General features: G+C 39.2%; 59 protein-coding genes, 1 pseudogene and 1 riboswitch (1 of these 61 running past the window's edge). Of the genes and pseudogenes, 10 read left to right on the forward strand and 50 right to left on the reverse strand.

The features are described from left to right. Positions 1 to 333: 333 nt before the first annotated feature. Both ATZ99_RS07900 and phnD read right to left on the reverse strand, forming a co-directional pair. Positions 334 to 903: a glycerol-3-phosphate responsive antiterminator gene (locus ATZ99_RS07900; RefSeq protein WP_068748703.1), complete on the reverse strand. Its 570-nt coding sequence runs from the start codon at positions 901 to 903 to the stop codon at positions 334 to 336. 322 nt (positions 904 to 1,225) lie between these two features. Beyond that, entirely contained in the window at positions 1,226 to 3,139 is a 1,914-nt protein-coding gene (phnD, locus tag ATZ99_RS07905) for a phosphate/phosphite/phosphonate ABC transporter substrate-binding protein (protein ID WP_068748704.1), read from the reverse strand. Between the two features lie 535 nt (positions 3,140 to 3,674). Between phnD and ATZ99_RS07915 the strand changes: the two genes are divergently transcribed. From ATZ99_RS07915 to ATZ99_RS07935, 4 genes are all read left to right on the forward strand, one after another. Further along, positions 3,675 to 4,010, forward strand: a complete 336-nt coding sequence (locus tag ATZ99_RS07915; RefSeq protein WP_068748706.1) for an ArsR/SmtB family transcription factor — start codon at positions 3,675 to 3,677, stop codon at positions 4,008 to 4,010. Between the two features lie 59 nt (positions 4,011 to 4,069). Continuing rightward, a complete protein-coding gene (locus tag ATZ99_RS07920; protein WP_068748707.1) occupies positions 4,070 to 5,239 on the forward strand; it encodes a permease in 1,170 nt (389 codons plus the stop codon). A gap of 192 nt (positions 5,240 to 5,431) precedes the next feature. Then, positions 5,432 to 5,671, forward strand: a complete 240-nt coding sequence (locus ATZ99_RS07930) for a thioredoxin family protein (protein WP_068748709.1) — start codon at positions 5,432 to 5,434, stop codon at positions 5,669 to 5,671. A gap of 322 nt (positions 5,672 to 5,993) precedes the next feature. Continuing rightward, positions 5,994 to 7,427, forward strand: coding sequence for a peptidoglycan-binding domain-containing protein (locus ATZ99_RS07935; RefSeq protein ID WP_245641341.1), 1,434 nt, complete (start codon positions 5,994 to 5,996; stop codon positions 7,425 to 7,427). A 52-nt stretch (positions 7,428 to 7,479) separates the two neighbouring features. Here the strand turns inward: ATZ99_RS07935 and ATZ99_RS07940 are convergent, their stop codons facing one another. From ATZ99_RS07940 to ATZ99_RS07980, 9 genes are all read right to left on the reverse strand, one after another. Further along, on the reverse strand, positions 7,480 to 8,001 hold the full coding sequence (locus tag ATZ99_RS07940) for a type 1 glutamine amidotransferase domain-containing protein (RefSeq protein ID WP_068748711.1): 522 nt from the start codon (positions 7,999 to 8,001) through the stop codon (positions 7,480 to 7,482). 49 nt (positions 8,002 to 8,050) lie between these two features. Then, positions 8,051 to 8,641, reverse strand: coding sequence for a glycerol-3-phosphate 1-O-acyltransferase PlsY (gene plsY / locus ATZ99_RS07945; protein WP_068748712.1), 591 nt, complete (start codon positions 8,639 to 8,641; stop codon positions 8,051 to 8,053). An 81-nt stretch (positions 8,642 to 8,722) separates the two neighbouring features. Further along, complete coding sequence (locus tag ATZ99_RS07950; protein ID WP_068748713.1) at positions 8,723 to 9,520, reverse strand: formate/nitrite transporter family protein; 798 nt, start codon at positions 9,518 to 9,520, stop codon at positions 8,723 to 8,725. A gap of 152 nt (positions 9,521 to 9,672) precedes the next feature. Beyond that, on the reverse strand, positions 9,673 to 10,437 hold the full coding sequence (locus tag ATZ99_RS07955; RefSeq protein ID WP_068748714.1) for a tRNA (adenine-N1)-methyltransferase: 765 nt from the start codon (positions 10,435 to 10,437) through the stop codon (positions 9,673 to 9,675). Between the two features lie 30 nt (positions 10,438 to 10,467). Then, positions 10,468 to 10,833, reverse strand: a complete 366-nt coding sequence (locus ATZ99_RS07960; protein WP_068748715.1) for a P-II family nitrogen regulator — start codon at positions 10,831 to 10,833, stop codon at positions 10,468 to 10,470. Between the two features lie 23 nt (positions 10,834 to 10,856). Further along, positions 10,857 to 11,996 (reverse strand): cation:proton antiporter, encoded by a 1,140-nt coding sequence (locus tag ATZ99_RS07965; RefSeq protein WP_068748716.1) that lies wholly within the window; start codon positions 11,994 to 11,996, stop codon positions 10,857 to 10,859. Between the two features lie 12 nt (positions 11,997 to 12,008). Beyond that, a complete protein-coding gene (mobA, locus tag ATZ99_RS07970) occupies positions 12,009 to 12,590 on the reverse strand; it encodes a molybdenum cofactor guanylyltransferase (RefSeq protein WP_068748717.1) in 582 nt (193 codons plus the stop codon). A gap of 11 nt (positions 12,591 to 12,601) precedes the next feature. Next, entirely contained in the window at positions 12,602 to 13,300 is a 699-nt protein-coding gene (locus ATZ99_RS07975; RefSeq protein ID WP_068748718.1) for an anaerobic ribonucleoside-triphosphate reductase activating protein, read from the reverse strand. Then, positions 13,291 to 15,372 carry a ribonucleoside triphosphate reductase gene (locus ATZ99_RS07980; protein ID WP_068748719.1) on the reverse strand — a complete coding sequence of 694 codons (2,082 nt, stop codon included), beginning with the start codon at positions 15,370 to 15,372 and terminating at the stop codon, positions 13,291 to 13,293. The genes ATZ99_RS07975 and ATZ99_RS07980 overlap by 10 nt, the downstream gene beginning before the upstream one ends. 329 nt (positions 15,373 to 15,701) lie before the next feature. On the opposite strand from ATZ99_RS07980, the gene ATZ99_RS07985 reads away from it, so the two are divergent. Further along, positions 15,702 to 16,211 (forward strand): transcription repressor NadR, encoded by a 510-nt coding sequence (locus ATZ99_RS07985; protein WP_068748720.1) that lies wholly within the window; start codon positions 15,702 to 15,704, stop codon positions 16,209 to 16,211. Positions 16,212 to 16,276: 65 nt separating this feature from the next. After that, positions 16,277 to 16,765, forward strand: coding sequence for a hypothetical protein (locus ATZ99_RS07990; RefSeq protein WP_068748721.1), 489 nt, complete (start codon positions 16,277 to 16,279; stop codon positions 16,763 to 16,765). 60 nt (positions 16,766 to 16,825) lie between these two features. Here the strand turns inward: ATZ99_RS07990 and ATZ99_RS07995 are convergent, their stop codons facing one another. Next, entirely contained in the window at positions 16,826 to 18,466 is a 1,641-nt protein-coding gene (locus ATZ99_RS07995) for a M20/M25/M40 family metallo-hydrolase (protein WP_068748722.1), read from the reverse strand. A 183-nt stretch (positions 18,467 to 18,649) separates the two neighbouring features. After that, positions 18,650 to 19,939 carry a GTP-binding protein gene (locus ATZ99_RS08000; RefSeq protein WP_068748775.1) on the reverse strand — a complete coding sequence of 430 codons (1,290 nt, stop codon included), beginning with the start codon at positions 19,937 to 19,939 and terminating at the stop codon, positions 18,650 to 18,652. A gap of 311 nt (positions 19,940 to 20,250) precedes the next feature. On the opposite strand from ATZ99_RS08000, the gene ATZ99_RS08005 reads away from it, so the two are divergent. The 3 genes from ATZ99_RS08005 (at position 20,251) to ATZ99_RS08015 (ending at position 22,324) form a co-directional block, all read left to right on the forward strand. Beyond that, entirely contained in the window at positions 20,251 to 20,721 is a 471-nt protein-coding gene (locus ATZ99_RS08005; protein ID WP_068748723.1) for a Spy/CpxP family protein refolding chaperone, read from the forward strand. Between the two features lie 104 nt (positions 20,722 to 20,825). After that, a riboswitch (cobalamin riboswitch) is annotated at positions 20,826 to 21,002 on the forward strand. A 94-nt stretch (positions 21,003 to 21,096) separates the two neighbouring features. Next, positions 21,097 to 21,588, forward strand: a complete 492-nt coding sequence (locus ATZ99_RS08010) for an ECF transporter S component (RefSeq protein WP_068748724.1) — start codon at positions 21,097 to 21,099, stop codon at positions 21,586 to 21,588. After that, the gene (locus ATZ99_RS08015) at positions 21,578 to 22,324 is read left to right on the forward strand and encodes a hypothetical protein (RefSeq protein ID WP_068748725.1); all 747 of its coding nucleotides are present in this window, start codon (positions 21,578 to 21,580) and stop codon (positions 22,322 to 22,324) included. Before ATZ99_RS08010 ends, ATZ99_RS08015 begins: the two co-directional genes overlap by 11 nt. 8 nt (positions 22,325 to 22,332) lie before the next feature. On the opposite strand, the gene ATZ99_RS08020 is transcribed toward ATZ99_RS08015, so the two are convergent. The 14 genes from ATZ99_RS08020 to ATZ99_RS08085 all read right to left on the reverse strand — a co-directional run bounded on the left by ATZ99_RS08020 (position 22,333) and on the right by ATZ99_RS08085 (position 34,614). After that, entirely contained in the window at positions 22,333 to 23,217 is an 885-nt protein-coding gene (locus ATZ99_RS08020; protein ID WP_068748726.1) for a hypothetical protein, read from the reverse strand. Positions 23,218 to 23,275: 58 nt separating this feature from the next. Further along, positions 23,276 to 23,698: a 3-hydroxyacyl-ACP dehydratase FabZ gene (gene fabZ, locus ATZ99_RS08025; protein ID WP_068748727.1), complete on the reverse strand. Its 423-nt coding sequence runs from the start codon at positions 23,696 to 23,698 to the stop codon at positions 23,276 to 23,278. Between the two features lie 69 nt (positions 23,699 to 23,767). Next, entirely contained in the window at positions 23,768 to 24,052 is a 285-nt protein-coding gene (locus tag ATZ99_RS08030; protein WP_068748728.1) for a hypothetical protein, read from the reverse strand. A gap of 21 nt (positions 24,053 to 24,073) precedes the next feature. Further along, the gene (gene flgG, locus ATZ99_RS08035) at positions 24,074 to 24,880 is read right to left on the reverse strand and encodes a flagellar basal-body rod protein FlgG (RefSeq protein WP_068748729.1); all 807 of its coding nucleotides are present in this window, start codon (positions 24,878 to 24,880) and stop codon (positions 24,074 to 24,076) included. 114 nt (positions 24,881 to 24,994) lie between these two features. Then, positions 24,995 to 25,759 (reverse strand): flagellar hook-basal body protein, encoded by a 765-nt coding sequence (locus ATZ99_RS08040; protein ID WP_068748730.1) that lies wholly within the window; start codon positions 25,757 to 25,759, stop codon positions 24,995 to 24,997. A 7-nt stretch (positions 25,760 to 25,766) separates the two neighbouring features. Then, entirely contained in the window at positions 25,767 to 26,777 is a 1,011-nt protein-coding gene (mreB, locus tag ATZ99_RS08045; protein WP_068748731.1) for a rod shape-determining protein MreB, read from the reverse strand. Positions 26,778 to 26,857: 80 nt separating this feature from the next. Then, the gene (gene spoIIID / locus ATZ99_RS08050) at positions 26,858 to 27,106 is read right to left on the reverse strand and encodes a sporulation transcriptional regulator SpoIIID (RefSeq protein WP_068748732.1); all 249 of its coding nucleotides are present in this window, start codon (positions 27,104 to 27,106) and stop codon (positions 26,858 to 26,860) included. 102 nt (positions 27,107 to 27,208) lie between these two features. After that, positions 27,209 to 28,048 carry a M23 family metallopeptidase gene (locus ATZ99_RS08055; protein ID WP_068748733.1) on the reverse strand — a complete coding sequence of 280 codons (840 nt, stop codon included), beginning with the start codon at positions 28,046 to 28,048 and terminating at the stop codon, positions 27,209 to 27,211. 58 nt (positions 28,049 to 28,106) lie between these two features. After that, a complete protein-coding gene (gene spoIID, locus ATZ99_RS08060) occupies positions 28,107 to 29,120 on the reverse strand; it encodes a stage II sporulation protein D (RefSeq protein ID WP_068748734.1) in 1,014 nt (337 codons plus the stop codon). A 72-nt stretch (positions 29,121 to 29,192) separates the two neighbouring features. Continuing rightward, a complete protein-coding gene (gene murA, locus ATZ99_RS08065; protein ID WP_068748735.1) occupies positions 29,193 to 30,500 on the reverse strand; it encodes a UDP-N-acetylglucosamine 1-carboxyvinyltransferase in 1,308 nt (435 codons plus the stop codon). Then, positions 30,464 to 31,231 (reverse strand): YwmB family TATA-box binding protein, encoded by a 768-nt coding sequence (locus ATZ99_RS08070; RefSeq protein ID WP_068748736.1) that lies wholly within the window; start codon positions 31,229 to 31,231, stop codon positions 30,464 to 30,466. The genes murA and ATZ99_RS08070 overlap by 37 nt, the downstream gene beginning before the upstream one ends. A gap of 253 nt (positions 31,232 to 31,484) precedes the next feature. Beyond that, entirely contained in the window at positions 31,485 to 32,660 is a 1,176-nt protein-coding gene (locus tag ATZ99_RS08075; protein WP_245641346.1) for a thiolase domain-containing protein, read from the reverse strand. Positions 32,661 to 32,682: 22 nt separating this feature from the next. Beyond that, positions 32,683 to 34,176 (reverse strand): sodium/proline symporter, encoded by a 1,494-nt coding sequence (locus tag ATZ99_RS08080; protein ID WP_068748738.1) that lies wholly within the window; start codon positions 34,174 to 34,176, stop codon positions 32,683 to 32,685. 21 nt (positions 34,177 to 34,197) lie between these two features. Beyond that, positions 34,198 to 34,614 (reverse strand): hypothetical protein, encoded by a 417-nt coding sequence (locus tag ATZ99_RS08085; RefSeq protein WP_068748739.1) that lies wholly within the window; start codon positions 34,612 to 34,614, stop codon positions 34,198 to 34,200. 394 nt (positions 34,615 to 35,008) lie between these two features. Here ATZ99_RS08085 and ATZ99_RS08090 point away from each other — a divergent pair. Then, positions 35,009 to 36,212 (forward strand): annotated as a pseudogene (locus ATZ99_RS08090) (IS110 family RNA-guided transposase). Between the two features lie 301 nt (positions 36,213 to 36,513). Here the strand turns inward: ATZ99_RS08090 and ATZ99_RS08095 are convergent. The 23 genes from ATZ99_RS08095 to ATZ99_RS08205 all read right to left on the reverse strand — a co-directional run. After that, positions 36,514 to 37,830 carry an acetyl-CoA hydrolase/transferase family protein gene (locus ATZ99_RS08095; protein WP_068748740.1) on the reverse strand — a complete coding sequence of 439 codons (1,317 nt, stop codon included), beginning with the start codon at positions 37,828 to 37,830 and terminating at the stop codon, positions 36,514 to 36,516. A gap of 27 nt (positions 37,831 to 37,857) precedes the next feature. Further along, positions 37,858 to 38,880, reverse strand: a complete 1,023-nt coding sequence (locus ATZ99_RS08100) for a 3-oxoacyl-ACP synthase (protein ID WP_068748741.1) — start codon at positions 38,878 to 38,880, stop codon at positions 37,858 to 37,860. A 15-nt stretch (positions 38,881 to 38,895) separates the two neighbouring features. Then, entirely contained in the window at positions 38,896 to 39,636 is a 741-nt protein-coding gene (gene fabG, locus ATZ99_RS08105; RefSeq protein ID WP_068748742.1) for a 3-oxoacyl-ACP reductase FabG, read from the reverse strand. Between the two features lie 216 nt (positions 39,637 to 39,852). Next, entirely contained in the window at positions 39,853 to 41,301 is a 1,449-nt protein-coding gene (locus tag ATZ99_RS08110) for a sigma-54 interaction domain-containing protein (protein ID WP_068748743.1), read from the reverse strand. Between the two features lie 67 nt (positions 41,302 to 41,368). Then, positions 41,369 to 41,995, reverse strand: coding sequence for a V-type ATP synthase subunit D (locus ATZ99_RS08115; RefSeq protein ID WP_068748744.1), 627 nt, complete (start codon positions 41,993 to 41,995; stop codon positions 41,369 to 41,371). 2 nt (positions 41,996 to 41,997) lie between these two features. Beyond that, positions 41,998 to 43,380 carry a V-type ATP synthase subunit B gene (locus ATZ99_RS08120; protein ID WP_068748745.1) on the reverse strand — a complete coding sequence of 461 codons (1,383 nt, stop codon included), beginning with the start codon at positions 43,378 to 43,380 and terminating at the stop codon, positions 41,998 to 42,000. Further along, positions 43,373 to 45,145, reverse strand: coding sequence for an ATP synthase subunit A (locus ATZ99_RS08125; protein WP_068748746.1), 1,773 nt, complete (start codon positions 45,143 to 45,145; stop codon positions 43,373 to 43,375). Before ATZ99_RS08125 ends, ATZ99_RS08120 begins: the two co-directional genes overlap by 8 nt. Continuing rightward, on the reverse strand, positions 45,142 to 45,471 hold the full coding sequence (locus ATZ99_RS08130; protein ID WP_068748747.1) for a V-type ATP synthase subunit F: 330 nt from the start codon (positions 45,469 to 45,471) through the stop codon (positions 45,142 to 45,144). The genes ATZ99_RS08125 and ATZ99_RS08130 overlap by 4 nt, the downstream gene beginning before the upstream one ends. Then, on the reverse strand, positions 45,464 to 46,465 hold the full coding sequence (locus ATZ99_RS08135; RefSeq protein WP_068748748.1) for a V-type ATP synthase subunit C: 1,002 nt from the start codon (positions 46,463 to 46,465) through the stop codon (positions 45,464 to 45,466). The genes ATZ99_RS08130 and ATZ99_RS08135 overlap by 8 nt, the downstream gene beginning before the upstream one ends. Positions 46,466 to 46,469: 4 nt before the next feature. Beyond that, positions 46,470 to 47,069, reverse strand: a complete 600-nt coding sequence (locus ATZ99_RS08140) for a V-type ATP synthase subunit E (protein ID WP_068748749.1) — start codon at positions 47,067 to 47,069, stop codon at positions 46,470 to 46,472. Positions 47,070 to 47,081: 12 nt separating this feature from the next. Next, positions 47,082 to 47,561 (reverse strand): V-type ATP synthase subunit K, encoded by a 480-nt coding sequence (locus tag ATZ99_RS08145; RefSeq protein WP_068748750.1) that lies wholly within the window; start codon positions 47,559 to 47,561, stop codon positions 47,082 to 47,084. Positions 47,562 to 47,605: 44 nt separating this feature from the next. Continuing rightward, a complete protein-coding gene (locus ATZ99_RS08150; RefSeq protein ID WP_068748751.1) occupies positions 47,606 to 49,507 on the reverse strand; it encodes a V-type ATP synthase subunit I in 1,902 nt (633 codons plus the stop codon). Continuing rightward, a complete protein-coding gene (locus tag ATZ99_RS08155) occupies positions 49,494 to 49,817 on the reverse strand; it encodes a hypothetical protein (RefSeq protein WP_068748752.1) in 324 nt (107 codons plus the stop codon). The genes ATZ99_RS08150 and ATZ99_RS08155 overlap by 14 nt, the downstream gene beginning before the upstream one ends. A 28-nt stretch (positions 49,818 to 49,845) precedes the next feature. Beyond that, entirely contained in the window at positions 49,846 to 50,067 is a 222-nt protein-coding gene (locus ATZ99_RS11920; protein WP_245641342.1) for an AtpZ/AtpI family protein, read from the reverse strand. Positions 50,068 to 50,252: 185 nt separating this feature from the next. Continuing rightward, positions 50,253 to 51,404, reverse strand: a complete 1,152-nt coding sequence (locus ATZ99_RS08165; protein WP_068748754.1) for an anti-sigma factor domain-containing protein — start codon at positions 51,402 to 51,404, stop codon at positions 50,253 to 50,255. After that, on the reverse strand, positions 51,401 to 52,120 hold the full coding sequence (gene sigI, locus ATZ99_RS08170; protein WP_068748755.1) for an RNA polymerase sigma-I factor: 720 nt from the start codon (positions 52,118 to 52,120) through the stop codon (positions 51,401 to 51,403). The genes ATZ99_RS08165 and sigI overlap by 4 nt, the downstream gene beginning before the upstream one ends. Positions 52,121 to 52,303: 183 nt before the next feature. Further along, a complete protein-coding gene (gene wecB / locus ATZ99_RS08175; protein ID WP_083947420.1) occupies positions 52,304 to 53,458 on the reverse strand; it encodes a non-hydrolyzing UDP-N-acetylglucosamine 2-epimerase in 1,155 nt (384 codons plus the stop codon). 13 nt (positions 53,459 to 53,471) lie between these two features. Continuing rightward, entirely contained in the window at positions 53,472 to 54,503 is a 1,032-nt protein-coding gene (locus ATZ99_RS08180; protein ID WP_245641343.1) for a glycosyltransferase family 4 protein, read from the reverse strand. Between the two features lie 57 nt (positions 54,504 to 54,560). Further along, positions 54,561 to 55,007: a deoxycytidylate deaminase gene (locus tag ATZ99_RS08185; RefSeq protein ID WP_068748779.1), complete on the reverse strand. Its 447-nt coding sequence runs from the start codon at positions 55,005 to 55,007 to the stop codon at positions 54,561 to 54,563. Between the two features lie 16 nt (positions 55,008 to 55,023). Then, positions 55,024 to 55,656: a uracil phosphoribosyltransferase gene (gene upp, locus ATZ99_RS08190; protein WP_068748756.1), complete on the reverse strand. Its 633-nt coding sequence runs from the start codon at positions 55,654 to 55,656 to the stop codon at positions 55,024 to 55,026. A 24-nt stretch (positions 55,657 to 55,680) separates the two neighbouring features. Beyond that, positions 55,681 to 56,922: a serine hydroxymethyltransferase gene (locus tag ATZ99_RS08195; RefSeq protein WP_068748778.1), complete on the reverse strand. Its 1,242-nt coding sequence runs from the start codon at positions 56,920 to 56,922 to the stop codon at positions 55,681 to 55,683. Between the two features lie 16 nt (positions 56,923 to 56,938). Next, positions 56,939 to 57,385: a ribose 5-phosphate isomerase B gene (gene rpiB / locus ATZ99_RS08200; RefSeq protein WP_068748757.1), complete on the reverse strand. Its 447-nt coding sequence runs from the start codon at positions 57,383 to 57,385 to the stop codon at positions 56,939 to 56,941. 16 nt (positions 57,386 to 57,401) lie between these two features. Beyond that, positions 57,402 to 57,671: the 3' portion of a low molecular weight protein arginine phosphatase gene (locus ATZ99_RS08205; RefSeq protein ID WP_068748758.1), read on the reverse strand. The gene runs 192 nt beyond the window's last position; 270 of the gene's 462 nt are visible here — the last part of the coding sequence; its start codon lies beyond the right edge, outside the window; its stop codon occupies positions 57,402 to 57,404.

Raw genomic sequence — 57,671 nt, forward strand, 5'->3', positions numbered from 1 at the left:
TATTTTAGTAAGTATTGCTGTTTACTTGTTATTTTTTTCTTTTCTTCCTTCTTTGGGTAAAAGGTTGGGTTTTATTGGTTTTTTTGTTGGGTTTGTTAGTTTTTTACAGGGAATTTTTAACTGTTTCTGAAATTACTCAATTTTTAATTGAGAGATTATTTTAAAAAAACGCTTTTAGACAATGCCCCCCTTTCTTTTCCCATAGTTTAAAAAAAATAGAAGTCCTCCCAGAGAAGAGTAAACTACTCCATCTCCAGAAGGACTTCTCCTTTTCTCCAAGTCCTTCATTTTAAATATATTTTTTTAAAATTAAAATTATGATATGCTTATTTTCTAAAAGACTTCATTCCAGAGTTTTTCTTCACTTGTTGATATTGCCATAGCTCCTGCTTTTAAAGCCTCATCCACCTGCTCCTTTTCGTGAATTAACCCTCCTGCGATTAAAGGATAATGAATGCTCCTGCTTATTTTATTAATCGCTTCGTATACTATACCGGGTAAAATTTCTACGGCATCTGGATTTACCTGATTTATTGCCTTAATCGCAGTATCTATAGCCTGGCTATCTACTATAAATATCCTTTGAATTGCAAATAAACCTTCACTTTTTGCTGAACTAACAAGATTAGTCCTTGTTGTAATTATACCGTCAGGTTTTATCTCTTCGGCAATATAACGTATTCCTACGCTATCTTTACTGATGCCATCTAACAAATCAAAATGTATAAAAACCCTTCTACCTGCTTTTTTTATATGATTTACAACGTATCTAATATCAAAAATCGAACCTGTAAGTAAGAATATGGTTTTTACCCTTTCTTTTAAAGCATCATCTACCTTTTCTATATCTCTTATAGCCGCTATCACGGGATAACTTTTTAAATCTTCAATTAAAAATTTCAATTTAAGTCACCTTAAATCAGATTATTTTCTTTGAATTATCAAATAATGTTTTCTATAATATATATTTCTAACTAATTTTTATTTTTCCTTCTTTGTGAAAAATTTAATTAGCTAATTTTTATTTTTTTATTTAATTTTCTTAATCTTGATTGATCACCCCTTCCCTTATGCCTTGTTAGAATATCGAGGAATAATAATGGATCTAAAGAGAAATAGATGAGCGATTTTTATTTGTCTATCGATTTTTAATTTGTCTTGTGATTACAAATATTATAAATGAAAAAATCATTGTTTTTATTGAATTTTACTTATGTTATTAAATTTATAGAACCTGTTTTGACACTTCTCGAATTATATCATACCTTTCATCACTGCTTTCAATGAATCCTTCTACGGGCGTATCTATACCATTAAAATTATTAAAATTTATAAATGCATTTTTTAAAGCTTCTATTATTTCTTTCTTCATGTTTGGAGAAGCTGCAATTGCATCTTTGGGTATATCGTCTGTTTGTGCAATTATTTCTATTTTTTCCACAGGCAATCCTCTTTTAGCAGCCATATCTACCGCTTCATTATATGTAGCTGCTGCATCAACTTCACCTGACAATACAGATTCTATGCATTTATCATGGCTACCCAAAAATATTACCTTTTTAAATAATGTATCAGGATTTAAACCTGCTTTTTTAATAATGTACCTTGCATAAATATAGCCCGATGCACTTTTCGTATCTATATATCCAAATGTTTTTCCTTTAAGATCTTCGAGTTTTCTAATATCATTACCTTTCTTTGTAATAATATAACCTTTATATGCAAATCTACCATTTACTTTTGGTGTTACTATCGGTATAACCCCAACCTTTTCATGTGCTGAAATATATGCAAACGGGGAAAACCATCCTACATCAATTATACCTTGCCTAATCCCTTCTATTAAATTATCATAATCTTTAGCAATTAAAATTCTAGCTTTATATCCTATATTTTCGCATACTCTCTTTAATATAGGAAAATACATTCTTTTTATTTTTTCTGGAGCGACAAAGGGATTTATCCCAAATATTATTTCATTGTTACTTTTTAATCCAATAACTACTTTTTGTAGTTCATTAACTATATTGTTAACTTCATCTGCATATTTAAGAGTATCGTTATTTTTCACTTTTTGTAATTCTACCTTCTTCATTAAGTCAGTAATGAAATTATATGTATTTTCAATTGCTCCTGCAATTGTATAAGATGCTTTTTCTATTTCAGTAGCAGAGTGCTTTTGTTCTGTTGACATATTATTAAGTTCTGTCAAAACATATTTTATTTCATTTACAGTAATTTCTATTTTGTCGATTAAATTTTTTAATTCTCCTGAAGCTGTTTCCACAGATTTTACTTTTTGTATACATTTATTCATATAATTATTAGAATCCTCAATACTATGCCATATCTCTTTTATTATCTCCTCAATATCTGAAGTAGACTTTTTTGTTTCATCTGCAAGTTTTTTTATTTCCTGAGCGACAACCGCAAAACCTCTTCCTGAATTACCAGCTCTTGCTGCTTCTATTGTTGCATTTAATGCAAGTAGGTTTATTTGTTTTGATATTGAGCTTATATATTCAATAATATTAGAAATTTTTTTTGAGGACTCTTGGAGAATTAGATTTTTATTATATGCAACTTTTATTACTTCGGCTAAATCTAATAAAAGTGAAAACATATTTTGAATAGTTTTCTTGTTTTGGAGTAACATATCCGCTGATTCTGTTGATTTATCCTCAATTCTTTGAATATTCTCTTTTAAGTTTACTGACATACTAGCGAGTTCGTTAATACTTGCAGATATTTCTTCTGTCGAAGCAGCATTTTGTTGACTTAATTCCTCTATATTATAAAACGTTTTAGATATTTCTTCATACGTAGCAATATTATCATTCATTAGCCAAATAAGTTGCTGTATATCAAACCCTAGTGTTTCAGTAGCTTTTACAATTTTTTCATATACTGTTTCATTAAACTCCAAAGACTTGTTATATGAAACGCTCTGCCTGGCAGAGTATCGCTCCCACTTTTTATACAAATCATTTGCTTTAATGTAAATAATAATAAATCCAATTGCTCCAAATAACTGTAAAATAAGCTTAATACTAATATTTATTTTTAACCATGGCACCACACCAATTCCTATAAAAAATATTGTAAGTACTATAAAAATTAATTTTATTTCACTTTTCAAAAATTTCCTCCTCCTTTAGATTTTAATCATAAAGTCCAATGTCTTTTTTATCCTTTTAACTATCCCCTCCCTTTCTTTCTTCAGATTTTAAAAAAAGAAGTCCTTCCAGAGAAGAGAAAATACTCATCTCCAAAAGGACTTCTCCTTTTCTCCAAGTCCTACATATCATTATTTCTTTAACATGAATTATATGACTTTTTAAAAAAATTTTTTCAGAACTCCAGAGTTTTCTTGTATTTGTCAATACTGATTGATTAATTTATCTACTTTTTTAGATATCTCAGACGTCTGCAATCCGAATAACTATTCAAACCTTCAATAAAAATTTCATTTTAATCATATTAATTCAGATATTTTTTTGAATTTATATAATAATGTACTTCTAATATATAACTTCTAATATATATTTCTAATTAATTTTTATTTTCCCTTCTTTTCCAAAAGACAATTATTAATTTTTATTTTTAGTTTAAAATAGTTTGATTGACATAAATCAATACTATATGCTAATATAGGAATATAGGAGGTGTATTAGATGGCAAAAAATATTTATGATCTCCGGGCAGAATTCTTTAAGGCTCTTGCTCATCCAACAAGACTTAAAATTTTAGATATTATCCTGGATGAAAAGGAGATATGCGTTTGCGAAATTGTTAAAAAAATAGGTATAGACCAGCCCACTACATCAAAACACCTTAATATATTAAAAAAAGCCGGAATTTTGGAAAGCAGGAAAGAAGGACTTTCGGTTTTTTACAAAGTAAGATTCCCCTGCTTAAGGGATTATTTTATTTGTGTAGACGAAACCATAAAGAGCGATCTTGTAACCAAGGTTTCATATATTGATTCAAGCAGAAATAAGGTCGAATAATTTTATTTAAAACACAATAAGTTAAAACATATTAAATTTTATTGAAAGGAGAATTAATAATGAGGGAAGAGCTCAAAAAATTCTTGATCATAGTAGGTGTCTTTCTATTTGCCTACTATATGCCGTTAGAGAGTGTGCGCTTTAAAGGTGCATTCATAGAATCACTATACATGCTTCAGGATTACGCAAGGCTTCACGTACTAACCTGCTTAATACCCGCTCTTTTTATAGCAGGTGCTATTTCAAACTTTATTTCCCAGCAGGCGGTTATGAAATACTTCGGAAGTGGTGCAAAAAAGTGGGTTTCCTATGCAGTAGCATCGGTGTCGGGAACGATCCTTGCCGTATGTTCCTGCACGGTTTTACCTCTTTTTACGGGAATTTATAAAAGGGGGGCAGGCCTCGGTCCTGCAATCGCTTTTTTGTATTCGGGTCCTGCCATAAACGTCCTTGCGATTATTATGACAGCAAGAATCCTGGGGTATAAACTGGGAATTGCAAGAGCCGTTGGAGCGGTACTATTTTCTATAATAATAGGTGTAATAATGCAGTTTATATTCAGAAAAGAAGATGTGGAAAGATTATCAAAGATGCCGCAGGTTCCTGTTAAAAATGATGGGAGAACTTTATTACAGGACCTTTTATATTTTGTAAGTTTGGTTTTCATATTAATCTTTGCAGCATGGGGTAAACCCGCTCAGCCTGTGGGATTTTTTAGTGCCGTATACAATGTAAAATGGTACTTGACCTTATTCTTCCTGTTAATGCTTGCAGTAATCCTTATAAGGTGGTTTAAGAAGGATGAGATTACATCGTGGGTTGAAGCAACCTGGAGCTTTGCAAAACAGATACTTCCTCTCCTTTTTGCAGGCGTGCTCGTTGCAGGATTTTTAATGGGAAGGCCGGGATACGACGCGGGAATAATTCCCTCAAAGTATGTGGAAGCAGTAGTCGGAGGCAATTCTTTGCTTTCAAACTTTATAGCCTCTATAATTGGAGCTTTCATGTATTTTGCAACCCTTACGGAAGTTCCCATACTTCAAGGGCTTTTAGGTTCGGGTATGGGGCAGGGGCCCGCTCTTGCGCTTTTGCTCTCGGGCCCAGCTTTGAGCCTCCCGAGCATGCTCGTTATAAACAGCGTCCTCGGACCTAAAAAGACAATCACCTATGTGAGTTTGGTAATAATAATGTCAACTTTTATAGGCTTCATTTTTGGAAACTTCTTTTAAAAATCCTCCAATGTTTATTTTATTTTATAAGTTTTGATGTTAAAATAAAAATGCTTATATGAAAATAAAGGAATAAAATAATTTTTTTCTAAAAATGATGTTTTAATCACAAGTGAACAATATTTAAAAGTTTTGTTTAAATCAATTCTTAAAAAATAAAAGATAAAATCATAAAAAAGGGAGGAAAAAATAATGAACATTAAAATCCTTGGCATGGGCTGTGCAAAATGCAAGGCATTAGAAGAAAACACAAGGGCAGCTTTGCAGGAGCTCGGCATTGAAGCACAAATAGAAAAGGTTCAGGATATCAATAAAATTACCGAGTATGTAATGGTTACACCTGCCCTCGTAATTAACGAAGAAGTAAAGGTATCGGGTAAGGTGGCTACAAAAGAGGAAGTAAAAAAATTTATCCAGGAATATTTAAAATAATAATTTATAAAACTTAATTTGTCTATAAGGGTGCGATATAGCACCTTTTATTTTTTATATCGCCATTATTATCCTTTTCCCCCGGAATTCAAATACATCACCAGTAAATCATATTTCCAGTAAAACATATTTTATGAAATTTATTGTAATTTGAATTATTATATATTATAATATATTAATGTAAGTGATTTCTTGAACATACTTTTAAGGGTGCAACCCCAGGAGGGGTTCGCATAAAAATAAATTAACGTAAAGGGGGTATTGTATGTACAGGGCTAAATTCTTAGTATTTTCACTAATCATCGCTTTAATCTTCTCGGTTGTGGCACCGGTACAGGGGGTAAAATTCTTTAAGGTAGATGCAGTATCCGCAGCTACCGGTTCGGGAAATACCACCGAACAAAACCAGACCCCGGCTCAGCCGGCCCAACCCAAAACGCAAACTCAAACCACTACTACTGAAAAACCTGCTGAAACCAAGGTTACAACTACTTCAGCAACTACTACAGCAGTCACAGTAAAGGAAATTAAGCGTCTTCTTGCATTACATTCCTACGGCGAAGATGTAAAACTCCTGCAGACAATGCTGAATAAACTCGGCTACAAATTGAAGGTAGACGGCATCTTTGGTCCAAAAACCCTTGCAGCGGTACAGGATTTTCAGAAGAAAAATAATCTAAAAGTAGATGGAATAGTAGGTCCTAAGACCCTCGCAAAACTAGTACCTGCTGCAGGCCTTGTAGTTGCTGCTAAACCTGAACAGCAAAAACCTGCTGAAAAACCAGTAGTTAAAGAAGAAACCGTTGCAGTTAAAATCGGAAAAGTTGATTATGCCGCTCACGGCACAAAATGTTTCACAGTAGCAATCGCAGCGGTAGCAGGGGATAAGATTGTTGCAGCCTACATAGACGATTATCAGTTTATGCCAGCTAATGTTGCAAAAGGCGTTCCCAACTCCGGTGCAGATTTTGGCAAGAACTATCCGCAGGGCTACGTCCTTGGCTCCAAGCTCACCAACGCCGACTACTACAGCAACAACATGAAGACAAAAGGCGGAGCCACCAGGACAGTCAACGAGAACTTCTCAGGAATAATCAATTACGTAAAAGGCAAGACCATAGCAGAACTTGAAGCCCAGCTTGCTGAAAAGAACAAGGAAGAAATGAAGGAAGCCGTTGATGCGGTAACCGGCGCAACCCTCGAAGATACCCACGGCTATATTACCGCTATCGTTGAAGCCGCAAAGGTTGCAAAAGCCGCCAGCGACGAAAAAGCAATAAAAGTTAACGTAAAGGACCTTCCCAACCTCAAGATAGGTAAGGTGGATTATGCAGCCCACGGTACAAAATGCTTTACATTAGCTTCTGCGGTGGTACTTGGCGACAAGATAGTTGCCGCTGTCTTTGACGATTATCAGTTCATGCCCGCTGCTTCGGCAAAAGGCGTTCCCAATTCCGATCAGGAATTTGGCAAAAACTATCCGCAGGGCTACGTCCTCGCCTCCAAGCTCACCAACGCTGATTACTACAGCAATAACATGAAGACAAAAGGCGGAGCCACCAGAACTGTTGTCGAAAACTTCACCAGCATTGTAGATTATGTAAAAGGTAAATCAATAGTAGAACTTTCTTCTCAATTATCAGGAAGCACAAAAGAAGAAGTAAAAGAACATGTGGATGCGATAACCGGCGCTACCCTTGAAGACACCTACGGCTACATCGCCGCTATAGTTGAAGCCGCTAAAGTAGCAAAATAAATTAAGTATAAAAAAGGAAGCAGGTAAAAACCTGCTTCCTTTTTTTTGACTTTTATTTTTTCAAATACCCTATTATTGCCCTCATATATGCTGGCAAATCCTTGGGAGTTCTTGATGTAATAATATTTTTATCAACAACAACCTCTTTATCTTCATAAATTGCTCCTGCATTTACCACATCATCTATAATGGCGTTAACACAGGTCATTTTATGCCCTTTTACTACCTTAGCAGAAATGAAAACCCACGGCCCATGGCAAATCGTAGCCAAAAGTTTCCCCTCATCGTAAAATTCTTTAACCATGTCTAACACTTTTTTATATCTTCTAAGTTTATCAGGAGCCCATCCTCCCGGCACTAAGAGAGCATCGTAATCCTTTACCAATATGCCTTCTACTTCCTGATTTACTTCTACACTTAACCCGTATTTACCTCTATAAGTTTTTGAACTTCCAGTACCTACAATTGTTACTTCACATCCTTCTTCTCTTAGACGTATTACCGGGTACCACAACTCTAAATCTTCAAATCCCTCCTCAGCCAGCATTATTATTTTTTTTCCTTTTAATTCCATAAAATACCTCCCTTTAATGAGTAAAATTCTATTTTTATTTATTACTATCCTATTTTTTTTGTCCCAGCTTATTTTCCTTTCCTTCCAGTAGCCTTTTAATGTTGCTTTTGTGCCGGTATACGGCAATTGCTGCCATTATGAGCGCGTAAAAAATGTATAAACTTTTATACCCAAAAATGCCAAGGAAAATTGGAAAAAGGGTTATTCCTGTTATAGACCCTAAGGATACGTAGCGGGTTAAAAATATTACCGCTCCTCCCGCCAGGGTGGACAAAAGTGCCGCAAGGGGCGATATGGCAAATCCTACCCCCATACTGGTAGCAATACCCTTACCCCCGTTAAAACCTAAAAATAAAGAATAATCATGCCCTATAATTGCAAAAAGCCCGCAAAACACTCCAAATATTGGCCCTCCAAATAACCTGCCTATCATTACCGCCAGGAAACCCTTTGAAAAATCCGCAATATAAACTAAAGCTGCCGCCCTTGTTCCTACCGTCCTTAAAACATTGGTGGTTCCGGGGTTACCGCTTCCGTATTTTCTTATATCAATACCGTAATACTTTTTACATATGATATACGCAAAGGAAATGGAACCAAATAAATAACTTAGAAGAGCAAATACGATGTATTTTAGCATCAAAACACCCCTTTTTTCTTTTATTTTATCATTTAAATAAAATTTTGAAAATAAAACAATATAAAATAAAAAAACCGCCTTTTAAGCGGTTTTAAAATCGTCTTTTCGGTTTTCATTGATATAACAATAATAATATACGAACGGAACCATTATGGCGCCACCGATTAAATTGCCGAAAGTAACGGGCAAAAGATTCTTTGAAAAAATTTCCCACCAGCTAACGGAAAAGCCTAAAAATTTAGCAAGGGGAATAAAATACATATTTGCTATACTGTGTTCATACCCGGATAGTACAAATAGCATTATAGGAAAAAAGCTGGAAAATATTTTTGAAACCACATCTCTTGCAGCCGTTGACATCCATACAGCAACAACCACCAGAAAATTACAAAGCGTTCCTCTTAAAATTGCCTGGGAATAGCTCAGGGACATTTTACCTGAAGCAATTCCGATTGCAGTCTCTATCATTTTTGAATTTAATATTCCGCTCTTTACAATTATTACAGCTAATAAAACCGAGCCAATAAAATTTGCAAAATACACCACAAACCAGTTTCTAAATAAATCTTTAAAATTAATTTTTTTATCCAAAAGTCCTATCACCATTAGGTTATTTCCGGTAAAAAGCTCAGCTCCGCATAAAACCACCATCATCAGCCCCACCGGGAATACTACAGCCCCCATAAATCTCATGAGCCCCGTATCAATATTTTTTAGCGTCTGCATCACCGTAATACTCCCCTGAGCCCCGAGGCCTATGTAAATACCGGCAAAAATCCCTAATAAAATCATATTTACAACGGACATTCTGCTTTTTTTCCTGCTGACTTCTATCAAAACTTTAGCTGTTTCTTCAGGTGTTAAAAAATTTTTTTCCATGGGACACCTCCTTTTTGTGAAAATGATAACATTTGCTATTTTAATTATATATTATTGTTAAAATATTATCAATGTGTATTAAATATTTGTATTAAATTTAATCCCGTTCAAATATAAAAGTAAAACCTTGCCGCTTTCGGCAAGGTATATTTTCAAATCATTTTTTTTGCAAAAATAAGGTAACCCGTGTGCCCAATCATCATATCTTCAGGGCGAAGTCTCTCCGGATTTATTTTAAACCTGCGGGTCATTATTTCTACAGCTTCATCAATGTAAAAATTGTTGTCAATTAAACTTTTCATGGTTTCACTAACCTGATTTACGGTAGGTACAATAATACCCAGGTTCCCCGAGGGTTTTAATGCTTCCCTTACTCTTTCCATAACCTCCCATGGTTCTCTCACATCCAAGAAAAAGGCATCCAGATCCCTTTCTTCTATTCCCTCATTAATGGACCTGTTGTAGAAAACCACATTGTCGAAAACTTTTCCTTCATTATAATTCTTCATGGCCAGATTATAGAATTCTTCCCTCTGTTCGTAGGTGTATACCTTTCCCTCAGGACCTACCGCTTTCGATAGGCATACAGTAAATGCACCCGAACCGGTGCCGGCTTCCCCAACCTTTTTCCCCGGACCGATGTCCAATTTCATCATTATATAATATCCTTCCTTAGGGTAAACAATCTGGGTTTGCCTCTTGAGCTTATACATCACATATTCAAAAATGCCGCATTCAAAGACGTAGAATTTCCTGCCATTAAATTCAAAGGAGCTGCCAGGAGTCAAATTCCTTAAAAATTCCGGGTCTAAATGACCGTTTGGCATACCAATTTTTTTGTCCTTGGAAATATCCGCGACCTTTTTAAATCCATTATCATCAACTATTAGCCTGAGGTTGCTCAAACCTTCCGTCAATTCCTCTGCCTCCTTTTAAGTTTTTGCCGCTTATTCAAATACCCTATCAAACCTTCCAATTTTCCCGCCTCTCACCATATTCAGGGGCATGGAAAACATAATTCCCATGGTTTTATCCGAGAAGTTTCCCACCTCATCCTCTATAGCCTGAGCAATTTTTTGAAGGGTTTTTATGTCTTCTACCACGGATAAAATGGTCTTATTGGTGTAAAAACCCTCCTCCTTTAACCGCTTTATGCTGGCTATCATGGGTAGATCTTCTTCCTGTTTTTTCATGATTTCCCCTGCACCAATTGAATCTATTACCGTTGCCCCTTTTGAACCGTTTTTTTTCATCACATCCAAAACCTTCATTAATTTTTCCGGCTTATTTAATATTATCACAAAAAGATACATTCCTTACACCCCCCGTAAAAAATTCATTTGAGAGCCCCCGCTTCTTCTTTAAAAATGCTTTTTAAAAACAGTGGAGGAATTATGGTGGTAAAAAGTACCATCAGGACCGATGTGGCAAATACCCTGTGGGACACTATACCTTTTTTCAGACCCAAATCCACTATAATTAAAGCCACTTCCCCGCGGGGAACCATACCCATACCTACCGCCAAGGATTCCCTCCAGTTAAATTTAAATAGCTTTGAAATCAAACCGCACCCAATTATTTTTCCAAGAACCGCTACCAGAATAATAGCTAAGCTGAAGGCTATACCGGACAACATTGTTTTTACATCAGCTTTCAAGCCAATATTGGTGAAAAAAACCGGAGTAAAAAACAAAAAGGCCGGAGATTCTATCTGTTTTATAATTTTTTCTTTGTAAAGGGTGTTAGAAAGTAAAACTCCTGCTAAATACGCACCTGTAATTGCAGCTATTTCCACTTCCTCGGCAAAAAAGGACAATAAAAAACAAAAGACGAGAGCAGCCGTAGCGCTCCTTGTTCCACTCATTAAATTATAAAAGTTCCTTTGAAATTTTAATATTAAAAAACCCGTTATTGCCACTGCAAAGGCAAAGATTAATATCTTAACAATAACTTCCATCAGGTTACCTTTTCCCGTAATAAAGCTTGAAACCCCAGTTAATATTAAAATACCCAGAACGTCATCAATTACCGCTGCAGCCATAATTGTAATTCCTTCCCGGGAATTCAATTTATTCATTTCCCTGAGGGTTTGAACGGTTATACTTACCGAAGTAGCCGTAAGAATTGTACCAAGAAACAGGGCCTCTTTTAAACTCGCTTTCATAAAAAGTGCAACATACGTGCCCATCAGAAAGGGCAACACTACCCCTCCCAGCGCTATGGTGGTAGATGAAATACCGGAAGAAAGAAGCTCCTCAGTATCGGTTTCCAGTCCTGCAAGAAACATTAAAAGCAGAACACCGATCTGAGCAAGAAATTCCAATCCGTCCGAGGAATGTACTATATTTAAAATTGAGGGACCGATAATAATTCCAGCTATTATCTGCCCCAGTACATTGGACTGATTAAATCTTGAAGCTAAATACCCACCTATTCTTGCTGCTGCAAGTATTACTGCAAGCTCTAAAATTTCCAAAATTATTCCCCCTTACGCCATCATGCTTTCAGCTTTTTTAAAATCCTCCCAGGAATTGATATTGAAAAATGTCTTAAAATCCTTCTCCGAAACTTTATAAAACAGGGTATTTACGTAATTATAAATTTCTCTGACCTTCATGCTTTTCTTCATTGCCAGGATACTTTCTATTGCCTCAATACACCTTATCCCGTAAAAAGCGTGCAGGGGCTCTATAAACCCCTCATAAGTTGGGCATACCGCATCGTGGAATAAAGCTTCCCGGGACATATTGCGGATCAATATTTCATCAATTAAGGGCATATCGCAAGCTACAAAAAATGCTTTTTCCGTGGAAATTTTCTTTAGCCCGGTGTATATACCCCCTAAAGGGCCAAACCCAATGATTTCATCCTGGAATATCTTTGCCTTCAGTCCGAGGGATTGTATTCCCCCGGGAGAATTGGTGATTATCAATACCTCTTCAAATAAAGGTTTCACTACTTCGTACACCATTTCTATTAAAGTTTTTTCTTTAATCTTTAAAAGTCCCTTATTTTCCACTCCTAATCTTCTTGAATTTCCTCCATTCAATATCACGCACGAAAACTTCATAAAAATCCCTTTCAAATCCTTATTTCAATAACTTTTATATGTTCTGCCAGTAACTCTTCTATTTCCATAAGATATTCCTTTTTTACCGGTTCTTTCCCGCAAAATTCCGCATCCAGCACCTGTTCGGAAAACCTGTAGGCTTGAAGGACGTATCGTTCTGCACCCTTTAATAAGTCCATCATATTTTTAAAATCCTCAATATTCAATAACCCTGGATGAACCGTAGTTCTGAATTCATAAATAACGCCGCTTTTTTTTACAATCTCGATACTTTTTTTAATATCTCTCATTACTTCGCCTGCATTTGAAGTAAAAATCCGGTATTTGCTTTCCGGCGCTTTTATGTCCATTGCAATGTAGTCCAACAAATCATTTTTTATAAGGTCTTCTAAAACTTCCGGTTTTGAGCCGTTGGTGTCCAGCTTTACCTTATATCCCATTCCCTTTACTTTTAATATGAATTCCTTGAGCCCTGGATTAAGCGTGGGCTCTCCTCCCGTAACCACAACTCCATCGATCATTTTTTTTCTTTTTATAAGATATGAAAAAAACTTATCTTCCTTGTCCCTGTCAGGTGGTAAAAAATCGATTAAAAAAGAATTGTGGCAGTAGGGGCAATGAAAATTGCACCCCGCCACAAAAACCGTCGACGCCACCAATCCCGGATAATCCGCAAGGGTTACGGGCATGAAATCGTAAACTACTGCCATATTCTGTATTCCTTCCTGTCGGCAAATTCAGCCTGTTTGCCGCTATTCCAGCACTGCACGGGCCGGTAATAACCCACCACGCGGCTGTAAACTTCGCATTCCTTGGCACAGTAAGGACAGCTAAAATGCTCTCCCGTTATATAACCGTGGTCTTCGCAAACGGAGAAAGTAGGGGTTAAGGTATAATAGGGAATCCTGTAATTTTCTGCAATTTTTTTCACCAAAGCTTTGCAGGAATCTTTATCGATTTTTTCACCTAAGAACATATGAAAAACCGTTCCACCCGTATACTTTATCTGAAGCTCCTCCTGGTGGTCCAAAGCCTCAAATACATCATCGGTGTAATTCACGGGCAGCTGGGTGGAATTGGTATAATAAGGCTCTCTATCCCCGCAGGTTATAATGCTTTCCCCGAACATCTCTCTATCCTTTCTGGCGAGCCTGTAGGATGCACCTTCCGCCGGTGTAGCTTCAAGGTTATAAAGTATCCCCGTTTCTTCCTGATACTCCGTGAGCCTTTCCCTCATAAAATCCAGAACCTTCAGGGCGAATTCCCTGCCTTCCGGCTCAGCTATGCCGCACCCCATGAAGTTTAACAATGACTCATTCATACCCACAAGGCCGATGGTATTAAAATGGTTCTGCCAGTAAGAGCCAAACCTTTCGTACACATCCCTCAGATAAAACTTTGCATAGGGATAAAGCCCCTCTTCGGTCATCCTTTCAAGTACCTTTCTTTTTACTTCCAGGCTAGTTTTTGCAATATCCATCAAATGAGCAAGCCTTTCAAAAAATTCGTCTTCATTCCTGGAAATAAATCCTATCCTGGGCATGTTTATCGTTACGACCCCGATGGACCCCGTCAGGGGGTTTGCACCAAACAATCCCCCTCCCCTTTTTCTGAGCTCCCGGTTGTCCAGCCTTAATCTACAACACATGGATCTGACGTCTTCGGGCTTCATATCGCTGTTTATGAAGTTTGAAAAATAAGGAAGGCCGTATTTGGCAGTCATCTCCATTATTTTATCCACTACCGGGTTATCCCAGTCAAATTCCCTGGTAACATTATAAGTAGGAATGGGGAAGGTAAATATCCTGCCGTTTGCGTCACCTTCCATCATCACTTCTGCAAAAGCTAAGTTCAACATGTCCATTTCTTTTTGAAATTCCCCGTAGGTTTTATCCATCAACTGGCCGCCAACTATGGCGGGTTCCCTGGCAATTATTTCAGGCGGAACAAGGTCCAGGGTAATATTTACAAAAGGTGTTTGAAACCCAACCCGGGTGGGAACGTTTAAATTAAAAATGAATTCCTGTATCGCCTGTTTTACTTCTTTATAGGTAAGTCCATCGTAGTATATAAAAGGTGCCAGGTAAGTATCAAAATTGCTTAATGCCTGTGCCCCCGCTGCTTCTCCCTGCAGGGTGTAAAAAAAGTTAACCACCTGTCCCAGGGCTGATCGGAAGTGTTTTGGAGGTTTACTGGCGACCTTTCCTTTTACTCCGGTAAAGCCGGAAAGGAGAAGGTCCTTTAAATCCCAGCCGCAGCAGTAAACCGATAAAAGGCCTAAATCATGTATATGAAAATCCCCATTAATATGGGCATTTCTTACTTCTTCCGGGTAAATTTTGTTAAGCCAGTATTTTGATATAACGGCACTGGAAATGTGGTTATTAAGGCCCTGGAGTGAATAACCCATATTGCTGTTTTCATTGATCCTCCAGTCGGCCCTTCCTATGTACTGGTCCACGGTTTCCTCTATGTCCAAAAACAGTTTTTTAAACTCCCTGATATCCTGGTGCTGTTTTCTATAAAGGATATAAGCCTTGGCAGTTTTAGCATGTCCGTTTTCAATCAAAACCTTTTCTACCACATCCTGAATGTTTTCCACAGTAGGAATATTTTGTTTGAACCTATCTTCCAGAATTTTTATCACTTCATCGGTCAATCTGGCAGCCAGATTCCTGTCGCTTCCTCCCACGGCCTTTGCAGCTTTAAATATTGCATCCTCTATTTTGCTTCGATCAAAATCCTGCAAAGAGCCGTCTCTTTTTATTATTTTCCTTAACATTTCAATACCCCCAGTTATTCAAACAAATATTACATTTTACACCTATTAGCCTCTTTGTTTATTTTATTAAATATGAGATTCACAGTCAAAGCAATTTTTTCAGCATTTAACATTAAAGCAGTCTTGTGGCAATCATATTTTAAGCCTTTTAAACGATACTGTAAAAGCTCAATAAATGTTAAAAATTAACGAAAAATTTATATAAAATCCATTCTTAAATTAAGATTAATGAATTTAAAAGAAGTTTTTTTGCGATAAATCCATAGTATTTTAGTAGACTTTCTGGTATAATGAAAAAAAGTAATTTCTTTTATTTTTGGAGGGATTAAATGAACGCTGAAGAAAGAAGAGAAAAAATAGTTGAAGTCCTTGAAAAATCAAAAAAGCCAATTCCGGGAAACGAACTGGCAAAGCTTTTTAACGTTACAAGGCAAGTAATAGTCCAGGATATAGCTATCCTGCGGGCTTCAGGAAAGGATATACTGTCCACCTCTTCGGGATATATGATTGAATCTCAAAGGCAATTAGTAATAAAAAAAGTAGCATGCCGCCACACGAAAGAAGAATTAAGGGATGAATTAATGACTTTTGTAGAATGCGGATGCAAGGTCGTGGACGTTATTGTAGAACACCCCATTTACGGAGAACTCCATGGACTGTTAATGATTTCCAATTCTAAGGATGTGGAAAACTTTCTAAAGAATTTGGAAGAAAAAGAAGCCTCCCTCCTTTCGGAACTGACCGGTGGAATTCATCTTCACACCATTGAAGCCATCAACGAAGATGCTATCAACAAGGCAAAAAGTATACTGAAAGAAAAGGGAATACTGCTGGAATAAAACAATTGACAAGACAAGTGTATATACAGTAAAATATTTATAAGAAAATAAAAGGAGGGAGATTCATGACATCCAGAAATATTATAATCGGTGCGCTTTTAACGGCCTTAGCGTTGATCATTCCTCTTTCCTTTGGAGCTTACCTTAAGATCTATATACCACCTTTTTCCGCTACCCTTGCATCCCATGTCCCGGTAATGATAGCTTTTTTAATTAGCCCTCTTGTGGCGGCAATGGTAGGCTTGGGCTCCACCTTAGGATTTTTAATTATGATGGGGCCCGTAATAGCGGCAAGGGCTTTTATCCACGTTATCTTTGGAGTTACCGGTGCTTATTTGGTGAAAAAAGGCATGACCTTTGAAAAGGCTCTTATTCTAACCGCCCCAATTCACGCCCTCGGAGAAGCCTTAATAGTGCTTCCCTTCGGTACGGGCATGTATAAAGCCTTTTACTTGGTAGGTGTGGGCACGCTGATCCATCATTTCATAGACAGCGGCATTTCGGTAGCCCTTGCAAGAACGGTGCTTTCAAAGGCTCTTTCAAAAATAGGATAAATCTTATACTGAAATTTTTACCCCTTCAAGTAGAAACTACTTAAAGGGGTTTATATTTTCTTAGTTACCGAATAGATTTTTTATTACCAGCTCGATAAGTTCCGGTAACACTTCAAAGGAATAGGTAATGTTTAACCTTTCCGTAAATTTGTGTGCATCCTTGCCGAATGGACCTATATTTGCTACAGGAAGATTTAGTTTCTGTATAGATTCTACAGGAAGAGAGTATATTTCTCCATACCCCGGCATATTTTTTGTAAGCACTTTTATGGCTTCCCTTTCCCCGGGCAGTGCAAAATAACTGAGATCGGAAATATACGGATAAAACTTTTTAACTTCAAAATTATAATCATATTGTAATTTTACTTTTTCAACCGCCTTTTTTATTGCTGTTATCAACCTTTCCCCCTTCTCATCCTCCGATTTTACGTAAATGTGAGGATAATAAGGTGGAGAAAAATACAACACCACGGAGGGCATTTTATATGACCAGTTTTTATGTACTTCCCTGACAATTTCCAGGCTGTAAATTCTCTCGTCGACCGCCTGCTCTAAAAGTTCTTTCTTTTTTTTACTTAGAATTTCATCGATTCTGCCTCCTGTCTCTTTTTTCACTTCGCTGTACATTTCGTCGAAGGTTAATACCTTAGCTTCGAAGGGAAGTTTTTTAAAGGGTAAGCCCGCCGCCCGGCAGTATTTTTCGTATTCTTCGTTTAATTTATTAATAGCATTGTTAAAAGCTTTGTAAGCTTTTTCTTTTAATTTTTCCATGACCTTATCGGGCGTACTTATATGAGTAGAATAATTTAAATAAATATAAGCTTCGTTTACGGTCTGGACAGAGTATTCTCTTTTCAGATCTTTTAAAGCTAAACTGATAGGTGGAAGGGAAGCTTCGTTTTCTACCACATCGGATAATTCAAAGGAAAGATCCACTTCTTTAAGTATTTCTGAAGCCAGAAGGTTTGCATCCAATCCCTCGAAAGCCTGCCCTACATGGGTTTCCCTTCCGTATATATAAAAACACGGCAAAAGTTTTCCTACAGTACCTATGTAAATGTATTTTTTTTCATCTCCAGTAAACTTAGGAGCCATATAATCGGTATCCAGCACGGCTATATAATTAAAGCCGTATTCCTTTTGCAGGTTCAATAAATCCTCCACCGCTGATAATACTCCTTTTGAATTGCCTTCTTCATCCGCTACCGCAAGAAATACAATATTCCCCCTGAAATCTTTTATATTTTCCGTAATAAATTTTAACAGTCCTATTTCTACAGCTAATCCCGCCTTCATATCAAAAATGCCTCTTCCAAAAAGCCAATCCTCCGAATATATATCCCTTTTGGTTTCTTCATCCAAGTTTTTTGATAGTAGTTTTTCTTTTAGCTCATCGGGGTTAAGGGCATAGTCCTTTAAATTACCGTAATCTTCTATGCCTACAGTATCCATGTGGCCTATTAGTATTACCGTATCGCTGGTCTTTTCTTTTTCACCCCTTACCACAGCAATTACATTTTTCCTTCTAAGTGCATCATTTCTCACATCACATATTCTTAAATTCTGGGGATTTTTTTTAAAGTAATCAAAACCTTTCAGCTCCTGGTAAATAATTTTAGCTATTTCCAGTTCGCCCTCCGTGCCCACTATACTGCTCTGGGCTGTAAGTTTTTTTACCAGGTTTATAAGATACTCCCTCATTTTCTAAACCGCCTTTCTATTTAAATAATCCAGTAATAACCATAGTTTTTTTTTAGAAAATCTTTTTTCCATTTTTAATATACTTTAATTTCACTATTAATTAAAGAAAAAAGTTAAAAAATAAGCCCGAATTAAAAGGAAAGCTGCTGGCAAATACCAACAGCACAAAGTTTTACTTATACTTTATTCAAATCTTTTTAAAATCTGTTCCAATGTGGGTTCTCCTATCTCCTGCAATCTATACTTTACCCTCACGGCAGGTTTATTTATTTTTATTATTCTTGTAAGGTCTATAGGAGTTCCGATAATAACGGTATCACAATCGCAATTATTTATCGTTTCTTGCAGTTCCCTCATTTGCTCCTCACCGTAGCCCATAGCGGGAAGAATTAAGGAAAGGTGCTTGTATTTTTCGTAGGTGTCTTTTATGCTTCCTACGGAGTATTTTCTGGGGTCTACTATCTCGGAAGCGCCGTATTTTTTGGCGGCAACATATCCCGCCCCGTAAGTCATTTCCCCGTGGGTCAGGGTGGGACCATCTTCAATTACCAGCACCCTTTTACCTTTAATCTTTTCCGGATCTTCCACAAAAATGGGCGAAGCAGCCTCCACCACCATTGCCTTGGGATTTACCGCTTCTATGCTCTTTCTTACCGCGTCTATTCCCTCCGGCGAAGCGGTATCTATTTTATTTATTACCAGAACATCGGCCATCCTCAAGTTGGTTTCGCCGGGATGGTATTTCATTTCATGTCCCGGCCGGTGAGGATCCACCAATACGATGTGAAGATCCGACCTGTAAAAGGGAAAATCGTTGTTGCCGCCATCCCAGACAATAATATCCGCTTCCTTTTCCGCCTCTCTTAAAATCACTTCGTAATCCACTCCAGCGTAAACCACTATGCCCATATCGATGTGGGGCTCGTATTCCTCTCTTTCTTCAATGGTACATTTATGGAAATCCAGGTCCTCATAGGAGGCAAATCTCTGGCAAATCTGTTTGGATAAATCCCCGTAGGGCATGGGATGTCTTATAGCCACAACTTTTTTACCCATATCCTTTAAAACTTTGCAAACCTTCCTGGTTGTTTGACTCTTCCCCACCCCCGTTCTTACAGCACAAACGGAAACTACCGGTTTTACAGACTCAAGCATGGTGCTTTTAGGCCCAAGAAGCTTGAAATCCGCTCCTGCGCTTAAAGCCCTTGAGGCCTTATGCATAACTTCCTCATGGGATACATCGCTGTAGGCAAAAATCACTTCATGGATATTAAAATTTTTAATAAGTCTTTCTAACTGTTCTTCAGGATATATGGGAATTCCATCCCTGTATAAATCTCCCGCCAGATCAGAAGGATACTTCCTCCCTTCAATATTCGGTATTTGAGTTGCGGTAAATGCCACCACTTCATATTGTTCATTGTTCCTGAAATAGGTGTTGAAAACGTGAAAGTCCCTTCCCGCTGCTCCCATTATTAAAACCCGTTTTTTCAATAAAACCCCTCCCTCTTGAATTATTTTAACGCAGGAATATTGTTAGCAATTTCCATGCCAGTATTAATTTGCATTACAAACCCGTATTTTATGATTTAATTTTTTAAAAAAATATTAAATCTCCTGCAAAATTTTTTATATTGCGCAAAATATTTTTGCAGTAGTCGGAATAGGAAAACATTTGATTACTTTTTTTAAAAAAATTTTTATAATTTGTTTTTATTTTCATCACAAAATCATCATAAATTAGGTCTATACTAATAATGACAAACAAAAAAGGAGGGATTCACTTGAAGAAAAAACTGCTTGTAATGGGGATTCTGTTGGTTTTCATCCTGAGCGCTGCTTCCTTAGCATATGCATTCCCCGGATATGGTTTGGGAAAAGGCCAGGCTTTTAAGGACCTGAATCTCACCGATGAACAGATTAAAAAAATAACGGATATTAGAACTCAATACTTTGACAAAATGCTTACCCTTAGAAACGATTTAGCTAAATTGAATTTTGAGCTCAGAAATCTTTACCTGCAAAATAACCCGGATCAGAAATTAATTGACGATAAAATATCAAAAATTAAAGAGCTCAAGGATAAAATGCTTTCTTTAAAACAGGAAGAATTTGAAAAAATAAAAGGAGTTTTAACTACAGAACAGCTTTCAAAGCTTCAAAACCAGCAAGGCCTACCCGGGGGAATTAGAGGAAAGGCAGGAAGAGGTTTTGGAGTTAAAGGTTTCGGCCGCGGTTTTTGTCCCTTGTATTAACCTTTAATTTATATGCCCTTCGGGGCTTTTTTTATTTTCTCTTTTAATTGACTTTTGAGTTTTATTTTAATATAATTTTTATGAAAAAATATTTTTTAAAAATTAAAATAGCATAGCTTTAAGGTGCCCCTTTGTGGGGAGAATAGGGAAGTCCGGTGAGATTCCGGCGCGGACCCGCCACTGTAAGGGGGATGTTCCTTACAAGAGCCACTGGAAAAACCGGGAAGGCGTAAGGAAAAATGAACCCGAGCCAGGAGACCTGCCTTAAAGCAATACCGGTGGATGATGGCAAAGTCCACGGTCTAATAAATTAGACTGTGGACTTTTTATTTTTGAGATAAAATTTTATTAAAACTTATAACGGAGGTGCTTTCTATGTCAGGTAATGTCAAAAAAGTAATTTACATGGCCTTATTTATTTCATTAAGCTACTTGGGGGCAAATATAAAAATGTTAAGCCCAACGGGCACCGTAGCCTTAGATTCCATGCCCGGGTTTTTAGCAGCTCTGGTTATCGGCCCCGTTAGCGGAGCCTTCTGTGCGTTTTTGGGGCATATATTTACAAGCCTTCTTTCTGGTTTCCCCCTTACCTTTCCGTTACACCTTTTGATAGGAGTAGAAATGGGTATTTTTGCCTGTATATTTGGAAAGGTATATAAGAAAAACAGTTTAATCGGAGATGCAGCGGGCATATTGTTAAACGGAATTATCGCGCCTGCCAGTTTTATCCCCCTTAAAGGATTCGGGATTCCTTTCTTTTTAGCCATGGTATTCCCACTGCTTTTTGCATCATTTATAAATATCATTCTTGCCGATTTAGTGTTCAGAGGATTAAAAAAGCTGTCGGGTGATAAAAGTGTCTTCTGATCTTTTTAGCCTGATAAACACCTATAGAGACGTTACTTTAATAAAACTGCAGGACCGCACACTTCTTGTCATAGCCTGCGATTCCGCGGGGGGAATTGGGGAAAAAGAGATGGATGCTGTAAAGGTATCCCCTTACATACTTGGAAGATTTACTTCCAGGGTTTCTTTAATGGAGATTATCTCAATTAATGCTCGCCCCATCTCATTAAGCATCACCATTTGCGCGGAGCCCCATCCCACAGGGGACCTTATTCTCAATGGTATTATGGACGAACTAAGGGAAATTGGATTACAGGGTATTTCCTTTACCATCAGCACGGAAAAAAATATTAAAACCGTACAAACCGGTTTGGGTGTTACATGCATAGGTCTTTGCAAAGATGATAACCTTCTTCTGGGAAAGGTTCAAAAGGGCGATAAAATATACATTGCCGGTATACCAAAGGTGGGCAAAGAGGTCAATTTAAATGACCCGGCAATTTTTGATTTAAAAGCACTGTTAAAACTTAAAGAATCAAAAAATGTAAAAGAAATAATCCCGGTTGGTTCAAAGGGGGTTCTGGGAGAGTTAGAAAATTTCTCTATTTGTAATTCCCTTAAATATAAGTTTTTTAATCCATTGCCAATTGATATAAAAAAGTCTGCCGGGCCTTCCACCTGTGCTATAATTTTTTCTAAGGACACGCTAAAATCCGAGTTGGAAGTGCCCCTTTACCTCATAGGTGAAATAGAGTAATCCTTAACTTAACTTTTACCCTTCTCCACCATTTCAATAGCCTTTTTTAAATTATTTTGAGCTATGGTAAACTTTATTTTTACCAGGTTCGGATCTTTTGCCTTGAGGGCTTCAATGAGGTCTTTTACGGCAAATTCGGTTTTCTTGTTCAATACCGGGTCCTCCACAATGGCCTTTGCATACTCCCAGGATTTTACCGCTTCCAGCAGGTCCTTTTGAGATTCCTCATAATTGCCCTTAAGACCTTTATAGGTGGCAGACCTTATATAAAACAACGTTTTTTTGGCCGGTCCCGCCGCCTTTTCTTTCGGATCTTTGTAATATCCCAGTAAAGTTCCGAATAAATCATTAGAGGTAGAAATGGCTCCGTATAAATCTTTCCTGGTAAACATCATCGTTAACTGATTTAATTTTTCATTGAATGCATTTAGTTCATCTTCTCCATAGCCCTGAAGGGCTGCTTCACCCCGGAAATTGTCCCATAAACCGTGAATTCCTTCTACCTTACTTTCACTTTTTATCCATTCAGGTTCCTGTTTCTGTTCCTGCCCGCCGGAAGAACCTTCTTTCGACTTTCCCTGGTCCGATTTTTCTCCTCCTTTTTGTTGTTCTTTACTTTGCTCCTGCTTGGCCTGCCCTGTCTTTTCCACCTTATTTTTTTCTTCGGGAATTACCTCTTTAAAATATTCCTTTTCCAATTCTTCAATAAGGGAATTTATATCTTCCTCCATCTTTCTCAACAGGTTTTCCGTTTTTTTACTTTTTTCAGATTCAGGGTTTGTACTCGACTCGCTCTTCCCCTTAGAACAGCCGCTCGTTATCATCAAAAGTGCCATTAATAAAATTAAAAGGTAAAAAAATACCCTTAAGGTTTTCGAGGTATTTTTTTGCATACGGGACACCTCTCATTTTAACCTTAAGAGTATTTTCCCTCAAAAGTTATAATTTTATTTATGTTACTGCAAAGGTAAGCTCGCCTTCAGCAGCTATTTCATCCGCCACATAGGCTACCGCTTTCCCCTTGCCGATATTTCCTTTGATTTTAATTATGCTTACTTCCAGTATTAAAGTATCTCCCGGCAAAACCCTTCTTTTAAACCTCATTTTGTCAATCCCGGCAAAAAGTATCAATTTGCCCCTGTATTTTTCCGAACACAGCAAGGTAAAAGCACCTACCTGAGCCAAAGCCTCTACGATCAATACTCCGGGCATTATGGGATTTCCGGGAAAATGCCCCTGAAAGAAGGGTTCATTAAAGGTAACGTTCTTTAATCCCTTGGCGTATTTTTCCGGTTCTATTTCCAGTATTTTATCCACCAGCAAAAAAGGATATTTATGAGGAAGGGTTTGCAGTATTTGTATAATATCCATCATATAAACTCTCCCTGCTTTGTTTTGTTTTTTAATTATATTTTTTTTTCCGTTTAAATATTTCGTAGCCCACTATATATACCTGGAAAGGTCATTGTAAAGTTTTTCCGCTATACCAAAACCCTTGCTCTCCGAAATTTTCTCTGCAAAAGCATCGATGAAAAAGTCCCTTGCTACCTCAAAAGAAAAATCTCCGTTTTGTCCCGAAGGAAAATCTTTTAATGCTTCTTTTAAAAACTGCTTTAAAAAATAGGATTCAAAGCTTCTGCAGGCATTTTTCAATTCAATTTTTTTCTTTTCATCACTATTATATTTATCCAGATTCACTGCTTTATTCACATTATTTTCTATATTCAACGTGCTTTCCCTCCGGATGGATTATCTCCTCAAATTATTGGCTTCACCCAGCATCTCATCGGAAGCCTGAATCGCTTTGGTGCTTATTTCATATGCCCTCTGGGCGATAATTAAATTCACCATCTCTTCAACCACCTGCACATTGGACATTTCCAGAAAGCCCTGAAGTATATTTCCGTAACCCTGATCGGTGGCATCCTGTTTTAGTACGTACTCCCCCGAAGCAGAAGTCTGTTCAAAATAGTTATTCCCTGCGGAAATTAGCCCGGCCGGGTTTAAAAATTTTGCTAAAGCAATTCGGCTGATTTCCTGAATATTTCCGTCCACATCTTTGCCTGTAATTATTCCATCGGCGGAAATGCTTATTTCGGAAAGCTCTTCGGGTATTGTTATATAATCCTCATCAGAACTTAGTACCCTGTACCCTTCCGAAGTTACCAGAACCCTGTCCTGCCCATCCACGGATATTTTGAAGGATCCATCCCGGGTAAAAAGTCTGGAACCGTCCGGTTTTTCAACCACGAAGAAACCGTCCCCCTCAATAGCCAGGTCAAAGGGATTGCCCGTCTGCTGTAAGTTTCCTTCGGTGAAAAGCTTGGTAGACGCGGAAGGTCTAACACCGTGTCCCACCTCGAGACCTGCCGGAGTCCCCATCCCTCCCTCATATACATCGGGCCTTTTTAATGTCTCGTAAATCAAATCCTTGAACTCTATCCTGCTTTTTTTAAAACCGGTGGTATTCACATTGGCCAGGTTGTTGGCAATCGTATCTACATTGAGTTGCTGGGCAAGCATACCCGAGCCCGCGCTCCAGAGCGCTCTCATCATATTCTTTCCCCTCCTTTAATTTACTAATTTACTGAAAAGAAAATACGCCGCCTCGGTCATTCAGCAGCGGGAGGGGCCTCTGCAGTGCAGTCCAGCCCCTGCGGATTTTTTCAATTAAACCTTTGCTATTTCGTTAACGGCAAGCCCCAGGGTATCGTCCATGGCTTTTACCGCCCTCTGGCTTGCTTCGTAAGCCCTGAAGGCACTTATCAATTCTACCATTTCATAAACAGGATTTACATTGGATTTTTCTATAAAACCCTGTAAAACCTTAGCATTTCCCGGTCGGGACTGGGAAGTGGAAGTATAAAGTCCCTCCCCCGCTTTTTCCACTTCCTCCGGGCGAAAGGATACCACCCTTAAAACATCCTTTCTTTCGCCCCCCTGGAAAATTTCACCTTCTTCGGTTACTATAAAATCTCCCTTGTCCAATCTAACAGGCCCGTTTTCTCCGATTACATTATATCCTTCCGTTGTTACAAGATAACCCTCGCTGTTCAGGGTAAAGGTCCCATTCCGGGTGTACCTTAACCCTTCCGGTGTATTAACGGTAAAAAAATTTATAAAACCCTGTTCCTCATCCACCAGTGATAAATTGAAAGGGTCCTTCTTCTCTTCCAGCATACCCCTGGATGGATCTAAATAAATATCTATAAGGCTTACTCCCAGGGGTAAGGTGCCTATGTAGGAAGGAGGCATGGTATAATCTTTTTTAGAGCTTTCAAACCTGTAAAGTTCCATCTCCGGAAAAGAGGAAAAAACGGGCTTGTCCTTTTTAAACCCCCTTGTATCAATGTTGGCAATGTTATTAGAGATCACGTCAACCTTTTGCATCCCCTTCTTCATGCCGAAGGAAGAAATATAAAGCCCCCTGATCAATTAATAATCACCTCCTCATAGAAAACATTGATATCTTTACACCCTTATTGGCATCCAGATACTCCAGTGCCTTGCCCGCCCCCAGTGCCACACAGGAAACGGGATCTTCAGCCACATATACCGGAATGTTCGTCTTTTTGGCTATAAGTTTATCCAGCCCTTTCAGCAGCGAACCTCCACCCGTCATCACGATACCTTTTTCCGTCAGGTCAGCAGCTAACTCGGGAGGAGTCTTCTCTAAAACGCTAAAAATAGCTTCTATAATCCTCTCTACAGGTTCGGCTAAGGCCTCGCAGGTCTGCGATGAGGTTATCTTTACCGTTTGAGGAAGGCCGCTAATGAGGCTTCTTCCTCTTATCTCCAGTTCCTGTTCTTCCCCCTCCTGGGGGTATACCGTAGCTATGGTCATTTTAACTTCTTCCGCCGTTCTCTCTCCGATAGCCAGATTAAATTCCTTTCTGACGTACTTGATTATGGCTTCATCAAATTTATCGCCTGCAATCCTTATGGAGGATCCGCATACTATGCCGCCGAGGGATAATACGGCAATATCCGTTGTACCCCCGCCAATATCCACCACCATATTGCCAACGGGTTTTGATATGTCCACTCCCGCTCCTATGGCAGCAGCTACGGGCTCTTCTATCAAAAAGGTCTGTCGGGCACCCGCTGCAGTAGCAGCCTCAATGACAGCCCTTTTTTCCACTTCAGTGATAACCGCCGGGACGCACACCATTACCCTTGGCCTTATCAATTTTTTCTGGATAACCTTCCCCAAAAAATGCTTCAGCATCATTTCCGTTGTGGTATAATCGGCAATTACGCCTTCTCTTAAAGGTCTAAGAGCAACTATATTTCCCGGCGTCCTGCCTATCATCTTTCTCGCCTGCTCACCAACGGCGAGGAGTTTGCCGGAATCCTTGTCCAATGCCACTACAGAAGGTTCCTGGAGCACTATTCCTTTGCCCCTTACATAAACAAGTACAGTTGCGGTTCCCAAATCAATGCCTATGTCCATATTAAATTATGTAACCTCCTGTTAATAATTTTTATATATCTATATAAATTTCTACATTTTTAGTAAAAATCCTCCTTAAATTACAGGTTTAAATACTTCTTTTTAGTAGCCTTGCCCCCTCTTATATGCCTTTCCGCCTTGTTGAATTCAAGAATCTCCTTTACCTTTAAAGCTTTTATCGGATTGATTTCCGAAAGCCTCTCGGTTATATCCTTGTGTACCGTGCTTTTACTAACTCCAAAAACCTTGGCAGCCTGTCTTACGGTAGCCTTTGTCTCGATTATATAAGATGCTATGGCAAGAACCCTTTCCCTCATATAATCTTTCATGAAAAGTTCCCCCTTCACCCCATAAAATACTTATATAATATATATATGAGAGGCTTTTTTTATGTAGAAGAAAAAAGCACGGCTTATAGCCGTGCTTTTTATCTAAATATTTTTAAAGAACTGCTGGGGATCAATGCTTTCATTATTTTTTATTACTTCAAAATGGAGGTGAGGCGGATCTTCCGATTCGTAGGGAGCTGTATTGCCCACTCCACCTATGATGTCGCCCTTTTTAACCTTCATCCCCTTCTTTACAAGTTTATCAGACATAAGATTTCCGTAAAGGGTTTTCACGCCATTTCCGTGGTCTATGACCACCACCACTCCAAGGGCCGGATCATTTGTTTTCACTTCAACTACGGTTCCGGCTAAAGCTGCCTTGACGGGGGTACCCAAATCCGCTTGAATATCTACACCTTTATGGGCACACCATTGATTGAGTGTTTTTGAATATACCAGCGTATCCTTGCTGAATTCCGTTACGATTTTTCCGGTCACCGGAAGAGACATTACGTTTAAATCCGCCGTAACTTTTAATTCAGCCGTTTCTCCTTCGGTATCTTTTTTAGATGAGAGCTCTACATCCTTTTTCTTTTCGCCTGAAGCTGTTTGATTGCTTGCAGTATTTTTATCCGGTGCAGTTAGGCTTTGCCTCTGCATATCTTCCTTTTTTTCCTCGGTGTTTAAGCTGTATTCCTCTCTAAGCTTAGATTCGTCCACCGGATTTTCATTAAGACTAATTTCCCACTGTTTTTGAGGTTCTTCTAATTTGCTTTCCTTTGCCTCCTTATTGCTGAAATAATATAGATACCATAAAATTCCATTTGCAGTGAATAGGATAATAAGTAAAATCAGCAGTATACCGACTCTTAATGAGGGCCATCGGAAAAACCTTTTCACATTTTTTAGATTACCGATTCTTATCCTGTTAAAAATCGCCAAACTCCATCACCTCATTAAGAGTATGGCCATTTTTTGTATTTTTATACATTTTTTGCATTTATTCGTAAAACTTTTGTACAACCACACCGGTATAGTAATGTTTCAGAATATCTATGAAATTGGCACCCTTTTTCGCCATGTAATTGGCGCCGTACTGGCTCATACCCACACCGTGACCGTAACCTAAAACAGTAAATTTTATCTCATCCCTCTCCCTTTTCCACGTAAAATTGGCGGAATTTAGCTCGAAAAGCTCCCGGAGGTCACTACCCTTTGCCACGATATTTCCGATTTTTATTTTTTTTATCCTGCCCCCGGAACTCCTTTCCAAAATCTCCATCTGCTTTTCCGGATTCTTTGGGTCGATCACCACATCCGGCCATTTTTCTCTAAGTTTAACTATGAATTCCGAAAGGGGTACGGATTTAACGGAAATAAACTTTGGAGACTCTTCTTCCCCCGGGCTTGCTACACTGCGCAAGTAGGGGATATAATTCCCCCATACGTCTTCGGAATTTTCCGTTCTCCCACCGCTGGTGGAATGAAAAAGCGGGTCTATGGGCTTCCCGTTATAAAGAATTACCAGTCCTTTGGTGCTATTTACAGCCTGACTAAGCTTAGAATAAAAATGGTAAAAGGCAAATATCCCCCATTTTTTTATCATCTCTGCCCTTGTTATGTACCCCTGACAGTGAGTAGGGTCATCACATATATCGGCTCCCGGGTGCAAACAACATCCGCTCCCTCCGAATTTTATCATCCTCTTAACTGCATAGGTCCTCGCCGCCACCGACTGGGCTTTCAGAGCTTCTATATTGAAATTTGCCGGCATTTCTGCGGCAACCACCCCTTTAACATAGTCATCAAGCAGCATTTCTTCAATCCTGTTTTTTGAATTTATAAAAACCCTTACAGTCATTTCCCCTTCCTTTTTGACCTGATTCTTTTTCTCCGGCCCGCTAACCTTTTCACCGGATACCCCGCAACTTCTCACCGCAAAAGCCGGTATGCCTACGATAATTACGCACATAAAAAAAATAAGTACCAAAAATGTAAAATCCTTTTTTTTCATAATAAAGCCTCCTGTCAATACTATTTTTATTTTAAAAAGGAGGCCTTTATGAGAAAAAATTAAAAAGAGCCTTTACTCGGCCCTTTCAATCTTCGCTCCAAGGGATGATAGCTTTTCCACGATATTTTCATAACCCCTGTCCACATGGTAGGAATTCAAAACTTCCGTAACTCCCTGCGCTGCAAGCCCCGCCAGTATCAACGCCGCACCGGCCCTTAAATCCGTTGCTTTGACCGGCGCCCCAGTCAACTTTTCCACACCTTCTATAACAGCACTTCTTCCTTCTATCTTTATCCTGGCACCCATCCTCTTTAACTCTTCCACGTGCATGAATCTATTTTCAAATACCGTCTCTATGACCATACTGGTCCCTTTACATAAAGACAAATAAGCCATCATTTGAGCCTGCATATCCGTCGGAAAGCCCGGATAGGGCATTGTTTTTATGTCCACCGGATTGGGATTTGAATTACCGATAATTAAGATTTTATCCTCTTCTTCAAATATTTGGCATCCGCACTCAATTAACTTTGCTATTACGGGCTTTAAATGTTCTGAAAGGACATTTTCTACCAGAATCTCGCTGCCGGTAATTGCACCTGCTACAAGATACGTTCCCGCTTCTATCCTGTCGGGAATTACCGTATAGGATATTCCCGAAAGTTCTTTAACTCCTTCTATTTTTATTATATCCGTACCAGCTCCCCTTATCTTTGCTCCCATGGAATTTAAAAAATTCGCCAGATCTATTATCTCGGGCTCTTTGGCAGCATTCTCTATTATCGTCTGTCCCTGAGCGAGCACCGCTGCCATCATTATGTTTTCGGTAGCCCCTACGCTGGGAAAATCCAAATAAATGGTGGCACCCATCAATTTTTCGGCTGACGCCTCTACATACCCGTGCCCTAAGTTTATTTTAGCTCCCAGTGCACTGAAGCCCTTTAAATGCAGGTCTATAGGCCGGCTCCCTATGGCACAGCCACCGGGCATGGAGATTTTTGCCTTCCCAAACCTTGCAAGCAATGGTCCCATCACCAGAAAAGAAGCCCTCATCTTTCGCACCAGTTCATAGGGGGCTTCAAAGGAATTTATATGAGCAGAATTAATAATGAATTTTCTTTCCCTTTGACCACATTTAGCTCCTAAGGAAGCGATGACCTCCCTCATAACGTTTACATCCTCAAGTTCAGGAACATCCTCGATAACACACTCACCACTTGTAAGCAAAGTAGCTGCAAGCACCGGAAGAACGGCATTTTTTGCACTGCTGACCTTTATCTTTCCGGATAATTTTCTACCACCTTCTATAATAAACTTGGACAATTTATTTCCCCCCGAAAAAATTAAAATTCTGCTGTCAAAACCGGTATACCTACCCATATAATGGCGGCATTTTTTTCTTCTTCTTCGGTTATTTCCACTTCCACATTGTAAATTTTATCCATAATGAGGATGTTTTCTTCAAATAACCCGCTGTACCCGCGAAGGGTGAAAACTTGATCCTCATTGGAGATATCGCAGTAATCCAGCTTAAGTTTTTTCTTGAGCTCCTCGATAATACTATTTTGTCCCTTATTATCTAATTTACTATAAATTTGTCCATAAAAACAAGTGGTAATTCTTGATTTTCCGCCATATTTCTCGATTATTTTTTTAAGGATGTTTTTATTCGACTCAAAGTCATTGAAATTATTACCCATGACATTTACAGCAATAAAAGTCTGACCCTTTTCTTCAAAGCCTGGAGGAATTTGAAAGCTTTGAAGGACCACCTTTACATATGTACTATCATTTTTATACCCTTCTGCTATTAAATAACTTGTATTACCCTGTTCTTCTCCCTTTAAATCGGTCAATTTTGTAAAAAGGTCCTTTTCTATTTCTTGAAAAAGGGATTTGAGCATGTGGATGTCCTTATAGTCTTTCGAAATTATGGACCAATCGGTGAGGTCATAGGTAATGTTCTCTGCCCCTTTTGATTTAAAAAAATCGTAAACTGCTTCATAGCCGCTTTTCTTCGAATAGGAGTCGGCGTAAATATAATAAACGGCCGATAAAAAAGTAATTCCGGTAATCATCAGCAGTGCAGTAATCAGTTTTAAGGTTTTCATCTTGTATTCTCCTCCTACATTAAAATTATTCGCTGGTTTATATAATCCTATGCAAAATTTATACAAAAATTTATATCTACACTAAATTTTTGATATAAAACTTATTTTCATAATAATTTGACTTTGAATTATATTTTCCTTTGAAAAACCATAGGTTTTTTTGTCATTTATTTAAAATCTTATATACACTTTATGACAAAATATAACGAAAAAACCGCTGCCGTAGTTTAACTACAGCAGCGGTATAAAAATACTAACATACTCGTTTTAAAACCAGAACATAGTTTGAAGCCGCACTGCCACCTATGTTAAAAGTTACACCTATTTCACAATCTTTCAATTGTATACCAATTGCCTTACCTAAAAGCTGCCTGGTCGCCAGCACGGCCATCGATACACCTGTAGCTCCAACCGGGTGGCCTTTTGCTTTAAGCCCACCCGAAACGTTTACCGGCCATTTACCATCGGGATAAACTAAACCTTCATCCAAAAGCTTATATCCTTCTCCATCCTTTGCAAAGCCAAGAGCCTCATATGCTAAAATTTCTGCTATCGTAAAACAGTCGTGAACTTCTGCAAAATCAACATCTTCAACTGTAATCCGAGCCTTTTCGTACGCCTGCATTACTGCTTTTTTTCCAGCTGTGAATTCCCAATTATACCTTTTCGACAGGGGGAGATAATCAGTAGTGTGAATCAAAGCTGAAATTTCCACCAATTCATCTTTTAGATCCTTAGCGAATTCTTCTTTTGATAGCACTACAGCCGCAGCTCCATCGGAAACAAGAGAACAATCGTAAAGCCTTAATGGTTCGGCTATAATTGGGTTTTTTTCATCCGGTAAATTTAAAATATCATAACAGCTTAATTCCTTTCCCATTTGAGCCAGCGGATTATATTTACCATTGGTATGGTTTTTGGCTGATACCTTAGCCAGACTTTCCCTAAATTTTTCATCTGTTATTTTATACTTTTCTTTATACCCTAGTGCAAATTGAGCAAAAAGACCGGGGAACGTCATACCTTTTGCTCCTTCTTCTGGCCAATAAGATGCCATTGCCAGTACCTTAGTTACCCCTTTTGTGTCAAGGGTCGTCATTTTTTCTACCCCAATTACAAGCGCAAAATCCATCTCGCCAGCTTCTATAGCGTTTTTAGCCGCTTTTATTGCAGCAGACCCCGAGGCGCATGCATTCTCTATCCTTGTACATGGTTTAAATCGCAATTCCGGATTTATTTCTATCGCCCATGGTGCTAAATGCTCCTGGTTATTAAAACCTCCCCCGCTATAGTTGCCTACAAAAATTCCACCTATTTGTTTTGCTTCTATTTTTGCATCTTCAAGGGCTTCTCTACCAGCAGCTATAATAAGATCATACAAGCTTTCGTTAAGTCTGCCAAATTTGGTATGGCCCGTTCCTATTATCATTACTCCCAATTTTAATCACCTCTTATGCATTTATTATTTGCTCAATTTTTTCATTTAATTTAGGCGCTGGCGTTAAGTAAGAAACGATTACATAAACCAATACGGTTATGGGCAAGCAAAGAGCCGAAATATATATGCCGTGAGGCAACGTGTATATTTTAAGTTTCCCTAAAATCTCCAAACCCAGACTAAGAACAAGCCCAACTATTATAGCTGCTATAGCTCCTTCCTTTGTCCCGCGTCTCCAATTCAGACCCAAAGCCAAGGTAGGTGCAATAGAAGCAGCATAAGTACCCCATCCAAAAGCGCCCAATAGTGCCACTCCTTTATCGCCTAAACCAATAACAGCCAATAGGCTAAGCACTGCGGTCAGGATAACACCGAAACGTCCGGCTTTTAACTGCTGCTTTTCATCCAACTTCATGCCTAAAGCAAAGGGAATATCTCGAGTCAATGCTGCAGAAGAAATATTTATAAAAGCATCACAAGTAGACATTATAGCTGACATAACGCCTGCACTTATTATTCCAGCAAAAATCGGATGAGAAAAATTCATTAAAAATGCCATAACAGCATCATCAGCATTAGCTAATGGGGCCATTTTCCCTGTGTTTACAAGATACCTAACGGTAAGACCTACCGCAAACATAAATATTCCTCCAAATATGGCAGGTATGACAGAAACTATAGGACCCCATTTGAGTTTTTTTACATCTTTAATCATATAAAACCGGGATACTATATGCGGTTGGCCTACAATTCCTATTCCTAATATAAAGAACCAGCTCATAGCTAAAACAGGATTTACCAGACCCCATGGACCTACAAATTGGGGTAATATCTTGTTCCCCATATCGGGCATAGGAGTAGTAGCAATAGTCCTCGTTATGTTAGTTAAACCTCCTCCGACAAAAATAGCAATCAAGAAAACTAATAACGAGCCTATCGCCATTACCGAACCCTGAAATACACTGGTATATGTGGCTGCGAGAATTCCACCCATTGTAGAATATATCGTAATTACAGCAAGGCCGATCAGAATTCCCGTAATTTTTGAAACATTAAATATGTTGGCAATAATAACACCCATAGCAAGTACCTGCGATGCAAGGAATGCAACAGTACCAATAAAAGTTGCAAGAGCAATCAAGCCGCTAACTAACTTACTCTCGTACCTGTGATAAACCGCATCAGCAATAGTTAAAGATCCGGTAGCTTCTGTAAGTAATCGCATTTTCTTTCCGACTATATACCATGCCATTGCAAAAGATGTCGAACTAGGAAATGTAAACCAGAGAGCTCCCATACCTAATTTATACGTAAGTCCCGGACCACCTACAAACAAAAAGCCGCTCAAAGCTGTTGCAAACATGGTTATTCCCATTACAAAAAGCCCCAAGGATCTACCCGCAATAAAAAAATCTTCCGGTGTCTTAACTTTGTTCATAGTCCAAAAGCCTATTGTTATTACTATAACCATATATAAAACACACATTGCTGCTATTGTTAAATTCATTTTAAGCCCTCCTTTCCCATATTACATTTCTTTTATTTTACTTAAGAGTTCTTTTAACTCACTTTCGCTTATACAATCCCTTTCAAAAAAAAGCCCATAAGGAATTGTAAAGGTAAGGACAGGCAATGCCCATACAAAATAGACCATTATTGCCGTTGCAAGAGGAAATCCCAATATAAAAGTTTCGGGTACAACTTTTGTGTTGATGTTATTCATGGAATAAAACCCCATTAGCCATATTAAAAGCGTAATTATGATAGCTGATTTATATCCTGCTCCAACATAATTTTGATTTCTGATAACACCTAAAAAAACCCAGCTAAACACGAAAAAGGGAAATGAAAATAAGAATAAATAGGCATTATTCGTAAATAAAGCTATAATAATAAGCAATGAAGCAATTGATAATACGGCTATCATTTGATCTGATATTTTCATTACAATGACCCTCCTTTATTTTCGTTTTTATAATTTTTAAAATATTAAATTTTTTATATTTTTTAGATAAACCTATTTTATTTTATTCATCTTTCACCTCCTTGTACAATATAGTTAGCTTAGTTTTAATTAAATAAAACTTTTTGACAACCACACAGGAATTCTGATAAAACTTAGCTAAATACTTCTTGTAGTGGCAGGGGACTTCGAACTACCTCCTTGGGAAGCTCTTTCGCTGTCCCGATAAAAAGAGTGAAGCCCCTCCTCTATGAGATGCCTCGAATGAGCACGTTGTGGATGCAGCTTGCTGCATGCCTCGAGTTACGCGCAAGGTTGAGACTTATAGAGGACTGTGGGACCCTGCCTAAAATTTAGCGAAAGCGAGGATGTATATATGATCTATGGCGGCATTGATGTGGCTAAACATAGTCACGAAATATGCCTCGTAAATGAATCCGGAGATATAGTCTTAAGGATGAATATGGATAATAATCATAAAGGAATGAATAAACTTTTGCAGGCATTGGAAAGACTCGGTTTAAAGCCTGATGACGTAAAATTCTGCCTGGAAGCCACCGGCCATTATTGGCTTCCTATCTACTGCTACCTCACTGACCTGGGATTTGAACTTCATGTCATTAACCCCATTCAGTCAGATGCTTTGAGAAATCTCTACGTACGTAAAACCAAAACCGACCAAAAAGATGCTATGCTTCTTGCTGACCTCCTGCGATTAGGTAGAGCCCCTGAAACCAGGCTTTCTTCTGAAACAACCCTTAAATTACAATCGCTCTCCCGACTCCGATTCGAGTTTGTATGCCAGGTCGGTAGCCTCAAGAATAGAGTGCTTGGTATCTTGGATAGGATCTTTCCAGAATACCCAGGCTGCTTCTCCGACGTATTTATCCGGACTTCAAGGGAACTGCTTAAATCTTATCCGGCACCGGAAGAGTTAGCCGAAGTGGACCTTTCAGAGTTATCTGCTTTTCTTAAAGAACATTCCCGCGGCCGGTTCGGTGAAGAAAGAGCTAAAAAGATTCAATCTCTAGCTAAAGGAACCTTCGGCATTACCATTGCTCTGGACGCTTTTACCCTTCAGCTTCGTTTGCTGATTGAGCAAATTGAATTTATTGAAGAACAGATAAAAGTTATCGAGGACGCTATCAACGAGGTTATGGAGGAGCTTCGTCCAAGTAAAGAGACACCTTATCGCCACGTAATTGAAAGTTCTGGCTGCTGCAATTATCGGTGAGATAGGTGATATTTCTCGTTTTCCTAACCCCCGGGCTCTCGTGGCCTATGCTGGTTTAGATGCTACCGTAAGGGCTTCTGGATTGTTTGAGGGGACTCGCAACCGTATGTCTAAACGTGGTTCTCCTGTATTAAGAAACAGCTTGTGGTTAGCTGCTGTTTCAGCCCGTCGCTTTAACCCGGAGTTGAGGGCTTATTATGAGCTAAAACGCAGCCAGGGAAAGCATTCGAATGTTGCTACAGGAGCCGTTGCAAGAAAACTTGTTCACCTGATCTACTCTCTCTGGAAAGATAACCGGCCATATGACCCAGATTATCAATGGTCTCCTCCTATCAAAAATGCATGAACAGAATTCCTATGGGATTGTCAAGAAATTTTTGCTATAGCCTATTGACTTTTCATAGCACGTCTTTTTTAAAATATGAGAATTTTTTCTTTCTTTCATAAGGTGTTAGATGTTTAAATGCGCGATATAATGTGTATACTCTTGAGTAAGAGCCATAGCGTGAAACTCTATATCGGCTTTCACGCTATGGTTTAACTATTTTTTGGTGTTGTATTTAATTTTACAATCAACCGTTTAACTTTTTAAAGACAGTAAATGCCACTTAGATTTGCCAATTTCAAATATTTTTTGTATATAAATTTTAGATTAATCCCAATCTTTCCGCCTCTTTTTTCAAATAATCGCGGTGGTCCGGATGGGCAATTCCTATCATCGCCTTAACCCTCTCTCTTACAGTTCTACCCCTCAAGTGTGCTACACCATATTCGGTAACCACATAATCTACCTCTTGTCTTGGCACCGTTACTGGAGACCCCAGAGGTAAAACAGGGACTATCTTTGACACCGTATCATTTTTTGCAGTTGAACGAATCGCCAGAATACCTTTTCCTCCCCGGCCCTGGCGGGCACACTTGACAGCGCCGCGGTGAGTATCCAATTGGCCTCCCGTCCCGCTGTAGTGTCTGGTACCAATTGCTTCTGAAACAACCTGCCCCGTCAAATCAACCATCAGAGCCGAATTTATACTCACCATTTTATTATTTTGCGCTATTACATCGGGGTTGTTGGTATAACTTCCACGCATTACCATTACAGACGGGTTATTGTTAACAAAATCGTATAACCTTTTCGTGCCAAAAACAAACGCACATATGAATTTACCTGGCCACAAAGTCTTTTTTTCGTTTGTAATTATGCCTTTTTCATATAATTCCAGCATCCCTTCGGTAAACATTTCGGTGTGAACTCCAAGATCTTTCTTGTTCTCTATAAATTTTGATACAGCGTAGGGAACTCCACCAATACCCATTTGTATCGTCGATCCATTCTCAATCAATTCCGCAATATAATGCCCAATTCTCTCTTCGGCCTCGGTGGGCATGACTAAGACTTCTTCTGGTAGAGGATAGTTAACTTCAATTATATAATCAACTTTACTTATATGGATTTCCGTTTCACCAAAAGTTCTTGGCGCGTTAGGATTCACTTCGAGTATAACTTTTTCTGCAGCATCTATTAAATCTTTTTCAATGAAGGCGGAGCACGAAAGCGAAAGGTAGCCGTGTTCATCCATAGGAGAAGCCGTCCCTACAAAATAATTTATCTTCTTACCTGACTGGACTAAATCTACTATTGCATGATGGGCATTATTGGGAACATATGTTATCGTTTTTAAGCCTTTTTCAGCTACCGCTCTATCAATAGGGCCGTAAAACCAACTGTTATTAATAAACCTGCCTTCATATTCTTCCTTATCCTGAAATTCAAAGTACGTAGTATTTAAAATGGTGTAAACTTCTACATTTTTAACATCCTTATCAACCCTGTGCAAATTTTCAAGGAAAACCTTTGGTGTCATTGGGACAACAGCCGTAGTAATGACACTTCCGCTTTTAATTTCTTTTAAAACTTCTTCAACAGTTCGTACCTTTGAATTATAAACATCTTGCCATTTCATTATTGTTTCCTCCTCCTTACAGCATCTTTATTCTGTAACTTTGCCCCATTTTACCACACCGGCATTCCATGTCCAGCCGCCGCCTGCAGAAACCATGACAATTACATCGCCATCCTTAATTCTGCCATGCTTTAACCCTTCAATCATAGATATGGTAACATCATTTTGCCCCAAATGCCCGTAGTCTTCAAGAAATAATGATTGATCTTCCCTCAAATTTAATTCTTTTAGTATAGCATTGTGAGCACTGCGCTTGATTTTAACCATTGCCAGATATCCTATATCCGCACGTGTATAACCACTTTTTTCAAGAGCATAATCTATAACATGATACCAGTTTTTTAAAGTAATCTTATCGAGTCTTTGCTTGAAATCTTTTGGGTCGCAGGTTATATGAAACCACATTTCGTTAATATCTTCGGGCTTCATAGGCCATTTTTTGCTTCCACCTACTGGGACTACAAAATCTTCAGAGAATGAACCATCAACCACATGGGCCGTTGTTAACACCTCATTATACCCGTAATTCTTTTTTAGCACTACAGCTGACCCGCCAGCACCGATGTCGTATAAAAAAGCCCCTTCTTTATATTTTAAATTAATTAGATCGCAATTGCGGTAACCACTAACCAAAAGAACAGTATTTACATCATCTCTTGAGAGCATTATTGCCTTTCCAAGTTCTAATCCTACAATCCTAGAACCACACATGGATTCCATATCAAATCCCCATGCATTTACCGCTCCAATTTCATGGCATACTTTTGTGAAAGCTAACCAACACGGGTAATCCTTGTGCTGAGCTCCGTCCCAAATAACCACATCAATTTCCTTAGGATCAATCCCTGCATCTTCTATGGCCCTTTTAGCCGCAATTATCCCCATATAACTGGTAGTATCATCAGGACCGGGCATTGGTTTCCTTTTTACGCCTACTTTTTCAATAAAAACTTCTACTGGCATTCCCGATTCCTTTGCCATTTCTTCAGCACTCCAGAAATTATCCGGAATATACATTCCCATACCCGCAATACCTACATGTGTTCTCATTGCAGCTTCCCCCTCCTATATAATTAAACCACCGCTTACCTCTACAATAGCACCATTCACGTAACTTGCCTCATCAGAAGCAAGAAAAGCAAAAACATTTGCTACTTCTTCTGGTTTTCCAAGCCTTCTCATCGGGACTTTCTCTTCCATAGTCAGCAATACCTTTTCCGGCATAGATTTTAATATTGGTGTAGCAATAAATCCAGGGCACACAGCATTACACCTTATCCCTTTGCGCCCCAATTCTTTTGCCCAGGTCCTTGTCATTCCAATTAAAGCTGCTTTAGAAGCAGCATAATTTGTCTGTCCAAAGTTGCCATAAAGACCTACTATAGAAGAAGTATTTAATATTACCCCTGAGTTTTGCGATATCATTATATCAATGACAGCCCTTGTGCAAAGATAAACCCCCTTTAGATTTACATTTATTACCTGTTCGAACTGCTCATCGCTCATTTTATAGAGCTGAGCATCCTTAACAATCCCAGCATTGTTTACAAGCACATCGATTCTTTTGTAATTTTCCATAATTTTTGAAACCATTTCATTTATTTGGTCTTTTTGTGTGACATCTACTTTAAAACCTTCTGCCATGTTTCCTTTTTGTTTTATTATATTTACAGTTTCTTCAATAGCCTTTTCATTTATATCAGCAACGGCTACAACAGCACCTTCCTCTGCAAATTTGACAGCCGTTGCCCTACCAATGCCATCCCCACCTCCAGTCACGATGCATATTTTATTTTTTAGCCTCATAAATTTTCCTCCTTTTCTTGTAATTTACTGCTTTATCTTTTAATAATTTTATTTTGCAAAATATATGCCATTAAAAAAATAAAAAATGACCATGGTTTATGAGCCTCCATGGCCATTTTTATCCCGAAAACAATGTTTTATTTTAATAACATGTCCTGTTATCAGTACACTCCTTAGGCTTTTCAAATTGGTATAATTCAATAAAATGTCCTCATATCAGGACAAATTGTCTTTTTCTTCTTTATTTACATTGTTTTCTAAATTGTATTTTTTCAGTTTTTCATATAGTCTGGAACGACTTATTTTTAGGATTTTTGCAGCCAATCGCTTATTTCCTTTAGTATACCTCAGACAATCCTTTATTGCCTCTTTCTCAGCTTGTTCAACAACCTTTTTAAGACTATAATCAAAAGTTCTATCTGTAAGGAACCTTTGTTTCTTAGCTTCGGGCCCTGTGATATAAATAGGGAGATGTTCTTGCGATATATAATCCGAATCTGTAAGATTTATGGCCCTTTCCAGCACATTTTCTAGTTCTCGCACATTTCCCGGCCAGGAATATCCTTTTAACAGCTCCACTGCTTCATTCGAAATACCAGAAATATATTTCCCCATCTGATTAGACAGCTTTTTTAAAAGATAATTTGCTAATACTTCAATGTCTTCAAGTCTTTCTCTAAGCGGTGGTATTTCAATTGTCATAACATTAATTCTATAGTAAAGATCTTCCCTAAACTTATTCTCCTTCACAAGCTTTTTCAAGTCCTTGTTTGTAGCGGCTATAATACGCACATCGACAGGGATTGGTGTTATACCTCCAACTCTATCTATCTCTTTTTCTTGAAGTACTCTGAGAATTTTTGCCTGCATTCCCAGCGGCATTTCTGATATCTCATCGAGGAATATGGTACCTTTGTTTGCCAGCTCAAATTTTCCAATTTTCCCACCTCTTTTAGCACCAGTAAAAGCACCTTCTTCATACCCAAATAGTTCTGATTCTAATAGCTCTGATGGTATAGCTGCACAGTTAATTTTTACAAAAGGAAAATTATTTCTCCTGCTGTCGTTATGTATAGCGTGGGCAAACAGTTCTTTCCCTGTGCCACTCTCTCCTAAGAGCAAAACATTGGAGTCACTCGCTGCAGCTTTTCTTGCAAGAAATTTTGCTCTTTTCATTTTTTCACTTTCTCCAATAATATTTTCCCAAGAATATCTGGCTCCTGTTAGTTCTTTTAAACGTGTTTTATAAAGATCTAATTCCGATTCCAGTAATTTATTTTTTTTGATTATTTCTTCAAATTCTGCTATATCTTTGAAAAGCACCATTCCAAATCCATAAATAACATTACCATCATCATCCATAACCGGAATCCTGTGTACAATTGCAGTTTTTCCGTTTTTGAAACGATGCTTCCATGCAATCTCTGCTTTTTTCGTTTTAAATACATAAGGAAATCTGGTATTTTCATCTATATCATAAACTCTTCTCCCTATCATCTCCTCTTTTGAATAGCCTAAAAACTCACAAAAACTATTATTTATAACCTTTACTTTTGTTTCTCTGTCAACTAATATCATTGGAATTGGAATAGGGTCAAATATTTTGTTCAGCATATCTATAAGGTATTTATCCTCAAAAAAGTTTTCATTTTTCATATCTGACATTATACTCACTCCTGATTATAAAAAACAGGTTAGACAGATTTATCCTATCTAACCTGCTTAATTTAATTTATCCTTTCATAACCATCTCTTTTATCTTCATCAAACGGGTTCTGTTGCCTCTTTCGTTTTCGTCCAGCTTCATGGTTATATATTTTATGGTCTCCTGCAGCTGAGGAATCATTACGTATTCTAAAGCATTAACTCTTCTTCTGGTTTTTTCAATTTCATCGGCCATAAGCTGGCAGGCCTTCTCCATTTCAGCAAGTTTAAGCATCTTTGGGAGAAGCTCGGCCAAGGTGGAAATAGCGCCATCTAATTCACCGGAGGTATTGGAAAATCCGTAAGGATACAAACTTTTCACTTCGCTTTTTTCTATGATGATTCTGGGAATATTTACGCTCATTATATTCTGGCTTTTTATATTGATGCCAACTGTAGCTGCGGGGATTAAAAGACTTTCTTCCAGCACCTTTGAGGGCATCTGGCTCCTGGCCATTGTAAAATTCTTAAAGGCCTGTGCCAGTTCCCTTTCCACTTCTTCCCTCAGTTCCTTATTTTGCTTTACCATGTCGATAAACTTTTTAATCAGCTCATCCTGTTTATCCTTTAGCAGCTTATGACCCCTTTTGGCGGTGACAAGCCTTCTTTTTAACCTTGTTAATTCCATCCGGGTAGGATTTACCCGCAATTCCATAACTATTCTTCTCCTTTTTCAGGTAAATATTTTTCGATATATTCATCCCTGATTCTCTTCAGCTCTGCCCTTGGTAATATCGTCAGAAGTTCCCATCCGATGTTAAGGGTTTCTTCAATGCTTCTGTCTTCATCCTCCCTCTGAGCTACATACCTTTTTTCGAATTCATCCGCAAATTTGGCGTAAAGCTTATCGGTATCGGATAGCGCAGCTTCACCGAGTATGACTGCGAGTTCCTTTGCCTGTTTACCCCGGGCATAGGAAGCGAAAAGCTGGTTCATTGTATCCGCATGATCTTCTCTCGTCTTTCCGCGACCTATTCCCTTATCCTTTAAACGGGAAAGGGATGGCAGCACATCGATTGGAGGATAAATGCCCTTTCTAAAAAGTTCCCTGCTCAGTATGATCTGCCCTTCGGTGATGTAACCCGTGAGGTCAGGTATGGGATGGGTTTTGTCGTCCTCCGGCATGGTCAATATGGGAATCTGAGTTATAGAACCTTTCTTACCCCTTATCCTTCCCGCTCTTTCGTAAATGGTAGAAAGGTCGGTATAAAGGTACCCCGGGTATCCCCTTCTTCCGGGTACCTCCTTTCTCGCTGCGGAAACCTCCCTCAAAGCCTCGCAGTAGTTGGTCATATCCGTTAGTATTACGAGAACGTGCATGTCTTTCTCGTAAGCTAAATACTCGGCACAAGTAAGGGCCATTCTCGGAGTTGCAATCCTTTCGATTGCAGGGTCATTGGCCAGGTTTATAAAAAGTACCGAGCGGTCAATAGCACCGGTTCTCTTAAAGTCGCTTATAAAATAGTCCGCTTCTTCAAAGGTGATACCCATAGCAGCAAAAACTACCGCAAATTTGCTTTCAGTCCCCAGCACCTTTGCCTGCCTTGCTATCTGAGCCGCAAGCTGAGCATGGGGCAGACCGGAGCCTGAAAATATCGGGAGCTTTTGTCCTCTTACCAGGGTATTCAAACCGTCAATTGCGGAAATTCCCGTTTGTATAAACTCGGAAGGGTAATCCCTTGCTGCGGGGTTTATAGGACTGCCGTTGATATCCAATTTCTTTTCCGGAATTATTTTGGGACCGTTGTCCTTCGGCCTTCCAAAACCATCAAATACCCTGCCCAGCATATCCAGGGAAACTCCGAGCTCTATGCTCTTCCCCAAAAACCTTACCTTACAGTCGTTTATATTAAGCCCTGTAGACCCTTCAAACAGCTGGACAAGGGCCTTATCTCCGTTTACTTCGAGTACCTGCCCTCTCCTTATTTCACCCTGTCCCGTCTCGATTTCCACGAGTTCGTTGTATTTTACCCCTTCCACACCTTCTACCAGCATCAGAGGGCCTGCTATTTCCCTTGCCGTTTTATATTCCTTAAGCATAAACTTCACCCCCTTCGAGGAGCCCTGCGATTTCCTTCTTAATCTGCTCTTCAATTTCATCAAAATTAGCAATATCTTCTTCTTTGACGTATTTTGCCCTTGCTATTCTTTCCCTGACCGGAAGTTTTTCCAGCTTAGCAAACGGCGCTCCCTTATCCAGCGCTTTTTGCGCTTCTTCGTAGAATAAAAGTATTAATTTCAGCATCCTGAATTGCTTTTGAAGGGAGGTGTAGGTATCCACTTCGTGAAAAGCGTTTTGATGCAGGAAATCTTCCCTTATCGATCGGGCAACTTCCAATATAAGCCTATCCTTGGTAGACAGCGCATCTATACCTACCAGCCTCACGATTTCCTGCAGGTTGGCTTCATCCTGCAATAGCCTTATAGCAGTTGCCCTCAATTCTCCCCAGTTCTTATCTATTTTATTGTTCATATACCTTTCTACGGTATCCGAATACAGAGAATAACTTGTCAACCAGTTTATTGCAGGGAAATGCCTTGCATAAGCGAGCTGCGCATCCAGCGCCCAGAATACCTTCACAACCCTGAGGGTAGCCTGAGTAACCGGTTCGGAAAGGTCTCCACCGGGAGGTGAAACCGCGCCTACTACGGTAAGCGCCCCTTCTCTTTCATCCTTCCCAAGGCAAATAACCCTGCCAGCTCTTTCGTAAAATTCCGCCAAACGCCTTGAAAGATATGCAGGATAACCCTCTTCACCGGGCATTTCTTCAAGTCGTCCGGACATTTCCCTTAAAGCTTCAGCCCATCTGGATGTGGAATCCGCCATCAGCGCTACGCTGTATCCCATATCCCTGAAATACTCCGCTATGGTAATACCGGTATAAATGGAGGCTTCGCGGGCAGCTACCGGCATGTTGGAGGTGTTGGCTATCAATACCGTTCTTTTCATCAAGGGTTCTCCCGTTTTCGGGTCCTTCAATTCGGGGAACTCCATCAAAACGTCCGTCATTTCGTTGCCGCGTTCTCCGCACCCGATATATACGACTATTTCTGCATCGGCCCATTTTGCTAACTGATGCTGTACAACAGTTTTCCCGCTCCCGAAGGGACCCGGTATACAGGCAGTCCCTCCCTTGGTTACCGGGAACAAAGTATCTATGACCCTTTGCCCTGTTGCCATTGGAATTTCGGGAGGCAGCTTCTGCTTATAAGGCCTCGTCTTACGAACGGGCCATTTTTGCATCATCGTTACATCAACTACTGTACCATCATCTTTTCTTATTTTAGCAACGACTTCGGTTACCGTGAATTCCCCTTCCTTAATTTCCTCTACCACTCCCTCTACATAAGGGGGAACCATTATCTTGTGCTCTACGATAACGGTTTCCTGAACGGTACCTAAAATATCTCCGCCGGTAACCCTATCTCCCTCTTTCGCTACGGGTCTAAAATACCACTTCTTTTCCCTGTTCAAAGCAGGAACATCTATACCTCTTGTAATAAAGCTGCCAGCTTGATTTACGATCACATCAAGAGGTCTTTGAATACCATCAAAAATGCCTTCAAGCATTCCCGGCCCCAATTCCACGCTGAGAGGCTGCCCTGTTGATACCACAGGGTCGCCGGGTCCAATCCCCGAAGTTTCTTCGTAAACCTGAATGGATACCCTTTCTCCTCTTATTTCGATAACCTCTCCTATGAGTCCCTGATGCCCTACCCTTACCACGTCGAACATCTTTGCTTCGGGCAAATTGGTGGCTACTACCAGCGGACCGGAAACCTTGACTACTACACCCTGGCTCATTCCCTTCCCTCTCTTTCAAATATGATATCTACTCCAATAGCTTTTTCCACAGATTTCTTAACACTGTTAATCCCAATGCCCAGCGTACCTCTATTGCTTGGAATTAAAGTAATTATGGGCAGTAACTTTTCTCTAAAAACGCTCAATTTATCCTCCATTTTTGCTGCCAGCTGTTCCGTTACAAATATTACCGCGTAATTTTCCCTGGAAAGTTTAATCAATTTTTCATAAGCTTCCTTCTCATCTATGGCAGGGAAGGTGTCTACTCCTATGGATTTAAAGGAAAGTACCGTATCCTTATCCCCAATAACTCCTATCTTATACATAAAGTTCTCTCAACCTCTCCTCTATAAAATCTTCCTTAATCCCATTTATCTTCCCTACCAGAATAATTCTTAAAACCTTTATTTCGTGTTCCTTGGCTCCCAGATACCCTATCACCGGTTCTATCCCAAAGGGCTTATAAAGCCCTTTCTTCAAATAATTGATGAGATAATTATCCATAAGTTTCTCATAATGGGATAGATTTTTTGTTTCCATCCAGTTCTCTATTCCTTCCTTAATTATACCGTAATAATCCTTTGAAGATAGTGATTCTGCCAGTTCCTCGAGAGGTTCCTGAAATTTTTTCTCAAAGAACTCTACGGGTATGCTTCCTCCCGGCAAAAATGCCTTTAAAAGTACCCGTAAATCCATATTCATGTTCTTAACCCTTACGTAGGTTTTTATATTTAATAAATCCACAAAAGCTTTGTGGTATCCCTCTAAAAAGGGATCTTTAATATCCTCTACGATGTTTTCTAACTCCTCGAATAAAACTTTGTCCAGATAAATATCTATTTGCTGAGGATCGAGAGTTTCTTCGTAAATTGCCATCGCCTTATTAAAAGCATCCTGAATATTCTTCGGCAGTTCATCGGATTTTTCTTCATAAGCAAGCTTTATATAGTGTTCTGCGGGTAAGCCCAATTTCGAAAAATATTCCTTTTTTAAGTCCCCCATTATTTTTCCTTTAACGCATACTTTCAGGTTGTGGTAATCGTACTTCAATGTAAAATACCTTATTATCCTGTTATCTTTAATGGAATCGGAAATGGTTTTTAACGTCTTTAATAAATTATTTTCCAGAACCTCTTCAAATTCATAAATGTTATCTATTTCCCCGAAATCCTCGGCGTAAGCGGTGTCGCCAAGAGCTTTTATTACCCCTTCTACCGATTCGGCTTCCATTAACCTGTCTACGAGATTTTTATTTAAAAGTTTAGTTTCCAGATACCTTATTCTGCCGGAGGCATATAAAAATTCTTGCTCCTTCGGCATATTATCACTCCTCAAAAAGGATTCTTGCTATTTCGGTCTCCAGCTCTTCCCTCTTAATGGAAACCAGATAGTCAAAGCTGCCGTTAATTTCTACGTTTTTCGACCTGAGGATAAAGCCTCCGGTAATATCCTTAGAAAATGAGACTATTTTCAAATTTCCTTTCCTGCCTTTTTTAACTAACTCTTCATTTACTTTTTTAAGAAGGTCTTCCGTAATCCTTGATCTATCGTTTTCTGCAATAATCAATTCTTCATCGCCTTCTGCGCTTTCTACCAGCATTTTAAAGACCAGGTTTTTATACCTTTCTTCCTCCATTTGCCTTATTTTATTCTCGGCCTCTTTAAAAACCAGGTCTATGATTTCCTGCTTTGCCTGTAAAAGCCTCTTTTTCTCTTCCAGTTCCGCCATGGAAATTATTTTCCTTTTTTCCTCTTCTGCCTGTTTTTTAGCTTTCTCCAGCAGGTTATGCTCTATTTCTTCGGCTCTTTTTTTTGCCTTTTCAAAAATCTCTTCGGCTTTTTTTTCTGCTTCGCTCAGTATTCTGGCCTTCTCCTTTTCGGCCTCCTCCATTATCTTTTCCTTTATCCTCGTTATTCCCTGCATTTTAAGCACTCCTTAAAATTTAATGCCAAAGAGCATGAGTATTGAGGCAAGGAGTGAAAGAACCGCATAGGTTTCAACCATAGCCGCGTAGGTAATACCTTTTGCCAGCTCTTCGGGCCTTTTGGCAATAATTCCTACACCGGCTGCTGCAGCTCTCGCCTGGGCAATGGCAGAAAGAAGCCCTACTATCGCAATGGGAAGGCATGCTGCGAAAACCAGTAAACCCTGATAGATATTAAGCGATACGAGACCTCCTCCAAGTAGTCCAATTTTTTGCATGGCTACAAACCCCGTCAAAAGTCCGTATATGCCCTGCGTACCGGGAAGTGCCTGTAAGATAAGAGTCTGGCTGAATTTATTTGGGTCTTCCGTTACCACTCCTGCAGCAGCTTCACCCACCATTCCTACTCCCTTTGCCGAACCCACACCCGGCAAAAATACCGCCATGGCAGCTCCTAATAGTGCAATTACTTGACCAATTGTGATTTCCATAAATGTACCTCCTCCTTAAGATGAAAATGTAATTTTTTATTCATTTATTCATTCATATCCACGTAATTGGTTTTAACCCTTAACGGGTCAAAAGGTTTTCCGCCGCCGTCGTAAAATTTGCTGAAAAACTCAATATACTGGAGACGGCTGCTGTGAACATAAGCACCCAGCGCGTTTACCGCTACGTTAAATAAATGTCCTCCCGCCATTATCGCAAACATAAAGATATACCCTATTAAATTTACCCCCACCAGCCTTGCCATGGTATTTATTACCATCGCTATAACTCCGGTGGCAAGACCCAAAGCCAGAAGCCTTGAATAGGACAGGACATCGCTTAAATATCCGGTAACATTGTACAGGCTCAAAAGTCCGGAAGTGAACTTTTTTATTATACTTCTTTGCGTCCTCCCCTGGGTTAATACCAGGCCAATAGCCCCGGCCATGGCAATGTACTTTGCAAAACCTGCAGTTTGCGGAAAGGCAAACATAACAAGCCCGCTCAAGAAAATCAGCCACAAACCCTGGTCCATCAAGGCATCCGCCATTTTACCGTTTCTTATATTTTTATAAGCGCTAAGAATTATACCGAAGTATATCTGAATCAATCCCAAAGCAAAGCTAAGGTACATCACCGCTAAAGGGTTATCTAACGGGTTAAGCCATAGAGGCGGCAATTTTATCAAATCGCCGAACCAGCTGCCGAATACGGCCCCCCAGATAAATGTGGAAATCCCTCCCAAGAATAAAAGTTCTACCAGTTTCCTGGCCATTCCGGATATTTTCAGCTTCATCATTGCAAAGCCGGAAAGCAGGGATAACACAAGCCCGTATCCCGCATCGCTCACCATCATGCCGAAAAATACAAAGTAGAAAGGTGCCATAAAAATATTTGGGTCTATACCCCTGGGGTCCGGGAGGCTGTAAAGTTCCGTAACCAGCTCGAAGGGGGTGACAATCCTTGGATTTTTTAGAAGTACCGGGAAGTTTTCATCCTCAGCGGGATCTTCAAAATCCACATAAATTGCATCGCTGGCATTTTTTAATTGATGCTCTACTTTTTCCACTTCGGGTTCGGGTACCCAGGCCTGCATGTAAAAACTACTTTCAGTATCCTGAGCCCGGTAGTAGCTGAGCCTTTTTTCCTTTTCATTCACATAGTAATCGTATAAAATTTTGAAGGTCATTAAATACTCGCTGAGGTTTTTTATTTCCTCGAGTATCTTACCCCTTGCTTTTTCAATTTCCGATAGTTTTTCCTTTAATTTTGCTGCTGCTTCTGCAGGTGTCCCATTATATTCGGCAAAATCGTATATATTAACAGAAAAATCCTTTAATATCCCTTCCACCCTATCTTCTGCATCCCTGTGATATGCAATTAAAATATAGGATTCATCCTTGCCTTCGTTTATTAATATTACTTCTGCCGGAAGTTCCCCTTCACTCATTTTTGTCAGAAAGTCATTATATACTCGTGCAGGAATCGACCCGGCTACAAATTTTGCCCTGCGGGTCTCTCCCAGTTCCTGCAGCGGTATATCCATCTTCTCCCAGGGTAAAAGAAAATCTATACTGTTTTTTACCTTGGCTTCTTCTCCTCTTAATTGGGATAGTTTCCTGTCGTATTCACTTAATTTGTCTATAACCGAAAAATACTCATCTTCTTTGCTGATGAGCCGGGAGAGGTCTTGCTTGGATATTTTAGGTTTCCCCGTAAAAAGAATGTTTTGTTCCTTTACAAAGGGTCTTACAAGTTCAATGGCAAACTTTAATTTGTTCAATTTTGCATCTATTTCGCTGATTTCCCTACCAAAATCCCTGAGTTCCTCTTCTTCCTTCAAATCAATGATTTCCGCAGAACCGAGTTTCTGAAGCACATCCAAAAGGATATACTTTTCCTTTTTAAGCCCAAAAAGGTGCATTTTTTTCATTTTAACTATTGCCATAGAAATTCACTACCTTTTCCAGAATTAATTCGGAGGCTTTTTCTATCCTGGGTCTGGTATTGTTTAATATTTCACGAATTTTCTCATCATACATCCTTTTAATCCTTTCAACCTCTTTTGTAGCTTCCCCGCGAGCCTCCTTTAAAAGTAAAACTCCTTTTTCCTCAGCTTCCTTTCTGACCTTCAGTAAAAATTCTTCCGCTTCCTCATTCGCCCTATTTATTCGAGCTTTAGCTTCCTTCTCCGCTTCCTCGATAATGTATTTTGCCTTCTGCTCGGTCTCCTTTATTTCATCCAGGTACTCCTTCAAATAATCCACACCTCCTTTATATGATAGGTCATTTGGGCTTTTTCCTGAATTCTTCAGACAGTATTCGATAAGCACTGGCTATTCCGGAAATAATTCCGAGAACCGTGCCTATTAATAAAAATAATATCTCGGTTTTTAATGTTCTATCCAAAAAAGCTCCAAAATATGCACCAGCGCCTATCGGCAATGCAAAATTAAACCCAATTTGTAATATTTGAAATATTTTCTGCAGGGATTTTGGTTCTTTCATATGCGTAATTATACAATAAGTAAAAAAAAAATTCAAACCGCATTTTATCTTAAAAAATTTTATTTTATTTTAACTTTCCAGTTTAATTTATCAATTTACCCGATTAAATTATATATTTTGTGATAGTGATAAGATGCACTAATATTTTTAAAAAAAATTTTATATAAATCACAATTTATTTTTCATTATAATCTACCGCCCTTTATTTTGTTGTCGAAAATATTTTTCAAAAACCCTTTTCTATTATTTTCTTCAATTAAATTTTTCTCGAATATATTATTAAATCTTCCCTTTAAATCAATTTTTTCTTTTATATTATCTTTCTTATCAAGGGGAATTTCTTTTTCCTGCCCGGAGGTTTTATTCTTTTCAACGTTCTTTTTGTTTTCTTTAATAATTTCTAAAACTTTTTTTGTTCCTCCGTTGCTTTTTTCTCCGGTATTATCTTTTTCATCCACTTTTCCATTCTTACCTTTCTCTATATCCTTTTCTTCAACCTTTTTCTGGGATTCCTCTCCCCCCAGAAATTCTTTATTCTCATTTTTTATCTCCTTTAAGAGATTCTTTATAGGCTTATTTTTTACTTCTTCTAAGGTTATCCCGGGATTTTTTTCTTTAATTTTTTCGTAAATAAAAAGTTTTCCCGGTGAAATGCCCATTTTTCTTGCATCGTTGTGCTTTTTAATGGAAACTTCTTCAATAATTATATCCACGTCCTTCGTTTCCTTTGAGGTATCCCGTGCCATCGTAAGGGGCGAAGACTGCACCATCATTTTAACACTACCTTCACTCGCCCTGATATCTTTGTTTGCCGCCTCTATTACGGCATTTTTTAATGCTTCTTTAATCTTTTCGGTATTTTTCCCTGTATACCTCCGGGAAATGGTAAACATCACTGCCGGGTTTTCTCCATCCAAATATTTCTCCATCTTTGCCCTGTTTATAAATATCCTGACCGCATCCTCTAAAGGCTTGTTTTTAAATATATTTTTGTCTTCCACAAGCCGTGCGCTGTCATCATTGTAAAATTTTACATCCACCACCCTGCCCAACCTGTTTACTCCGAATTCCAAACTGGGATTAATATCTATTGAAATGTAAAAGGCCGGTATCATTACGGTGTAATATAAGGAAACCGCAATAAGGCAAATCGCCAAAAAAACCGCTGCAGATAGGGCGTAATTTTTCAAAAAACGGCTTACACCGATGTTCTCAACCTCCACCTCGTCGCCCACATTGTAAATGCACCCGTTTTTTAATTTTATTACCTTAAAATCCCCTTCCTTACATAAAACTACCGCATTATTCCCTTTTATTTCGAGGATTATACCTTTCAATCTTCAAACCTCCAGTCAATGTATTCTCTCAGATAATTATAATCCCCTTTCAATATCAAAACCCCTGCTATTATATAATTTCGACACCTCTCTATTTTTTTTCTATGTATTTTCATCCCCGAAGCGATTTTTTCTACTGGAAGATATTTCTTTTTCAAAATTATTTCCAGCAATTCCTTGTTTTCAAGGATGTAGTGGATTATCCTGCTGCACTCTTTTTTTGTAGCCTTTATCCTGGGAGAACTTTTTGCCACATCGAATAAATTAATCCCGAAATCCTCTAATTCTTTTTTGAAAGCTTCAATCTCCAGCCTTCTTAGATAAGAAATCTCTTTCTCCTCATATATCTCCAGGGAGCGATCCGAGCTCATTTTATCAAAAACTTCTTCGTCCTCTTCCCCCTCATCCTTTGATAAATACAATATCTTCGATTTTTCCCTTCGTTCCTTCCGGTAATAGTCTATCAACCTGTTTTTTATAACTCCTCTTGCAAAGGATAGAAAATTTCCTTTATCAATATCGTACTTAACTATAGCCTCATTAAATGCCATCAAGGCAATGCTCAATTCGTCATCGCACCCATACTCTACTTTTCTCCCCGTAACGCTTTCTACGCAGGATGCAATAAAAGGTTTATATTCTTCAATAAATTCATTTAATCTCTCTTTTTCATTTTTTATGCTCTTAACCCTTTCGTTAATTGAGTTAAATTCCATTTTTTCCTCCTGAAAACGAATTAAATCAATAAAAAATAAAATTTATAAATTAATTATACCAGATTATTAATTCGTAAAATATTCATAGAAAAAAGAGGAATTTTTTATAACGAAAGCTTTAAAAAAAAAGAAGGAATATACCTATAATATATTCCTTCTTTTTATCTTTTGGTACGGGTAACTTTATCCCTCAGGCTCAAATTCTTCAGGTCTTTCTCTTCTAATACCAAAATGGTAAAGGATGCTTTCTACAATCCTTTTGGATGCAAAACCGTCTCCGTAAGGGTTCACCGCACCGGCCATTTTCATGTATTCATTTTGATCATAAAGCAAAATCCGGGCGTGTTTTAAAATACTTTCGCAGCTCGTTCCTATAACCTTTACCGTACCGGCTTTTACAGCCTCCGGTCTTTCGGTTTCATTCCTCAAAACCAGCACCGGCTTCCCTAAGGATGGGGCTTCTTCCTGCAAACCACCCGAATCGGTAAGCACAAAAAAGGATTTAGCCATGAGGTTGTGAAGCTCATCGGTATCAAGGGGCTCAAGCAAAATGACGTTTTCCAGCCCCTGCAGCACCCGGTGAACGGTATCCCAGACCGCAGGATTTAAATGCACGGGGTAAACTATGCATACATCCTTTTCCGCCGACAGACGTTTAAGCCCAAGGCAAATTTGCTCCAAGGGTTCTCCCCAGTTCTCACGCCTGTGGGCTGTAACCAGGATTACCTTTTTTCGTTTGAAATCAATTTTGTTTAAAACATCATTCCTGAAAACGTAATCCTCTCGCACGGTGGTCTTTAGAGCATCTATAACGGTATTCCCCGTAACGTATATTCTTTCCTCTCTAACCCCTTCCCTTAAAAGGTTCTCCTTTGCGGTTTTTGTGGGGGCAAAATGAAGATCGGCTATTGCACCGGTAAGTTTTCTATTCATCTCCTCCGGAAAGGGAAGCCATTTGTTGTGAGTTCTCAAACCCGCCTCCACATGGGCCACTTTGATTTGAGAGTAAAAAGCTGCCAGTGCCCCTGCAAAGGTCGTGGTGGTATCTCCGTGCACCAGCACCAAATCGGGCTTTTCCTTTATAAAAATTTCTTCCAAGCCTTTCAGTGCACTGCAGGTGATCTCCGAAAGGGTCTGCCTGTGCTTCATGATATCCAGATCATAATCGGGCTTTACATCAAAAAGGCTCAACACCTGGTCGAGCATTTCCCGGTGTTGAGCTGTTACTGCAACCCTGCTATCAAAGAATTCGGATTTCTCCATTTCCTTCACAAGAGGGGCCATTTTTATAGCTTCAGGTCTTGTCCCAAAAACAGATATTACCTTTATCCTGTCCAATTTTCATTCCCCTTTACATACCCTCGGATTTTTTGCTCTGGGAATTCAAAAACATCTTCCCGGTATAGGAGAAGGTAAACAATCCTATTGTTAAAGCGAGTAAAGCTTCCTTCATCCCTATTTTAACCATCAGCACGGCACAAAGGCCGAGGACCAAACTCATGGCATAAAGGAATATAACCGCCTGTTTCTGGGAAAGCCCGTTATCAATTAGGCGATGATGGATATGTCCCCTGTCCGCCTGCATAATGGGTTTGCCGTTCATAAATCTCCTCACAATGGCAAAAGCCGTATCAAAAATAGGAAGCCCCAATGCGAGCATGGGGACTATTAACGCCACCACCGTAGCGCTTTTTACCGCCGCATCTACTGCTACTGAAGAAAGGACAAATCCCAGAAACATTGCTCCTGTATCGCCCATAAAAATTTTTGCCGGGTTAAAATTGAAGGGCAAAAAGCCGATACATGCTCCTGCCAGAAGGGCAGTAAAAATTACCGGATTTCCCTGTTTTAAGTTCAAATTGACCAATAACATGGTGATAGAAGCAATTGCGGATATACCGGCTGCCAGCCCATCAAGGCCATCAATAAAATTCAGGGTATTGGTAATACCTACTATCCAGAAAAGCGTAATGATTATGCTGTACTTCCCTATATATAGCATACCGCCGAAAGGATTTGTCACCCATTCTACCCTTATTCCAAAAGCCACGGGTATTAAAGCAGCACCTATTTGTAAAAGCAATTTTACCTTGGGTGAAAGACAGTAAATATCGTCTAATATACCTACCGCTACAATTACCGATGAACCGATAAGTATTCCCAGTACCGAAGGATTTTTCAACGGTAAGGTCAATAATGCTGCAACAGTAAATCCCGCAAAAATAGCAAGACCGCCCAATCTGGGTATGGGCTTTTTATGAACCCTTCTTGCGTCCTTTGGGACATCAATAGCCCCCAATTTCCATGCCAGTTTCATGGCAAAAGGTGTAAAAATATACGAGAGGGCTGCTGCCATGAAAAAGGCGTACAAATACTTAGGCACGAAAATCGCTCCTTTTCGTCTTTATCTCTTTTATTTTAGTCCAGGCCCTCCGATTTGTCAATTTTCATTATACTGCAAAAGAAGGATTCCAGCCTCTTTTAGAAGGTTTACGGCAAACTCGTCCGGGTATTCTCCTTTAAATACTATTCTTTTGACTCCTGCATTAATTAACATTTTTGCACATAATATACAGGGCCTTGTGGTCACGTAAAGAGTCGCCCCTTTTATACTGCTTCCCAGGGCAGCAGCCTGAATTATTGCATTTTGCTCCGCGTGCAATCCCCTGCAGAGCTCATGGCGTTCCCCTGACGGCACCCCTAATTTCTCCCTCAAACACCCTATCTCTTCACAGTGGGCTAATCCCGAGGGAGCGCCGTTGTAACCGGTAGCCACTATGTGTTTGTCCTTAACCAGGACCGCTCCAACCCTTCTCCTCAAACAGGTGGACCTTGTGGATACTACCGTTGCAATTTCCATAAAATAATTATCCCAGGATGGCCTCATGCTAAAACCTTCTTTTTTACTTTGTCCCAAAAAGCCTGTCCCCCGCATCTCCCAGACCCGGCACTATGTAGCCATGGTCATTCAATCTCTCATCTACAGCAGCGGTATAAATATCTACGTCCGGGTGTTTTGAATGGACAGCTTCAATCCCTTCGGGAGCAGCTATCAGGCACATCAATTTTATGCTGCTGGCTCCTCTTTCTTTCAAATAGTCCACCGCCATAGTAGCGGACCCGCCTGTCGCCAGCATCGGATCAAGTATTATTAAATCCCTTTCATGAACATCCTGAGGAAGCTTGCAATAGTACTCCACCGGCTTCAAGGTTTCAGGATCCCTGTAAAGTCCTATATGTCCGACTTTTGCTGCCGGAATCAGTTTCAACAGCCCGTTTACCATTCCAAGTCCCGCTCTCAAAATTGGCACAATGCCGATTTTTTTTCCGGATATCATCCTGGCCTTGCAGGGGCCAATGGGGGTCTTTATTTCTACCTCCTCCAAGGGCAAATCCCGGGTAACTTCATAAGCCATCAACATAGCCAGCTCCTCCACCAGTTCCCTGAACTCCTTTGCCCCCGTGTTTTCATCCCTTATCAGGGCCAATTTATGCTGGATAAGGGGATGGTCAAACACAAATACTTTTTTCACTATAATATACCTCCATTCTCATAAATTTTAATCTTTTTTATATAAAGGATACCTTTCGCAAAGCGCCCTTACCGCTTTTCTTACCTTCGCCACCTTTATTTCATCTCCCTTAGCAGTAAGGGCTATATCAATGAGTTCTGCAATCTCTTCCATCTCTTTTTCTTTCATTCCTCTTGAAGTAAGTGCAGGGGTCCCTATCCTAATACCGCTGGTGACATTGGGCTTTTGCGGGTCATAGGGTATGGCATTCTTATTTACGGTAATTCCCACCTCATCCAAATATTTTTCGGCTTCCATCCCCGTCAAATTTTTATTCCTCAAATCTACCAGGATCAAATGGTTATCCGTACCTCCGGAAATTAGCTGATAACCTTTGTCCATAAGGCATTTCGCCAGAGCTTTTGCATTTTTAACCACCTGTTCCTGATAGAACCTGAATTCTTCCGATAAGGCTTCTTTTAAACAAACCGCTTTTGCTGCAATAACGTGCATCAGCGGTCCGCCCTGAATCCCGGGGAATATTGCTTTATCAATAGCCTGAGCGTACTCTTTTTTGCAAAGAATCATCCCACCCCTGGGACCCCGAAGGGTTTTATGGGTAGTTGTTGTTACAAAATCGGAAACAGGTACGGGGCTTGGATGAAGTCCTGCTGCAACCAAACCGGCTATGTGAGCCATATCCACCATTAAATAAGCTCCTACTTTTTTTGCAATTTCGGACATCCTGACAAAATCTATAATCCTGGGGTAAGCGCTTGCCCCCGCTACTATCATCCTGGGTTTATGCTCCAGGGCCAGCCTTTCCACTTCATCGTAATCGATATACCCCGTCTCTTTTGAAACCCCGTAAGGAACAAAATTAAAATACTTTCCCGAGATATTTACCGGACTTCCATGGGTTAGGTGCCCTCCATGAGCCAGGTTCATACCCATTACCGTGTCCCCGGGTGTTAAAAAAGCAAAATATACAGCCATATTTGCTTGAGAACCGGAATGGGGCTGAACATTTACGTGCTCGGCTCCGAAAAGTTTTACCGCCCTTTGCCTTGCCAATTCCTCAACTATATCCACATATTCGCATCCTCCGTAATACCTTTTGCCCGGATAGCCCTCCGCGTATTTATTTGTGAGGATTGTCCCCTGAGCCTCCATTACTGCTTTACTCGTAAAGTTTTCCGAAGCTATCATTTCCAGTTTGTACTGCTGCCTTAAAAGTTCCTTGTCTATTGCTTCGGCTATCTCGGGATCCACCACTCTTAAAATATCCATAAAATCACCTCTTTTTTTAATTTTGCCCCTGTTCGTAGTTTGTAATTTTATCAACTCTTACTTTATGCCTTCCTCCCTCGAAGGGAGTTTTCAACCATTCTTCCACGATCAAAAGGGCAAGCCCAGGTCCAATTACCCGCCCTCCCATAGCCAGAATATTTGCATCATTGTGCAGGCGGGACATGCGGGCCGAGTAAACATCATTGCACAGGGCAGCCCGGATACCTTTTACCTTATTTGCCGCTATGGATATACCTATTCCCGTTCCGCAGATGAGTATACCCCTTTCGAATTCTCCCTTTGCTACTTTTTCCGCTACTATTAAAGCCATATCGGGATAATCCACCGATTCCTTTGAGAATGTCCCAAAATCCTGAAAGTCGTATCCTTTTTCCTTTAAAAATTCAACCACTTTTTCCTTTAATTCATACCCTCCATGGTCGCTGGCAACAGCAATTTTCATCATGTTACCTCCATTCTTATTTTATCGTTTTTTGTTCAATCCTTTCGATAAGTTTTTGTAAATTATTCCAAAGTTCATCGGCTACTTTTTTATAGGTTTCTATACCCATCCCATAGGGATCTTCTATGTCTTCAAATTCTCCCTCGTTTATAAATTCTGTCAGAACAAAAACCCTGCCTTTTAATTTGGGAAAATTATTAAGTATATAATCCCTCTGACTTTTCGTCATTGTTAGAATGAGATCCGAATTAAGCAAATTCTCCCTGAGCTTTTTAGCCCTGTGGCC

Source organism: Thermovenabulum gondwanense, from assembly GCF_001601575.1.
GTDB lineage: Bacteria > Bacillota > Thermosediminibacteria > Thermosediminibacterales > Thermosediminibacteraceae > Thermovenabulum > Thermovenabulum gondwanense.

Coding starts and splice junctions, on each gene's coding strand:
- ATZ99_RS07915 (WP_068748706.1), top strand. CDS start 3,675: ATGGCAAAAAATATTTATGATCTCCGGGCAGAATTCTTTAAGGCTCTT.
- ATZ99_RS07920 (WP_068748707.1), top strand. CDS start 4,070: ATGAGGGAAGAGCTCAAAAAATTCTTGATCATAGTAGGTGTCTTTCTA.
- ATZ99_RS07930 (WP_068748709.1), top strand. CDS start 5,432: ATGAACATTAAAATCCTTGGCATGGGCTGTGCAAAATGCAAGGCATTA.
- ATZ99_RS07940 (WP_068748711.1), bottom strand. CDS start 8,001: ATGGAATTAAAAGGAAAAAAAATAATAATGCTGGCTGAGGAGGGATTT.
- plsY (WP_068748712.1), bottom strand. CDS start 8,641: ATGCTAAAATACATCGTATTTGCTCTTCTAAGTTATTTATTTGGTTCC.
- ATZ99_RS07950 (WP_068748713.1), bottom strand. CDS start 9,520: ATGGAAAAAAATTTTTTAACACCTGAAGAAACAGCTAAAGTTTTGATA.
- ATZ99_RS07960 (WP_068748715.1), bottom strand. CDS start 10,833: ATGTATCTTTTTGTGATAATATTAAATAAGCCGGAAAAATTAATGAAG.
- mobA (WP_068748717.1), bottom strand. CDS start 12,590: ATGAAGTTTTCGTGCGTGATATTGAATGGAGGAAATTCAAGAAGATTA.
- ATZ99_RS07975 (WP_068748718.1), bottom strand. CDS start 13,300: ATGGCAGTAGTTTACGATTTCATGCCCGTAACCCTTGCGGATTATCCG.
- ATZ99_RS07980 (WP_068748719.1), bottom strand. CDS start 15,372: ATGTTAAGGAAAATAATAAAAAGAGACGGCTCTTTGCAGGATTTTGAT.
- ATZ99_RS07985 (WP_068748720.1), top strand. CDS start 15,702: ATGAACGCTGAAGAAAGAAGAGAAAAAATAGTTGAAGTCCTTGAAAAA.
- ATZ99_RS07990 (WP_068748721.1), top strand. CDS start 16,277: ATGACATCCAGAAATATTATAATCGGTGCGCTTTTAACGGCCTTAGCG.
- ATZ99_RS07995 (WP_068748722.1), bottom strand. CDS start 18,466: ATGAGGGAGTATCTTATAAACCTGGTAAAAAAACTTACAGCCCAGAGC.
- ATZ99_RS08000 (WP_068748775.1), bottom strand. CDS start 19,939: ATGGGAGCAGCGGGAAGGGACTTTCACGTTTTCAACACCTATTTCAGG.
- ATZ99_RS08010 (WP_068748724.1), top strand. CDS start 21,097: ATGTCAGGTAATGTCAAAAAAGTAATTTACATGGCCTTATTTATTTCA.
- ATZ99_RS08020 (WP_068748726.1), bottom strand. CDS start 23,217: ATGCAAAAAAATACCTCGAAAACCTTAAGGGTATTTTTTTACCTTTTA.
- fabZ (WP_068748727.1), bottom strand. CDS start 23,698: ATGATGGATATTATACAAATACTGCAAACCCTTCCTCATAAATATCCT.
- flgG (WP_068748729.1), bottom strand. CDS start 24,880: ATGATGAGAGCGCTCTGGAGCGCGGGCTCGGGTATGCTTGCCCAGCAA.
- mreB (WP_068748731.1), bottom strand. CDS start 26,777: ATGGACATAGGCATTGATTTGGGAACCGCAACTGTACTTGTTTATGTA.
- spoIIID (WP_068748732.1), bottom strand. CDS start 27,106: ATGAAAGATTATATGAGGGAAAGGGTTCTTGCCATAGCATCTTATATA.
- spoIID (WP_068748734.1), bottom strand. CDS start 29,120: ATGAAAAAAAAGGATTTTACATTTTTGGTACTTATTTTTTTTATGTGC.
- murA (WP_068748735.1), bottom strand. CDS start 30,500: ATGGGTAGGTATACCGGTTTTGACAGCAGAATTTTAATTTTTTCGGGG.
- ATZ99_RS08070 (WP_068748736.1), bottom strand. CDS start 31,231: ATGAAAACCTTAAAACTGATTACTGCACTGCTGATGATTACCGGAATT.
- ATZ99_RS08075 (WP_245641346.1), bottom strand. CDS start 32,660: ATGATAATAGGAACGGGCCATACCAAATTTGGCAGACTTAACGAAAGC.
- ATZ99_RS08080 (WP_068748738.1), bottom strand. CDS start 34,176: ATGAATTTAACAATAGCAGCAATGTGTGTTTTATATATGGTTATAGTA.
- ATZ99_RS08085 (WP_068748739.1), bottom strand. CDS start 34,614: ATGAAAATATCAGATCAAATGATAGCCGTATTATCAATTGCTTCATTG.
- ATZ99_RS08095 (WP_068748740.1), bottom strand. CDS start 37,830: ATGAAATGGCAAGATGTTTATAATTCAAAGGTACGAACTGTTGAAGAA.
- ATZ99_RS08100 (WP_068748741.1), bottom strand. CDS start 38,880: ATGAGAACACATGTAGGTATTGCGGGTATGGGAATGTATATTCCGGAT.
- fabG (WP_068748742.1), bottom strand. CDS start 39,636: ATGAGGCTAAAAAATAAAATATGCATCGTGACTGGAGGTGGGGATGGC.
- ATZ99_RS08110 (WP_068748743.1), bottom strand. CDS start 41,301: ATGTCAGATATGAAAAATGAAAACTTTTTTGAGGATAAATACCTTATA.
- ATZ99_RS08115 (WP_068748744.1), bottom strand. CDS start 41,995: ATGGAATTGCGGGTAAATCCTACCCGGATGGAATTAACAAGGTTAAAA.
- ATZ99_RS08120 (WP_068748745.1), bottom strand. CDS start 43,380: ATGCTTAAGGAATATAAAACGGCAAGGGAAATAGCAGGCCCTCTGATG.
- ATZ99_RS08125 (WP_068748746.1), bottom strand. CDS start 45,145: ATGAGCCAGGGTGTAGTAGTCAAGGTTTCCGGTCCGCTGGTAGTAGCC.
- ATZ99_RS08130 (WP_068748747.1), bottom strand. CDS start 45,471: ATGTATAAGATAGGAGTTATTGGGGATAAGGATACGGTACTTTCCTTT.
- ATZ99_RS08135 (WP_068748748.1), bottom strand. CDS start 46,465: ATGCCGAAGGAGCAAGAATTTTTATATGCCTCCGGCAGAATAAGGTAT.
- ATZ99_RS08140 (WP_068748749.1), bottom strand. CDS start 47,069: ATGCAGGGAATAACGAGGATAAAGGAAAAGATAATGGAGGAGGCCGAA.
- ATZ99_RS08145 (WP_068748750.1), bottom strand. CDS start 47,561: ATGGAAATCACAATTGGTCAAGTAATTGCACTATTAGGAGCTGCCATG.
- ATZ99_RS08150 (WP_068748751.1), bottom strand. CDS start 49,507: ATGGCAATAGTTAAAATGAAAAAAATGCACCTTTTTGGGCTTAAAAAG.
- ATZ99_RS11920 (WP_245641342.1), bottom strand. CDS start 50,067: ATGAAAGAACCAAAATCCCTGCAGAAAATATTTCAAATATTACAAATT.
- sigI (WP_068748755.1), bottom strand. CDS start 52,120: ATGGAATTTAACTCAATTAACGAAAGGGTTAAGAGCATAAAAAATGAA.
- ATZ99_RS08185 (WP_068748779.1), bottom strand. CDS start 55,007: ATGAGGCCATCCTGGGATAATTATTTTATGGAAATTGCAACGGTAGTA.
- ATZ99_RS08195 (WP_068748778.1), bottom strand. CDS start 56,922: ATGGATATTTTAAGAGTGGTGGATCCCGAGATAGCCGAAGCAATAGAC.
- rpiB (WP_068748757.1), bottom strand. CDS start 57,385: ATGAAAATTGCTGTTGCCAGCGACCATGGAGGGTATGAATTAAAGGAA.